The sequence below is a fragment of the Agrobacterium sp. LR_9 genome (assembly GCF_041954855.1).
GTDB classification, from domain to species: Bacteria; Pseudomonadota; Alphaproteobacteria; order Rhizobiales; family Rhizobiaceae; genus Agrobacterium; species Agrobacterium leguminum.
This window is the reverse complement of the sequence record NZ_JAVAYA010000030.1, coordinates 1-44455: the sequence shown is the minus strand read 5'-3', so window position 1 is coordinate 44455 and position 44455 is coordinate 1. Positions and strand designations below refer to the sequence as shown.

32 protein-coding genes and 7 pseudogenes are annotated in these 44455 nt (G+C 55.4%); 17 read left to right on the top strand and 22 right to left on the bottom strand.

Features of this window, described 5'->3' with window-relative positions:
- Window positions 1–331 precede the first annotated feature (331 nt).
- The 4 genes and pseudogenes from RAC79_RS23055 to RAC79_RS23040 all read right to left on the bottom strand — a co-directional run.
- Window positions 332–609, bottom strand: a pseudogene (locus tag RAC79_RS23055) (IS110 family transposase); the annotation flags it as partial.
- A gap of 101 nt (window positions 610–710) precedes the next feature.
- Window positions 711–1076, bottom strand: a complete 366-nt coding sequence (locus RAC79_RS23050; RefSeq protein WP_374997572.1) for a hypothetical protein — start codon at window positions 1074–1076, stop codon at window positions 711–713.
- A 146-nt stretch (window positions 1077–1222) separates the two neighbouring features.
- Window positions 1223–1504 (bottom strand): hypothetical protein, encoded by a 282-nt coding sequence (locus tag RAC79_RS23045; RefSeq protein WP_059759462.1) that lies wholly within the window; start codon window positions 1502–1504, stop codon window positions 1223–1225.
- Between the two features lie 148 nt (window positions 1505–1652).
- Window positions 1653–1994 carry a hypothetical protein gene (locus tag RAC79_RS23040; RefSeq protein ID WP_003519959.1) on the bottom strand — a complete coding sequence of 114 codons (342 nt, stop codon included), beginning with the start codon at window positions 1992–1994 and terminating at the stop codon, window positions 1653–1655.
- Between the two features lie 303 nt (window positions 1995–2297).
- Between RAC79_RS23040 and RAC79_RS23035 the strand changes: the two genes are divergently transcribed.
- A complete protein-coding gene (locus tag RAC79_RS23035; protein ID WP_059759459.1) occupies window positions 2298–2585 on the top strand; it encodes a hypothetical protein in 288 nt (95 codons plus the stop codon).
- Window positions 2586–3222: 637 nt separating this feature from the next.
- Here the strand turns inward: RAC79_RS23035 and RAC79_RS23030 are convergent.
- The 6 genes and pseudogenes from RAC79_RS23030 to RAC79_RS23005 all read right to left on the bottom strand — a co-directional run.
- Window positions 3223–3653 (bottom strand): annotated as a pseudogene (locus tag RAC79_RS23030) (oxidoreductase); the annotation flags it as partial.
- A gap of 127 nt (window positions 3654–3780) precedes the next feature.
- Window positions 3781–4056: a hypothetical protein gene (locus RAC79_RS23025; RefSeq protein WP_003519968.1), complete on the bottom strand. Its 276-nt coding sequence runs from the start codon at window positions 4054–4056 to the stop codon at window positions 3781–3783.
- 180 nt (window positions 4057–4236) lie between these two features.
- Window positions 4237–4464 (bottom strand): hypothetical protein, encoded by a 228-nt coding sequence (locus RAC79_RS23020; RefSeq protein ID WP_034499643.1) that lies wholly within the window; start codon window positions 4462–4464, stop codon window positions 4237–4239.
- A 128-nt stretch (window positions 4465–4592) separates the two neighbouring features.
- A complete protein-coding gene (locus tag RAC79_RS23015) occupies window positions 4593–4802 on the bottom strand; it encodes a cold-shock protein (RefSeq protein WP_003519970.1) in 210 nt (69 codons plus the stop codon).
- 293 nt (window positions 4803–5095) lie between these two features.
- Window positions 5096–5323 carry a hypothetical protein gene (locus RAC79_RS23010; protein WP_080821230.1) on the bottom strand — a complete coding sequence of 76 codons (228 nt, stop codon included), beginning with the start codon at window positions 5321–5323 and terminating at the stop codon, window positions 5096–5098.
- A gap of 613 nt (window positions 5324–5936) precedes the next feature.
- Window positions 5937–7043, bottom strand: a complete 1107-nt coding sequence (locus RAC79_RS23005) for a Fic family protein (protein WP_080821228.1) — start codon at window positions 7041–7043, stop codon at window positions 5937–5939.
- A 201-nt stretch (window positions 7044–7244) separates the two neighbouring features.
- Between RAC79_RS23005 and RAC79_RS23000 the strand changes: the two genes are divergently transcribed.
- On the top strand, window positions 7245–9608 hold the full coding sequence (locus RAC79_RS23000; RefSeq protein ID WP_137006080.1) for a hypothetical protein: 2364 nt from the start codon (window positions 7245–7247) through the stop codon (window positions 9606–9608).
- A gap of 245 nt (window positions 9609–9853) precedes the next feature.
- On the opposite strand, the gene RAC79_RS22995 is transcribed toward RAC79_RS23000, so the two are convergent.
- From RAC79_RS22995 to RAC79_RS22985, 3 genes are read right to left on the bottom strand one after another with little or no spacing between them, the layout of a single operon-like run.
- Complete coding sequence (locus tag RAC79_RS22995; protein WP_161987966.1) at window positions 9854–11659, bottom strand: ThiF family adenylyltransferase; 1806 nt, start codon at window positions 11657–11659, stop codon at window positions 9854–9856.
- A complete protein-coding gene (locus RAC79_RS22990; protein ID WP_137006078.1) occupies window positions 11652–13253 on the bottom strand; it encodes an adenylate/guanylate cyclase domain-containing protein in 1602 nt (533 codons plus the stop codon). The genes RAC79_RS22995 and RAC79_RS22990 overlap by 8 nt, the downstream gene beginning before the upstream one ends.
- Before the next feature lie 10 nt (window positions 13254–13263).
- Window positions 13264–14367: an adenylate/guanylate cyclase domain-containing protein gene (locus RAC79_RS22985; protein WP_137006077.1), complete on the bottom strand. Its 1104-nt coding sequence runs from the start codon at window positions 14365–14367 to the stop codon at window positions 13264–13266.
- A 159-nt stretch (window positions 14368–14526) separates the two neighbouring features.
- On the opposite strand from RAC79_RS22985, the gene RAC79_RS22980 reads away from it, so the two are divergent.
- Window positions 14527–17763, top strand: coding sequence for an ATP-binding protein (locus RAC79_RS22980; RefSeq protein ID WP_161987965.1), 3237 nt, complete (start codon window positions 14527–14529; stop codon window positions 17761–17763).
- A gap of 80 nt (window positions 17764–17843) precedes the next feature.
- On the top strand, window positions 17844–18434 hold the full coding sequence (locus RAC79_RS22975) for a hypothetical protein (RefSeq protein WP_142845874.1): 591 nt from the start codon (window positions 17844–17846) through the stop codon (window positions 18432–18434).
- Between the two features lie 113 nt (window positions 18435–18547).
- Here RAC79_RS22975 and RAC79_RS22970 read toward each other — a convergent pair whose 3' ends face one another.
- Complete coding sequence (locus RAC79_RS22970) at window positions 18548–19687, bottom strand: RHE_PE00001 family protein (protein WP_374997571.1); 1140 nt, start codon at window positions 19685–19687, stop codon at window positions 18548–18550.
- 192 nt (window positions 19688–19879) lie between these two features.
- On the opposite strand from RAC79_RS22970, the gene RAC79_RS22965 reads away from it, so the two are divergent.
- The 6 genes and pseudogenes from RAC79_RS22965 (at window position 19880) to RAC79_RS22940 (ending at window position 26349) form a co-directional block, all read left to right on the top strand.
- Window positions 19880–21025: a site-specific integrase gene (locus RAC79_RS22965; protein WP_374997570.1), complete on the top strand. Its 1146-nt coding sequence runs from the start codon at window positions 19880–19882 to the stop codon at window positions 21023–21025.
- A 113-nt stretch (window positions 21026–21138) separates the two neighbouring features.
- On the top strand, window positions 21139–21534 hold the full coding sequence (locus RAC79_RS22960) for an AAA family ATPase (RefSeq protein WP_374997569.1): 396 nt from the start codon (window positions 21139–21141) through the stop codon (window positions 21532–21534).
- 1277 nt (window positions 21535–22811) lie between these two features.
- Window positions 22812–23881: pseudogene (locus RAC79_RS22955) on the top strand (bifunctional transcriptional activator/DNA repair enzyme AdaA).
- Window positions 23878–24635: pseudogene (locus RAC79_RS22950) on the top strand (isocitrate lyase/phosphoenolpyruvate mutase family protein). The pseudogenes RAC79_RS22955 and RAC79_RS22950 overlap by 4 nt, the downstream one beginning before the upstream one ends.
- Before the next feature lie 1055 nt (window positions 24636–25690).
- On the top strand, window positions 25691–25939 hold the full coding sequence (locus RAC79_RS22945) for a type II toxin-antitoxin system VapB family antitoxin (RefSeq protein ID WP_374997568.1): 249 nt from the start codon (window positions 25691–25693) through the stop codon (window positions 25937–25939).
- Complete coding sequence (locus RAC79_RS22940; protein ID WP_374997567.1) at window positions 25936–26349, top strand: PIN domain-containing protein; 414 nt, start codon at window positions 25936–25938, stop codon at window positions 26347–26349. Before RAC79_RS22945 ends, RAC79_RS22940 begins: the two co-directional genes overlap by 4 nt.
- Before the next feature lie 15 nt (window positions 26350–26364).
- On the opposite strand, the pseudogene RAC79_RS22935 reads toward RAC79_RS22940, so the two are convergent.
- Window positions 26365–26537 (bottom strand): annotated as a pseudogene (locus RAC79_RS22935) (integrase); the annotation flags it as partial.
- Window positions 26538–26722: 185 nt separating this feature from the next.
- Between RAC79_RS22935 and RAC79_RS22930 the strand changes: the two are divergent.
- The 6 genes from RAC79_RS22930 to RAC79_RS22905 all read left to right on the top strand — a co-directional run bounded on the left by RAC79_RS22930 (window position 26723) and on the right by RAC79_RS22905 (window position 33889).
- The gene (locus RAC79_RS22930; protein ID WP_374997566.1) at window positions 26723–27355 is read left to right on the top strand and encodes a DNA cytosine methyltransferase; all 633 of its coding nucleotides are present in this window, start codon (window positions 26723–26725) and stop codon (window positions 27353–27355) included.
- Window positions 27356–27387: 32 nt separating this feature from the next.
- Complete coding sequence (locus RAC79_RS22925) at window positions 27388–27678, top strand: hypothetical protein (protein ID WP_374997565.1); 291 nt, start codon at window positions 27388–27390, stop codon at window positions 27676–27678.
- A 234-nt stretch (window positions 27679–27912) separates the two neighbouring features.
- Window positions 27913–29616: an AAA family ATPase gene (locus RAC79_RS22920; RefSeq protein ID WP_374997564.1), complete on the top strand. Its 1704-nt coding sequence runs from the start codon at window positions 27913–27915 to the stop codon at window positions 29614–29616.
- Between the two features lie 201 nt (window positions 29617–29817).
- Complete coding sequence (locus tag RAC79_RS22915) at window positions 29818–30849, top strand: IS110 family transposase (RefSeq protein ID WP_374997563.1); 1032 nt, start codon at window positions 29818–29820, stop codon at window positions 30847–30849.
- A gap of 851 nt (window positions 30850–31700) precedes the next feature.
- The gene (locus tag RAC79_RS22910) at window positions 31701–31898 is read left to right on the top strand and encodes a hypothetical protein (protein WP_041936667.1); all 198 of its coding nucleotides are present in this window, start codon (window positions 31701–31703) and stop codon (window positions 31896–31898) included.
- Window positions 31895–33889, top strand: coding sequence for a recombinase family protein (locus tag RAC79_RS22905; RefSeq protein WP_374997562.1), 1995 nt, complete (start codon window positions 31895–31897; stop codon window positions 33887–33889). The genes RAC79_RS22910 and RAC79_RS22905 overlap by 4 nt, the downstream gene beginning before the upstream one ends.
- Before the next feature lie 23 nt (window positions 33890–33912).
- On the opposite strand, the pseudogene RAC79_RS22900 reads toward RAC79_RS22905, so the two are convergent.
- A pseudogene (locus tag RAC79_RS22900) lies at window positions 33913–34931 on the bottom strand (IS3 family transposase); the annotation flags it as partial.
- Window positions 34932–35399: 468 nt separating this feature from the next.
- Between RAC79_RS22900 and RAC79_RS22895 the strand changes: the two are divergent.
- Complete coding sequence (locus RAC79_RS22895; RefSeq protein WP_374997561.1) at window positions 35400–35744, top strand: helix-turn-helix domain-containing protein; 345 nt, start codon at window positions 35400–35402, stop codon at window positions 35742–35744.
- A 472-nt stretch (window positions 35745–36216) separates the two neighbouring features.
- On the opposite strand, the gene repC is transcribed toward RAC79_RS22895, so the two are convergent.
- The 6 genes and pseudogenes from repC to RAC79_RS22865 all read right to left on the bottom strand — a co-directional run bounded on the left by repC (window position 36217) and on the right by RAC79_RS22865 (window position 44376).
- Entirely contained in the window at window positions 36217–37431 is a 1215-nt protein-coding gene (gene repC / locus RAC79_RS22890; protein WP_374997560.1) for a plasmid replication protein RepC, read from the bottom strand.
- A gap of 198 nt (window positions 37432–37629) precedes the next feature.
- Window positions 37630–38658, bottom strand: a complete 1029-nt coding sequence (gene repB / locus RAC79_RS22885) for a plasmid partitioning protein RepB (RefSeq protein ID WP_374997559.1) — start codon at window positions 38656–38658, stop codon at window positions 37630–37632.
- Window positions 38655–39878, bottom strand: a complete 1224-nt coding sequence (gene repA / locus RAC79_RS22880; RefSeq protein WP_374997558.1) for a plasmid partitioning protein RepA — start codon at window positions 39876–39878, stop codon at window positions 38655–38657. The genes repB and repA overlap by 4 nt, the downstream gene beginning before the upstream one ends.
- 362 nt (window positions 39879–40240) lie before the next feature.
- Window positions 40241–40900: pseudogene (locus RAC79_RS22875) on the bottom strand (BID domain-containing protein); the annotation flags it as partial.
- A 1385-nt stretch (window positions 40901–42285) separates the two neighbouring features.
- Entirely contained in the window at window positions 42286–42741 is a 456-nt protein-coding gene (locus RAC79_RS22870; RefSeq protein ID WP_112540347.1) for a Rid family hydrolase, read from the bottom strand.
- A gap of 261 nt (window positions 42742–43002) precedes the next feature.
- Window positions 43003–44376: an ISNCY family transposase gene (locus RAC79_RS22865; RefSeq protein ID WP_112540359.1), complete on the bottom strand. Its 1374-nt coding sequence runs from the start codon at window positions 44374–44376 to the stop codon at window positions 43003–43005.
- Window positions 44377–44455: the final 79 nt, after the last annotated feature.

Below are 44455 nucleotides of genomic sequence, written 5' to 3'. Positions count from 1 at the left end.
GTGAAGGCGTGTGCTCTTGAAGGGAGTCGAACCGCCGACCCCTGGGTTTTGTTGGCGGCATCTTGCCGATCCGGGCAACACTTACTTTCCGGAGTGGCCGGTCTGGGGCCGGGAGCGGACTGTCCGGTGGTGGACGCATTTATCGGATAGCTGTCGTTCAGTTACCAGACCTCCAAACAGACGTCTGATGCCGCTCGTTTGCGCATGCAGAGGGGCCGCCATTGTAACATGGCGGCCGTTTAGCCATGCTCAGAGGTTTTCCGTGTAGAAGGGATCAGTTTCGCCAACGCTCTTTCGACCGGCTCCGGTTTGTCATAGAGGTCATAGTGCGATCCACAGCATCGTTCTTCTCGCGCTTTACGAATGGACACACATACTGTGGTGTTGTCAGCCGTACTTCATGGCCGAGTTTCGTCAGTTCGCGTGACCAGTAATGAGCCATCCCGCAAGCCTCCATTACGACTATCGAAACGCCCTGCCCGGCTACAAACTAGGAAATGCTGCCGGGATAGCTTCCGCCGAAACTTGACCTCTTCGGAAAGCGAAGCTCCATGAATCTTGGAAAACGTTCTTCGCGAAATCGATCCCCCTCATAGTATTTGATGTCATGCCGCCGTCCTTTCACCCGTTGTGTTTAATCCGGCATCCTCTGACAAGAACGCGCGGGGTGGGTGGACCATCAACCACACCATCTATGCAACGGGACCACGTTAATGGAGGGTTGACGCCGGTCCAGGCGAGCCAAAAAGAACGTCGGCTATCTTGCGGAGATGCTTCCTATCACCACCAAAAGAGTAGCCTTCCGAGTTCACATCGATGAAAGATGCGAAAACGAACGGCGTCGCCATTGATTCCAGTAGCATGGCTAAGCGTAACATCATTTCTACGTCAACTTTGACGTCAATAATTGCCCCGTCGACATCGCCGGCTTCCAACAGGTTCAAGACTTGCTCGACAGAAGAAACAGGGCCTGCAACGGTGGCTCCGGCGGCAATAAGTTGCGCATGGCACGCCGCCGTCAACGACGGACGCCGCTCTACCACTATCAGCTTCTTGCCTCTGAAGGCGCGTAACACAGGAATATCCTTACTCGTTCTGCGCTCGCCCGTGCTACGCCAGAGATAGATTTCTGCTGGAGAAAACTAAGCAGCGCAAGTGGCGTTGTATTACCGCTTGCCCATAACTGACCAGCGCAATCGCCGGCCAACTTGTGAAACGTTGATCACTGGTCTGACTCACCGCATTGCGATTCGGTATCCTTTTGCAGCGCCACTTCTATTTCCTCCGCGGACACCTGCAAAAACTGGCGCTTCACTAATTGTGCGGAGATAGCAGGTATCTCAAGGTGTGTTGCGACGGGTTGATACGAAGGAAAACTGAGACCTTCAATGAGCTGTTCATCAACGACCAGACGATATGTTCCAGCTTCCAAAGGTACTACTAATCCATCCAATACGAACGGATTCGCGAAGGTGATTTCTTTGTATGTCGTTCTTTCTTTCATACCCTTAAACTCTTTCCTGACACGTCATTCACACCGCGCCGCAACGTTTATCCTTGACCGTCATCGCTCTCCACTAAGTGGATTTCGACCCCCTGAGAAGGATTAACAAAGAGATTGCCTATAGCGCGCCGGCTTCGCTCTTCCAGGGCTATTCATTAGCCCCAATTGATCGACCACTGGCCTTCCTGAAAAAGCTGAGGACGTATATCGTGTTGCGCGGGACACTTCTGATGGTCTCAAGGACAGGCCGTGATTGGTAGGATTGATTGAGTGAGTCCGCATTCCCAAGACGGCGTTTCAATTGTGCTGCGAGAGCATCGGCAGATGTTTCTCCCGCAAGAAACAGTCTCATTACAAGAAACGCGGCCGTGTTGAATTGTCGCTGGTCATTGCCCAGCAATGTGGCGTTATAGCCCGCACTCTTCAAAACTGACTGGATCATCTCCATCTCTTTGGGGGAGATGGCTGCAAAACTGGGGTGGGAAGACATAATGTCCTCCTCTCGTTGGGGCTAGGGTAACCGACCCTCAACCAGTAGTGCCCGTGACATCGCTACCGACGCCTTACAGTGCGCCTGAATAGCTTAAGACGCAAGCGAATACGGTTTTGGAAAGCTCCAGCGAAGTTCACCAGCCATTCGCTGGTCATTATTGAGCGGCGGCTGCGTTCTAGCACATTGGAATTCCCTTGCTAATGAACCTCAAAACGCGCAGGCTCGTTCCTTCGGTAGCTTTTTTAAAGGGCGTTACCGCTTCAAGGTGAAATCCCTTGGCCCCAACGAAAGGAGGACACGATGTCTTCCACACAAGAATACGGCCCGATTTCGTCTCACGATCTGAATATGTTGCTGTCCCTGTTGTCAGATGCCGGCTTTGAAATCGACACGCGCTCGGATGACGACCGGTCATTTAACAAGGCCACCCGCAAGATAATCGATCTTTTTCAGGATGGAATGACCGACCCTTCAAAACTCAAAGGAGAAATGCTGTTCCTGTTCGGGGTACAGAAACGGGAACGTGTGCCCTCCCGCAGACCACTCCCGAGGTATGCAATCCAAGGTCTTCCGGGGTTCGGCAGATAGCGGGGAAACACCTGTGCGCGCATATGTTCTTGGAAGCATGATGCTTTGGTCCGCTTTCTTTCTGATCTGGTATGTGTTGACACTTTATACCGCCAGCAAAGACCTTGAAGAAATACGATCCGGTCCGGCCGGAGGAGTAGTTATGTCTGAGTCCCGATGCGGTGTAGAACTGGCGACTCTTCTCGCGATGGGCGACAAGCTCTTGAAAGCCGGCGGACCAGAAGTGCCGGCGGATTTACGCGCACATATTGAATATTGCATCTCCTCTGATACAGCGAGTCGAGATAGGCTTAGGAAGACACAGCTCATAAGATTTTTCCCCGACGAAAGATAGCCTGCGGACTCCGCCCCTGATTTCATCAACCCCATCACAAAACTTGATGCTCTCTGTTTTCACTCTGTGCTATGGATCATGGGTGCGGACAGGTGTCCTTTGAGGCGACGGTGGCCAGAGATTTTTTGATATGGCGCGGCATCCGGCTACGCAGCCTTGGGAATTATCGGAGATTGATGATGATCGATATCGCAGGAGCCCCCCGAAGTAGGCCCCCTGATGGCTCACTGCCGGAAGTCCCGATGAAGCGGGATAATCGATATAACCCGCAGCGCCGCCGCCATACAGCGTGACCCGATCTCAGCCGGGGTCGCTTTGCAGTCGTTCGACGAGATTCGGATTGGCGACGAACGGGCGTCCGAAGGCGATCAGATCTGCCTTGCCATCGGCCAGATGTGGCGTTGCAAGGTCGAGGTCACAGCCATTATTGGCGATATATGTCCTGCTGAAGCGACGGCGAGCGATCCGTATTCGAAGGGTGCGACCTCGCGCGGGCGACCCGTCGCGCCTTCAACAACGTGAATGCAGGTGATGCCGAGAACATCAAGTCGATTGATGATATACTCGTATTGCGTCTGGGGACCGCTACAGGAAATACTATTTGTAGGCGAAACTGGCGAAATCCGGCACACCCGTGCGCTCGCCGCCGATTTCCTGCACCACCGTGGCCGTGACTTCGAGTATCAGACGCGCGCGGTTTTCCATCTTGCCGCCATAGCGTCCGTCCGGACATTAGGGCTGTGAGCCTCCCATATAGTTCCTGAAAGCAGACGCTCGCCAGCGACTTGCCGCGCGCAAAGCCGAACTTATCAACATGCTCATACGAAACAGCAGCGATGCGGCTCACGGCCCGATCTTCCACTAGATTCGATCATATGTGAACGATGTCAGCAGCGTGGTTACAAAGTTACTCGCATTATCCTTGACAAGCGCTTCCGTCCATTCATTCGTCCCGCGTAGCCGCAGGTCTGCATAAATGCTGTCGACGGCGGCCTCTTCGATCCGCTTGATGTTCGCCAGAAAGGCTTCCTCTCCGGCCGCATGATACATGTCTCGGATCACCATCCGCAGGATTTCCTGGATTGCGATCTGCCATGCAGTGTTGAGTGCCTGAAGTTCGCCGATACTGTCTGCCATAGGTATCCCTTTCGGTTGCGGAGTGCAACGGTTTGAAAGAAACTGCGGACAGAGCCTGATTGATGATCTCACGTGACCAAGCCATTTGCTATAACCGCCTTGCCTTGCGATTGGCGTACCGCCGATTGCGGGCGGCCTCGTCGTGTTTTATCCGTCCGCGCCCCACTCTTCCTGGGCAGATCAGACCGTCTTGGCCCGTCGTTTCGTGAGAAGAGAGGCTGTCGTCGCCTCACGGTCCTTCAATTCTTTCGCAAGTCGCGCTTCACGAAGCCGCCTCGTCTTTTCCTCGCGGGCCAGAACGAGGGAATCGAGTTCCTCGACGGCGCTGTTACGCGCGAAGAATTGCGATTGAGTATTGGCGAAGGCAATCTCCGCCTTCTGCCGGGATTTGCTGTGTGTCTGTGACATGGCTTTTCCAGATTGAACGCCGCCGTGGCAACAAAAAAAAGGTCAGGCAATCTGCCTGACCTTGCTGGTATCATGCTCTCGCCAGTGCCAGTACATCCGTGGTCAACGGAGAGCGGATACCGGGATGATTAAGCGGCCTGGAGGTTGCAAGCCGACATCTTGCCCGACTTGTTATCGCGCTCAAGGTCGTAGCCGATCTTCTGGCCTTCAATGAGTTCGCGCATTCCGGCGCGCTCGACGGCCGAGATATGCACGAACGCGTCGGTGCCGCCATTGTCAGGCTGGATGAAGCCAAAGCCCTTTGTGGAATTGAACCATTTAACTGTGCCAGTGGTCATGATGAACCCTTTCATAGCAATAAGAGGACCACAACGCCTGCGGCGCTGCAGATGCGATAGCGATTTTTGAGAGAAAAGGCTCGTTCAGGGCACGGTGCCAGACGCGCGATAACCAAAGCTAAGCAAGCAAATATCGACAATCAACATATAGGTCGCTCATATGCGATTGTCAACTTTTAGTTTTTTCTCACCAATATTCTCAGCATTTAGTTGTATTTTCCTAAGCCGTTTCACAGCCTCGACTGCGGAAACGGAGCTGGGAGCGTAACCAGACACGAGGTTCACCTATGGAATCACGGTCGTCCGAAAGCAGAAATGGACTCCGGTCCCGACGGAAAACCACCGTCTCGCTGGCGTATAACTCCGGACATGAACCGGAGCAACACAATGCGCGATTGACTTGAAAGCGCTCCTGACAGCGGTTTCATCCTCGCCGTTACATATCCGGCCTTATGAAGCATCTGGTTGAGAATTCGATTGCTGCCGGGATCGAAATCGACGACGTGGACGCTGGAAGACATGGTGTCCTCCTTTCAGATTGCGGGCGCGGCATTAAAGCCCCCGGCGGCAGCGCCCGGTGAAATTGCTGCCGAGGTCACGATGATGAGGCCCGCTCGTCTGTTTAGCAATCCTTCAATTAAGGTCATTTGGGGGCGGGATAGCTTCGAAGCCAACCCGCACAGATATTTGCCGTTCTGTAAAACCGTTAATATCAAAGAACGAGGGCTAATTTGACCCTCCATCGATACACGCGATGCTCACTCCTGAGGAGCGGCAGGAATGAAGGAGTGGCGATGTAAAGTGCACTGCCGCCCAAAGCTCGCTGGCTCGGTGGGATGCAGCTTTCCCGCCGCCGTCGTCCGAAACCTGCCAGTCAATTTCCCATCCCTTAACGATCGTTGAAGGCCTGATAAGCGAAAAGACTGCTTTAGGGAGCGTGTAATTGCTATGCTTACGTCCGGAATGAAGGGGCAAAGCAGCTTTATCCGTGGATAACGAACAACGACTGCTTCGAAGGCGCAATGCCGTCGTTGCGAATGAACCACAGTTAGCTCGAGCAAGATGCCTTGCGAGCGTCTTCGCCTTGAGCGGAATCGAACAGCCGTTCACCAAGTGCATTTGCCTAGCAGCAGTTTATTTCTGCAGTGACAGCGAGTACCGGGTATGCCGACGTTCACCCGTGCGCGTCAGTGCACCGATCTCCACGAGCTGCTGAAGGTCGCGTGTTGCTGTAGCGCGGGATGTGTCTGTGATCGAAATATAGTTTTCGGCACTGAGCCCTCCCTTGAAGCCTGCCGTGCCTTCCTTGAAGATGCGCGCGACTACCTTTTCCTGCCGCTCGTTCAACTGGCCACGAAAACGATCATAGAACTTTGCTTTTTGAATGAAGAAATCGATGCGCTCAAGCGTCGCCCGCTGAGCATCCAGGATCGTTTCCGAAAAGAAAATGATCCAGTCGGTGATATCAAGCGTGCGCTGGTGCCGCTCAAGCTCGGAGTAGTAGGCCTTCCGGCGCTTCTCGATTGTGAAGGCGAGTGAAATGAGACTTGGTTGCCCTATGTTTTGCGCCAAGGATTTCTCAGCGAGCGCGCGCCCAATTCGGCCGTTGCCATCCTCAAAGGGATGTATGCTTTCAAAGTAAAGATGGCCTACTGCGGCGCGCGTCAACGCTTGAAGCGACGTTTGGCCATCTGGCCCGGATTGATTGAACCATGCGATAAAGGTCTCCATCTCAGCGGCAACCCGGCGAGACGGGGGAGCCTCGAAGTGGATGGTGGGCTTGTCCAATCGACCCGACACGATCTGCATGGCGTCTTCATGCCTGCGGTAAGCACCAACTGTTTCAATATATAGGTTTCCCGCCATCAGCATTGAATGCCAGTGGAACAGTCCCTCATGACGCAGCGGCCCATGCCAGCTTCGATAGACATCCGCCATCATCTCGGCGATCCCCCGCTCTTGGGGGCGGATTTGTCTGTCATCAGTGTTTAGCCCGAACTGTCGACGGAGTGACGACTGGACACTCACGCGGTCCAGAAATTCCCCCTCAATCTCTGAGGTCTTGACCGCTTCGTCGCTCAGCAATTCAATGCGAAGTTGGTTGCTGTCGTCCTCGTTGAAATGTCGAACAGCACCGATAACCTCGCCGGCGGACTGCAGGAATTTCTGCTCCAACGTTACCAGGCTTGCGGTGTCGTATCTGAAGTTTGGCCAATCCGTGTTTTGCCAGTTCCATTTCATGAGTTATAGCACCCCTCTCTATAACTCATAATTATTGCCAGAAATGAGCTATTGCAAGCCCGTCTATCGCTCGGCACCACAATCTGCAGCGCTCCGTTCAAGAGGCAGCGATCGACAGCTAACCACTTGTCCTAAACATATTTTGTTAACGGGCGCCCCCTATTCCCGCTCGCCCTCGGCACTGGTGCCGAAAGAAACGGAATGAGCATGACTAAACACGACCTTTCATCACGACATTTTCAGCGAAAAATTTCAGAATTCTGCGAGCTTCGTATCGCTCCGATCGCATCCAGGCGGGTGTTGGAGAATATACGGCCTTATCTAGCCAGTTTGATCATCTACCGGAAATCCCCTCCGCTTCTGAATGGCCATATCGACTGGACGATGATCAGTCAGGCCTGTGGGATCGAAGCCGAGCTGACGGCAGAACTGAAAAAGCAGCTCCGGCCGGGCTTGGATGCAATCATCCGCTGGCTGGGCGCACCACCAGCGGCCGAGGAACGACGACCGCCAAAGCCGACAGTTACCTCGGGCAAAATGGCCCCCGCCAAGAAGGCAGCTCCCGCATCCTCGACCAGAAAGCCGCAATGCGCGGCGACCGACGGTGCCTTTACCCGGTCTGCGTCGTCACAGCGCGGGCCTGCACTAAAACCGATAAGCCCTTTCCCAGAAGCACTCTTTGAAGCGACAGAAGATCCGGCGAGCTTTCAGGAAGCATTGATATATCATATGCGTCGGTTCGGCGACACTTATTGGCAGCTCCACCGCGCCGTTGTTCATCTGGATGAGACATTCGATAACAAGACGCTGCTATCCTGGATGCAGGGGGAGCGCGTGCCCCGCTCCGTTGCCAGCTTTAATATCCTGCGCCGCATCGAGCGGCGCTATCGGTTGCAGGAAGGATATTTCAAGGACAAGCTACCGCACCAGGCGCGCTCGCTTTATGGTCATGATCTCGGCGATATCAGCCCGGCTGAGCGGCGCAGGATTTCAATGCATCTGCCAGATGACTTCAGTAGCCTGCCCTTTACCAAGCGCGAGGAGATTCTCGATTGGGTGCGCCGGGTGATCATTTCCGGATCGACAGAATATCGCCGATATCAGGCAGCGGCGAGCAAGCAACGTTATGCCATCCGCTTTCCTGGTGTCACTTATGGCGGAAGTTCCATATCACCCCGGTCCTTGGCACCCGCAGTCAGCACCTATCAGAATGCAGTGACAGAAAACGATGATCCGGATTTGCTGTCCGGGGTTATCGATGCGCCGCCAAGGCTTGCAATGGAAATGGCAGACCTTATCCGTTTCAAAACCTCGACCCTGACTGCCATTGGCTTTCAACGGAATGGAGTCTGGGGGGAGGAAACGGCCTCTCAGAAGATAGAACATCTCGGCTTGATGTTCGGCGCACTAGCTTCCTCACCGAATGGCGCAGTAAGAGGTTTCGGCGTACCGCTTAGCCAGTTGAGCTTTGGCCTTCTCGTCTTCCCCGGTGTTTGGGACTGGTATCTGCAGTGGCGGGAACAGCGGCGCGGTTTCTATACAAAATGGGAAGAAGACATGCTGATGGTCGCCCAGGCTCTTACTCGCGCGGACGTCGGCTGGATACGGCAGCACCCGGAGCTACTTCAGAACGTCAGGCCAATCGCGGGCTTGATTGAGGCCGAAGAAATCAACTTTGCGGCTCGCGACTGGCATGGCGCCTGTGACGCTTTTCACCGACATGCCGCCAATCGTTCCAAGGAAATTCAGCGTGTCATGCGCGTCCATCGCGATCCATTCGAGCCGATCATGTGCGTCCTTGAGGCAGAGAGTCCGTTGGCCGAATATCGTAAGATCACCGATGAGATTCTTGAACGCATGCCGGATGAGAACAGATATCCCCGGCCGGCGGCCGAAGCCGTCAGATCATTCCTGCTGCTTCGGCTTGGCCTGCACCTTGGGCTGCGGCAAAAGAACCTTCGCCAGTTACGCGTCTGCCCGCGCGGACATTATCCGACCTCAGAACGCCGACTTGAAGATATGAAGTGCGGAGAGTTGCGCTGGAGCGACCGCGATCATGGGTGGGAGGTCCTTATCCCATCGGTCGCGTTCAAAAACTCGGGCTCCTCCTTCTTCGGACAGAAGCCATTCCGGTTGATTTTGCCCGACCTTCTCGATCTCTACAAATACCTCGACGCGTATATCGACAGGCATCGTGGAGTTCTGCTCAGCGGTGCGAAAGATCCCCAAACGCTATTCGTCAAGACAGTGAAAACGACCAGCATTGATGCTGCTTACAATTCGACCACATTCTACGAGGCTTGGCGGACGGTCATCCAACGTTACGGCATCTATAATCCCTATACCGGCCGGGGTGCGATCAAGGGCCTCCTGCCGCATGGACCGCATAACCTGCGGGACATTCTTGCGACGCATATTCTGAAACAGACCGGATCCTACGAGCAGGCAAGCTATGCCATTCAAGATACGCCAGATGTCGTGCAGCAGCACTACGGTCGCTTCTTGCCGCAAGACAAGGCGGCCCTGGCTGCCAAAATCCTCAACCAAGTTTGGGAAGCTGCGTAAGATCGAATGAGATACTCGGCTCGTATAGTGATGACAGTCTCCGTCCGAGCCGACCTCTTCGTTTCGCTCTTGAGCGGATTCGAACGACCGGCCCATTAGTTGGTTTATCAAGCCACTGAAAATTTTGCTTTTGGTCTTCTAATTCACCCCGTTCCGAAGCTCGCGACACCAACGACATAAACCGGCGAAAGGGGTTGTAAAAAGCCCCCAGTTAAGCAGATTGGCGTCACGCTTGTTCTTTCAGCCTAAAGCCCTCCTCCTGAACAGCATGAACACGAGGGGAGCTGCCGGTCGAGAACCGTTTCCCCGCGAGGGTCACCCTTCATGAGGGCCAAAGCCTGTTCCGTCCAAACTCCACCAAATTCCTGTAGATGACGCTTTCGCGCCGCCCATATCCGATGAGAGGATTCCTTCTCACGACCAAGCAAGCAATCCAGTGCAAGTTCGCACACAAGACTGGTAACGTGATTGAGCTCGATCGGTCCGTAAGGAGCAAAATGCACACCACACGCTGGCTCTTCAAGCAGGCCGCCCTCCGTCCAGGTGACCATGTTGAAGTTTGAGCGACCAAGATTGTCGACAGTCGATGACAAACATGGTCCGTTTTCAAGGACCGCCAGCGCATGACCTGCACCCGCGAATGGCTCGGTCCATCCATAGACGACTGGAATTCGGCGACCGTGCGTGTTCTGCCATGCATTCAGCAATTTATCGGCATGCCCGCTGCCCGTCGTTGAGATGATTAGATCTGCTCCGCTGAACCAGTCTGGAGCTTCCGCAACGACTGACTCCGCAGTCCACTCATGACCCACGATGTTAAGGTGAGGGTATTCGGCGCTTGAACGAGCCGCGAATTCGCTGGCCTTATTGAGCCCAACGGACTGCCCACCGAGATGATGTCGGCCGACATTAGACCATTCCAGCGTGTCGCAATCTACCACATGCAACTTGCCTACCCCCGCACGCAGAAGAGATGCCGCCACAAAGCTCCCCACCGACCCGCAGCCAAACAGGACGACGGTCGAATTCAGCAAGCGACTGGCCCTTGGATCTCGGCCGCGGCCGTGAATCCATTCGGCCTCAGCTCTGATGACGCGGCTTCGGGATATGGTCTGCGAGCCAAAAACGCGATCCATCAGAATGTCTGTGGGCACTGCGCCGCTCCTGAAGCCGTCGGAAGGAAGCCGACCTCTGCCGCGGGAGGCCTCAGCGACAGGCATGTCAACGGTCGCCGCGACAAGTCCCGGCCCGCCTCGACCTGGCGCACCAATTACAATTGTCTTTGCTCGGTTTAAGTCTGACAAGGTCGAGCGTACAGCTCCGAGGCCGTCGCCCTGGGCACGGCGCGCAAGATTAACGATATGGCGCGCACGCTGCGGATAGTCGGCTGGGAGAGGCGCCGCCTCGAACCACAGCAATGCTGCTGGCAGTATGGCGTAGACCTTGGTCAACCCGGTATACTTCCGAAGCCAATCGCGAACATCCTCCTCGGTTTCAGCGAGTAGGGTGAAAGCCGGTCCATTCCAGGACCATATCTCCCGCGAGGGGCCCGCGGCGCGCAGAAGGCTGTAATGTCGACGTGGTCTGCAAAGATCGTATGCCCAGTACGTCAGGAACTCTTCCTGAAAATCGCGTTCAATGATTTCACCGCAAAGGAGCTCTTCAATGAGACGACAGGAGCGGGAAAGCAGGTTCTCTACGACAGCAGGGGGATCATCCTGGTCCAACTCAAAGCCGTTTCCAAGCAGACAAAGCACGCCATCATCCTCAACATGCGGCCACGTCAGCCGAGGAGGATGTTCTACCAGTGCTATGCGTGCTGATATGCTCGGGAACCAGCGTGTGATGAGAACATCAAGGTGTTTGATCCCGTCGGAGAACTTGAGGGACAATCGCCAGCCGCCTTCAAAGTTTCGCCCCACATAACGCAGGAGATCGCGCCTTTCGAGGCGCCGCCATTCTGTCCCTTCAACGGCGGAGAAACGTTGTTCCACTGCAGCCGCAACTGCCTCATCTATGTGGTCAAACACATCATCATTCAGCTCAAGCATGGCGAGTGCCACCGCTGCTGTGCACGGCATTTTCACTCGCGGCAGCACGGCTGATCCAGCCGCCCGACGTGGCGAGCGCCGGGGCGGCGAGAGGCGACGCCTTGCTGGCGTTCCCTGAATCGAGGGCGAGCGCCCGTGAATATGTAAGATCTTGCACGCGGCCGCTGTGCCCGAAGAGATCTCGGATGTCACGAGGCGCAACTGCAAGGGCTCGGTCGCCGAGCGCGCTCTCTCTACCGCCGCAGATAGACTGTAGGTCCTCGGAGTTGGAGACTGCCTTACTGGTCGCGCATCGAACCGAGAAATCACCTCGAATGCCCAGACGAGTTATCGGCGTTGGCCCCAACTCGACCCCGATCGCCAATCCAAGCTGCTGGATGCTGGGTAGCAATGTCTTGCAAAGATCGAAGCTCGATCGCATGGCAGCGGCACACATGACGGCGTTACGAACCGTCTCCCGCTCATCTATGTCGAAGGCTGTCCCGGTAGCCATGACGCCATGCAGGCAATCGCCAATGAAACGGACCTTCTTTCCGTCGAAATCCTTCTTCAACACAGCTGCGAGCTCGTGTCGGATGGCATGGAGATTCGAGACCATCTCAGCGATCTTTCCGCCGATCGTGCAGTCGTCAACATACTTCGTAAAGCCGTCTATATCGGCGAAAATCGAAACAAGCGGCATGTGAATGCTGTTGCTGGGCGACAAGAGAGAATAGTCGATCGTTCGCAGCGGAGGGGTATGGTGGTGAAACCTAAAATTCACGTCGCGAATTGCAGGTTCGACGCGCAGACGCACATCTGCTGACAAGGTGCGGATGCGAGCATCTGTCACTCCAGTTATGGCGCTTGGTAGCGCTGCTCTGCTACGTAAATTAAAGGAGCTACTCTTCTCCAACACCAATGAACCCGCCGGTATGTAGCCGAGGGTTGAACGAGCCTGGTCACTCAGATAGATGCCCTCCTCATCTCCATCGGCGAGCTTAGCCGCATAGTTCGCTGGACGACCCAAAAACAGCGGCTCAGGCTCATCGCCTCTGCCAGAATTGACGGCGATGGCTTTCCCGGTGTCTATCCCGATCCTGGTGCGTGTCTGAAACTCTCCGTTTGACACAGAACGACCCGTCTCCTCGACCATTCTGGCGAGGGCATTGGCGAATTCCAACGCGCGCTCAAGACGCAACCGTTCATTCGCCTTGCCGGGCGGCGTGGCTATGACCGCGTGAAGGCGCGGTCCGTGGAAATCCACGCGTTGCGCGCCGAATTCGCGGACGATCTGATCGCACGCGCTGTAGTGGATATGCAGGAACTGAAGCGCACGGCGATGGCGTGCTTCAGATTCCCGTCGAGTGTCCTGCAACACGGCGTGATAGTCGATCAGCTGCAGATAAACATGGACCCCGTCCACGACCACCGCCGTGCTCGGAGGGATATGGAGGAGGGGCGGTGGATTAGTTCGTCCACCGAGGCTAAAAGAAGCAACGGTCGCGACATCCACAACACGCTCTTCATACGTTTGAACATTAACGAGCTTGCTCGGCACAGTCTGCAGCGACTGACGAATCCTCTGCTCGGCCCGGGGTTGGCTCCAGCTCATTCAAATCTCCTCAGTCGATCGATGTGTAAGTGGTGAACTCGCGACCAGCCTTCGCAAGAAAGCGACGTGGTTCCGAATTCAGCCGCGCTAAAAGGTGCGTGTTCTGAACATGGGCGAACACCATCTCGCTGAGGCGAAGGGCCCCAAGTTGATTGTTTTCAGAATCTAGACGCGCCTGCTCGTATCTAGATGCCGAGTTGACAGTTTCGCCCATCAATGTGTACGCGATCCGGCCACTACCGCCGAAATCGCCAATGACTACCGGACCAAGGTGGAGACCTATCCTAATGTCCAGGGAAAGGCCTTCCTCGTTGATGATCGCCCGGATGCGGTCGATTGAGTTGAACGCCGCCAGAACCGCTTTGGGGACCCGATCGCGTATGCGAGCGTCGTCTGGAACACGCCAAAAAGCCATCAACCCGTCGCCCATGAACTTGTCGATCTCACCCCCAGCGCGAGTGATTTCCTCGACTTGGATATCCATGAATCGACGCATTTGGCGTGCAGCATCTTTCGGCGCCATCTCCTTCGCGAAGGAAGAAAACCCTGCAACGTCACTGAACCACAGCATCGCAGTGGTTTGATCCGGCACGATGTTCGCCAACTCGGAATCACCAAACGTAGCGTTGACGGCCATCAAGCCGTCATCACAGACGAAGCGACGCAGGACGTGGTCCAGCGAAACGTTGTCGGACAGAAGCCTCGTGCGCTGCTCTGTTGCTTCAATGACTTTTTCTGCCAGAACGGCCGCAACGGTTTCAAACCAGGCCGCGCTCTGTTCAGGAGTGAGTTCATCTAGGAATACTCGATCGATTTGCCAGACCCTGGCAACTCCGTCCGCACGCATCGAGGTAGTCCGCCTGGCCTCGTCTCGGCGGTGAAAGGCGATCTCCCCAACAAGATCCCCCTTGGTGCGCCGGACGATTTTACCCTCTGTGCCAATAACTATAGCCCCGTCGTCCACGATCCAAAAGCACTCTGCGGGCTCGCCTTCGCGGCAGAGATACTCATCATCTCGCAAACGCTTCAGGCGACGACAGACATTGCTCATCGGCTCCCGTAGGATCTCCGGGTTCCGCGCAAAGCGTTTCAAAAAGACATCAATCCCGTTCACGCATTTACCCCCTGAGTTGAACTTCAAGAAAACGCACGCTGACGTTCGTTGACGCTAGATCAAGCCCATGTCATTTTGCCAGCAGAATTGTTGCCAACAAATATGATGGCAACAAGCGAGTCGTTCAAGGGGTACCAACAATTTTGTTGGAAAGATTCAATGATTGAAAAAGAAGCCGCCAAACCATCCTCTCTGCCGTACAAATTCAACCCGAGCTTTTTGACCGATGGAGAGGTCATCGAGTCTTTTGTAGTTCGCAAAAAAGAGCTCGCGCGGATTCTGGGTCAGATTTCGGCGAACACGAACGCCCCGACAAACAAAAATGTCTTAGTCTCCGCACCACGGGGCGCCGGCAAGACAACCATAGTAAGGCGCGTGTTAGCCGAGTTGCGCTTGAACCACGAGTTTTCAGCTGATTGGTTTCCACTTATCCTCGGCGAGGAAAGCTACAACATTACCACCCCGGGCGAATTCTTTCTCGAATGCCTCTTCCATCTTCAGGATCAGCTTCAAGATGAACAATGGGTTCGCGCATTCGAACTTGCCGAGAAGCAACAGAGTGAAGCGGATCTCCTCAAGGTATCAGTGGGAGAGCTGCGGAGATTTTCTGAGCACACGGGCAAGAAGCTGCTTCTGATCGTTGAAAATCTACACATGATCCTCGGGGAGCAAATTGGGCCAGATGCAGCAACCCTGGAAGCAATCTTCAATGCCGAGCCGTCGCTGATGCTGCTGGGGACTTCCGTCAAGGATTGTGCTGACGATAGTCAGGATCCGGACGACACGAAGTGGCTTTATCAGCGTTTCGAAATCGTTTCGCTGCAACCGCTTGATCTCGCCGAGTGCACGGAGTTATGGGCCGCCCTCACAAACCAGGAAGTACGCTCGGAACGCATTAGGCCAATCCAAATCCTGACGGGAGGGAGCCCACGTCTGATGAGGATTATGGCGGAGTTCACAGTATCGCCTTCACTCCAAAACCTGATGGAAAATCTGAATCAGCTAATCGACCAAAACACCGAGTATTTTAAGAGCCAGCTCGATAATCTACCGCCAACAGAGCGGAAGGTATTCGCTGCGCTCCTTGACATCTGGGATCCCAGCACGGCGAAAGAAGTCGCTCAAAATGCCCGCGTGAATGTCAATATTGCATCCGCAATGCTCGGACGCCTCGCTGACCGAGGATCAGTCATCAAACTTCCGGGAAAAGGGCGGGCGGTCAGCTATCATGCAACTGAAAGACTCTTCAACATTTACTATCTTATGCGGCGACGGAGCCACCCCTCTAGCCGCGTCCGCGCTCTTGTCGCCTTCATGACGCAATACTACAAGAATGACGAGCTTGTTGACACTACAGCAAAGCTCGTTGCTGAAGCGTGTCTACTCCATCCGCATCGGCGACAGGAATATCATTCAGCGTTCAATGCCATCATTGCTCAGTCGAGTGGCGAAACCCGCCAAAAAATACTTTCTCAGACGCCAGCGGACTTCCTATCTCCACTTCAGGATGATGCCGAGTTCAGGTCCGCCCTCGCAGCAACTGAGAGGCAAATGGATTTCCAAAAGAGAACTGTTGCGAAGAAGGCGCCGAGAAAAAAAAGGCATTATGAGGCCCTGCTGTCGCAGGTTAAATCGGCGATCAATGATGACAAGCCAGACATTGCCGAATCTCTTCTTCGTGACGCTCTGGCAAACGATGCCACCAACGGCACATTGTGGCTGGAACTGGCTTTCCTGCTGAGCAAGGAGTCCGATCGACGGACAGACGCTGTTACAGCCGCCTCCAACGCCGTTGACTGCTTGCCGGCCTCCAGCACTGCTCATTCGATGTACGGGCTACTCTTGTATAGCGAGATAAGGGACGCAGAGAAGGCCGAACGCCACCTTAAGCAGGCGCTAGATCTCGATGCTGACAACGTAATTGCGTTAGCTACGCTGGGTGACATCCGATACCACAACGACGATCTGGACGAGGCGCTGATGCTCTATCGTAGAGCATGGGAAGTTGCGCCTGACATCGAAGAGTCGCTTGTGAAGCTGACGTCGGTGCTGGGTCCAGGCCTTGGGCGTGCTGAAGAAGCAGAGAAGCTGCTTCAGCAGGCGGTTGCAGAACATCCCGACTGGGACGATGCTAGGCAATTTCTGGCCCAATGTCTGCTGGTCCTTGGGAGAGCCGAAGAAGCCGAACAAACTCTTAGGTCGGCGGTGGAGTATGACCCAGCGTCGGTCGACGCTTGGTTCAACCTCGCGGCTATGCTCCATCGCACCCTGCGAAAGCATCGGGAAGCAGCAGAGGCGTTCGAGAAGCTATTAGGCCTCGAACCGAACGAGAGCTTTTATTGGCAGGCCTATGCAGAGACATTGTCGGCCGTGGACTCCGATTTTCGTCTTGCGCTGGAAGCGAGCGGCAAGTCCATCGAGCTCGACCCAGATTCAGTCGGAGGTTGGATTACGCGGGCTGAGATCCTGGCGAAGAACGAAGACTGGCTTGAAGCGGAAGATGCATACAAGAAGGCGATATCTCTTCCGAATGCTGGCTCGTATCCGTCTTATGAATATGCTCGCTTTTTGCAGCAGCGACCTGGCAGGCTGGACGATGCAGAAGCAGTTTTGCGAAAATCGCTGGCCTCAACCAACGATGCACCCTGCATGCTCCATAAGGAACTTGCAGCGCTTCTCATCCACCGTGGACAGGATGAAGAGGCAAGACCGTTCCTCAACGGCGCCGTAAATGCAAATGCCCGTTGCTATTGTAGCCTGACGCTGCATGGAGGGATCGCCACTCGAGCCTGCAACGCAGAGGAAGCCAAGGCATTCTTTTCCCGAGCACTCGATGTGAACCCAAAGGGCATCACCGCGATGACCAGTCTCGCGCAGATCGCGATCGAATTGGAGAACGATCCAATTGCCGCCGAGCATTGGGTCGAGAAGGCGGTAGAGACCAATCCTGCCGATGCTAGGGTCTTTCTCGCCCGAGCACTGGTGAAGCGTGCCCGAGGCGCGATCGTCGATAGCATAGAAGACCTGCGTCAAAGCCTGAACATCACCGCGGATTTCCCAGAAGCACAATTGGTTCTTTCGCTGATATTGGCGGAGCACGGCGACCCGGTCGAAGCAATGCCCTTCCTTAACGAGGCGATGGCAGCGCTTTCAAATCGTCGGGAACTCCTCCCGGGCGTCGTAGACACGACTATCGCTTTGGCGCGCCGGGGGAACGCGAAAGAAGCCCTCGCCTTAATTGAGGCATCACCAGCCAAAGAATTTCTGGAGCCGCTGAGTGTCGCACTTCAGATGTCTGAGGGAGACGCCCCGGTAAAGGCGAAGGAAGTCATGGAGGTTGCGCAGGATATCGTCGCCCGGATTTCAAACGTGGCGAACCCAAAAAGGATTGAGTAAACAGCCTTAATGGGCGGCGAACAGGACGGAACGACAAGTTTGCCCCGCGCTCATGTTGACATAAAGGATATGGAACGTTGATGGCTTACGAGTACTCGGCGCAAAGTCACGACTGGGACATGACTATGCTGGCAGCTACCCAGCTTATCAAAGCGGGCATAGCCGCAGATCAGCAAGAGCGAACCGGCAACATGTCCATGGGCTTTGCCTACTTTACCGGCGGAATGGTCCTGGCCTTTGCAGCAATCGAAAGCTTCTCAGCCTCCATTGCCTTCACTATGAAGGGTGATGCGAGGTTCGAAGCGTTCGACTTTGACAAATACCGGCACACGAAACGGTTCTGGGATAAAATGGACCTGCTCTGCCGTGCCGCAGGAATCGAAGTCGATAAATCGAAGGCCCTATTTCAGCGGATCGAGAAAATGCAGCATTGGCGCAATCTGGTCACACATGCTTCGCCTTATGAAATCGAGCCGACGATTATAACGGATACGACAGAGGCTACCCGAAAACTGCATAAAAAGTGGCGTCATAAAGACTACCTCAGCTTAGTCGACCTACAGCACGCCAAAATGTTTCATGAGACTGCTCTGGAGTTCATCAACTTAATGAAGGACTCTACTGGTCTCGATCCCAGGGCCATGGCTTCATACAAGAACCAGGGTGGTTAGGTCTTAAAGCGCGCAAATCCACGATCCCGGCTGCTACGCTCAAGTTGAACGCCATCGGCTCCTTTCCGCCGGTCGCGCGGGACGAGCTATGCCGTCTTTAAAGAGTGATCAGGCTACACAACTCCCCACGCCCGAAACCTCCCCCTCCCCGTCATCTCTCTGAGACCAAGTTCCAACACGATCCGCCGCGCCGCCTGCGGCGTCACCTCGAGCGTTTTCGCCACCATCCCGGCCGACACCAGCGGCTTTGCCATCACCAGCTCGACCAGCTCCGGCAATTTAGAGGAGGTCCGCCGCCCCTCGAGCTTTCGATCCATCATCGTTTTCGCCAGGGTCAGCCGGTCATGTTCTTTCACGCCGATCTCGGCGGCCGCCAGAAAACCGTTAGCAATCGCAAGCAGCCGGCTTTCCCGATCGCGATGCCGGCGGCGATCGACGGGAATGGTTTTCAAGCCGAGATTGATGGCGGCGAGGTGGGCGCCAGTGGTGATGCCGGCTTCCCGCAGGATCGACGCCGCCAGCAGCCGGCCGAGCCATGGTGCGTGCTGCAGGACGGCAAGCTCGTTCCAGGCATCAAGGGCGACAATCGCCTGCAGCATTGCCGGCAAGTTTTCGGTCTGGCGCAACACGCTGCGCCATTCGTCGAGCCGTGCGTCTTCGTCCCAGTCAAGATCATAGACGAGAGGGTCTCGTTCGCCGGCATCAGCCCGGCCAGGCCGTGTGGCACTCTGGATCGCCGCCTCTGATCGGGCCAATACCGCATCGATGGCGGCATAGTCGACGCCAGGAAGGTTTTCGATGTCGTCGACATCTTGCCCCTCCCCTTCCGGATCGTCCGCGACGGCGCGCCGGATGGCACCGACCGCCTGCACCTCTTCCGTGTCAGCCAACGTAATCTCTGCGGTTTTTCTGAGAGTGCGGACGCCGTCTGCCGACAGCGCCCAGCCGGGGAGCTGGCCGGCGATCCGCCGACGAGTGCGCAGCACGTCGCGGGCGATTGTCAGCTCATGGGTCGGGGTGCGGATGTCGCGAGTGGCGTCATGGAGGACGAGGTCTTCGAGATGGACAAGTTCGCCATCAATCCACAGCGAAGCGCAGGCATCGGTAAAATGCATGCGTTCGAGGAAGCCTTGGCCAACCGGCGAGCGGGCAATGCGCTCGTCGAGACGGGTGAGCGCGATGCCGGCGTCGAAAGCCGGCCGCATCAGGGTACTTATGCTGATTTTCCCGAGATCGTAAGCCATTGAAATCATGGTAAATGATTTGCTAAAGGAAATCTATCTCGGAGTTATTATTCCTCACTCCATATGATGCTCTAGGCCACGCCTAACCATCGATAAGTATCCCTTATCGATGGTAGTTGATTTCGCGGCGCAAATCACCGAAAATCGTAGCAAATCCCCGTCCTGACGGCCGCCAGAACCCGCATTCTTTTGGAGCGCCCCGTGCCAAAAACATCGCTGAGCGCCGTCGAGCGCCGCGCCGAAGAACTCGACACCATCGCATCGGTGTTGCCGCTCGAACGCCGCGACGAACTCGCCGAACTGTTGACCGATGAAGACGTCGAGACGCTGCGTCACCTCGTCAACCAGGGCATGGGCGACAATACGCTGCGCGCACTGACATCCGATCTCACTTATCTCGAGGCCTGGGGGCTGGCTTCGACCGGACAATCGCTACCATGGCCAGCACCTGAAGCCCTATTGCTCAAATTCGTCGCCCATCATCTGTGGGATCCGGAAAAGCGCGCAGGCGACCCCAACCACGGCATGCCCGCCGATGTTGACGAGAATCTCAGGCGCCAGGGTTTTCTGAAATCCATCGGCCCGCACGCGCCTGATACGGTGCGCCGCAGGCTGGCTAGTTGGTCGACACTCACCAAATGGCGCGGTCTTAATGGCGCTTTCGCCTCCCCTGCCCTCAAACAGGCGATCCGGTTGGCAGTTCGTGCTGTTCCCCGAAAGCGCCGTCGAAAAAGCGCAAAAGCGGTCACAGGGGACATCCTGCAAATGCTGCTAGCCACGTGCGCAAGTGACAGCCTGCGCGACGTTCGCGATCGGGCGATACTGATGGTCGCCTTTGCCTCGGGTGGTCGCCGACGCAGCGAGATTGCCTCACTGCGCGTCGAGCAACTGACTGTCGAGGCTCCGATCGAAGTGCCCGACAGCCGTCCCCTCCCCTCTCTCGCTATCCATCTCGGCCGGACGAAAACAACCACCGGCGAGCAAGATGAGATCGTCTACCTGACGGGCCAGCCGGTGGAGGCGCTTAATGCCTGGATGGCAGTCGCAGGCATTGAAAAAGGCAGCGTGTTTCGGGGGATTGGCAGGTGGAATACAGTTTCGAAGCGGGCGCTCGACCCGCAGTCGATCAATGCCATTCTCAAGCAGCGAGCCAAAATGGCAGGGTTGGAGCCAGGGGAGTTTTCGGCGCACGGATTGCGGTCAGGGTATCTGACGGAAGCCGCCAATCGCGGCATCCCCCTCCCCGAAGCAATGGAACAGTCGCGCCATCGATCGGTGCAGCAGGCTTCGAGCTATTATAACAATGCCACGCGGAGAAGCGGTCGGGCAACCAGACTCCTAACATAATTGATTTTCCTCCTTGCAATCACGGAACACAAATCCATGAACGCATGGCTGATTAAACGAAGAATTGAAGCCGAACTCCGACACATGGTCAACGAAAGCCCTGCGGGGCGCTGTTGGGATGTCGTCAGGTCAGTAAAACGACATCGGCAAGCAATATTGGCGAAAGCCGGCCCTCGACTTATCTCGATCTGGAGCCGGAGGCGGATCGGACCAAACTGGCGGAACCAGAACTCTATCTTGCAAGCCATTATATCAGGCTGGTCATCCGTGACGAAGTTCATCGTCTGCCAAACGCATTCCAAATTCTGCGGGGCTTGATCGATCTCAATCGCCCTGCCGGACGGCGCACTGGCGAGTTTCTGCTGCTTGGCTACGCTTCGATCGACCTCAAACAATCCGGGGAAGCATTAGCTTGCCGCATTGCCAATCTTGGAATCCAACCCGTCGACGGGGTAGAAGTGCCGGACCACACGCTCGACAGGCTTTGGTCACGTCGAGATTTACCGTGACCGGTGTTCTGCCCGCACGTTGCCTGCACTCGCCTGATCTGTGATTGTCGTTCCATGGGCGAGTGACAAGGAGTTTCTCCATGGAGACTACACCGGAGGTCTCACGACGCGGCGCGGGCGACGTGACGCTCATCGCCAATGGCCGGCCGAGGATCAGGACCCACTTGCGGGCGTGAAGACCTCCAACATCCTATTCGCAAGCGACGGAAACGGAAGAATTCAACAACACTGAAGCCCATTCTGCGGCCATCGCGCAGCTCGATCTTCTGGGTGGTGCTTTGACGCGCTTTACTAAATACGGGGATGCTTGTTGCCGATGCAACGAGCCCCGCCCCCTCTCCTCCTCCGCAAAAAGCGGCTTTGCTATATCGCCAGTTCCGACGCTTGCCTTGAAATTTAAATTAGCTCTGGTCTTGTCCGGGAATAGGTCCGAGTAGCAACGTTGAAAGCAACCATTCCTCCCCTGGCGGACCGTCCGCAACCTCCAGAGCCAGCACTCTAGTGTAAAGCGCAGTGCCGAAGTCCCGCGCGTTCACGAACCAGTTCAACCCGGATGGTGGAAACCTTGTCAGCTGACAAGGTTTACGGCGTTAGTCGTGTCCGTGGCGCACCGTCAGAGAACCGAGCGGCTGCGAATTTTTCGCATTTCCTCAGTAGAATGCGCTGCCCGCTGACAAGGTTTCGCAGTGGCAGTCTGCCCCAGGCTTGTCGAAGTACCATTTTTTCACGGACCAGTGCATCTCGGATCAGACGAAAACCTTGTCAGCTGACAAGGTTTTGGTGCCCGACCTAAGAGGATATAACCCGGACTATCCTAACGGAGTGCGTCCGGACCTACTTCAACAGGCCTGCCGTGAATGGGGTCGCTGGCGCGGTTTCCGAGATCCCACAGGCGTTGAGCAAAGAATCTAAGCAGTAGCGCCTCGGGCGCAGGCAGGGCAGGGAATGCCCGGTAATAGCGAGGGCGGTTGGTGTAATCGCTTTGATATCCAAAAGACCAGACCGGATCAGCGTGCAGATGGTCTGGAAGAGGGACTTGTGAGGTGGCGTCGCTGGTTCTCCAACAAGATGTTTGCCTTCACGGAAGAAGCGGCATTGGCCAATTGCAAAATAATGTTGGAGAAACTGCGTGGCAGGGTAGGGGACCTGTTGCGCAAACGGATTGAAGCTGCTGGAGCGGCGGAAGCGCGGAATTTGATCCGGTCAACGCGGAAAGATGAATAGACGCCCGAAAGCCGGCGGCGTGTTGTCTTTAGCAAGGCTACGAATTCCGCACGATAATTGATCTTCCGGACCCTGACAAACTCTACGCAGCTTTACCGGCCCGAAATGAACGTTTCAATGGTCAAGTCTTCGTGTGTGTCGCTTCAACCAGCGTTTTCGTCGTCTGACCTGCCCTGCGCGAAAACCTAAGCGCGAAAACTCCACGTTCTACCCCACGATCGGCGAATCCGTTGAGGTTGGATACCGCCCTTGCAAGCGTTGCCATCCTCTTCAGGCGGCTGCACTTACTGATCCGACGATTGCGGCCCTCCTGCATGCTCTCGACATGCGGCCTGACCTTCGTTGGTCTGAAAACCATGTGATCAAACTCGGTTATGACCCCTCAACCGTGCGGCGGAGCTTCAGACGTCAATTCGCAATGACGTTCCTTGAAATGGCGCGTCAACGACGGCTCCGCCAAGGATTCGAGACGCTGGCCGTTGACGGGAAAGTTGTTTCGGCTCAGCACGAGGCCAGCCTTAAATCTGCCAGCGCGTTTCGCTCCGCTTTCGCGCGTCTACTCGGCCAATCTCCATCGAAGTTGCAATCGGACAAGCTGCTATGGGCAAGATGGATACCGACGCCGCTCGGCCACATGATCGCCGTGAGTAGTCAAAGCCATCTTCGTCTTTTTAGAATTCGTGGATCGAAAAGGCCTGCCAGCAGAGCTCAAGAAGCTCCAGCAGGTGTCCAAAGAGGGTATCGGTGTCGGCAGCGTGCCCATCTCGGAGCAGGCCCCGGCAAAACTCACTGATTATTTTTCGGCGCGTTGCGACAGGTTTTCAACACCACTTGCGATGTCCGCCGGCCCCTTCACTCAACGCGTGTGGGACGTATTGCGCGAAATACCAGCTCTCGAACCCGAACCTATTCCGAAATTGCACGTCAGATCGGTCGCCCCACCGCAATTCGCGCGGTGGCACGTGCCAATGGTGCCAATCAAACAGCTCTCATAATTCCATGTCACAGGGTCATCGAAGCAGACGGACCTTTGACGGGATATAGCGGAGACCTCTGGCGCAAGCAGCGGCTGATCGAAATCGAGCGACAACAAAAAACAGTAAATAAGGAATACCCTGCATGACATCCCAGATCGAAAAAGCCCAGTATTTTCGAAGCTTACATAAACCGTCGAACCCGCTGTTTCTCTTTAGTGTCTGGGATGCCGGAAGTGCCCTTGCCGTGGCGCGCGCTGGTTCAAAAGCTGTTGCGACCGGCAGCTAGTCCGTTGCTGCCCAAGGTTACGCAGATGGCCACCAGCTTCCCTTAGAGGAGATGCTTGCAGTTGTCATGAGAATCGCAAAGTCGGTGAAGCTACCGGTCACCGTCGATTTTGAGGGTGGGTATGCTGCCGATCCTGAAATTGTCGGGAAGAACGTCCGAAGGTTACTAGAACTCGGCATTGTCGGCTTCAATTTTGAGGACCAGATCGTGGATGGCCCCGGCCTCTATGGTGTTGAGGATCAGGCCGCTCGGATACTCGCGGCTCGCCATTCAGCCGGTTCTACCGGCGTTCCAGCATTCATCAATGCCCGGACAGGCGTCTTCCTAAAAGCCGCTCAGGGAACCGCACACGCTGATTTAGTCGAGGAAGCGCTTGTCCGTGAGAAAGCATATGCAGCGGCCGGCGCTGACGGCTTTCTCGTTCCTGGATTGACAGATGAGGCGTTGATCCGCCGAGTCTGTGACGCGGCAACAATGCCTGTTAATGTGATGACAACTAGCAGCCAGGACGTCCATAGGTTAACCGAGTTGGGCGTGGCCCGCATCAGTTTAGACCGGCACCATATATCGCTCTCATCTCTGCCGTTGAAGAAGAAGCGAACGCTCTTCTGTAACTTGGAAGGTTGTTCCGGAAATTAGCTTATTCCCTTGGCCCTTTAGTGCTCAGCAGCCACTTCGTCCATCTGCACCTCATGGACCTGGTCGTCGGTGGAGAAGCGTGGCGTAGTCGATAAGGCGTTTTGGGCGAACTGATTGGCAGATGCCGCTTGCCATGATTTTCGCACGCGTTCTTCAGGTGTTTTGTAAAGAACGGAGGCGTGCGAATTTGTCAGTTGCAGGCGCGCTACATGATTCAAACGCAGCCTCACCAGAGGCGAGAAGCGACGCCAGATGGGCGGGAGACCAATTAGTTGCGCAGATGTAGACTGGTGACCGTGTGCGGCCGCAAAGGCTGGGATTAGGAGCGTAGCGGGGACGCAGATTTGCATCCCATCGGACTGCGCTGGAATTTGTTGAACGTGGCGATACCTTCGGCCAAGAAAGGCCGGTTCTACCTTCGCCCGCTACTGAGGTGCGGGAACCGCTTCAGGGAAGGACCAACTGCCGTCAAGAATTTCTGCCGCCGCCCACGAGCCTTACCGCGCAATTCCAACTAGCGGTGATCGGGATACAATTAGCGGTCTTGCCCGAGCAGTCGCCAAACTTCACGTGAACCGGTCCGTCACCCTCCTTATTGGCGGTCAGATTGTTTGGGGTATAGAGGTTGGTGTCGTTTTTCTCGACGTAGCCCACAGCATTGTAGACACTGATGATTTTCGCGCGCGATATTCGGTGCTTTGTGCAGATAAGCAATGCGCGAGAAATTGAACAGTTGCAAGCGTGTTTTATGACCTAAATGCAGGCCCGCGAGACTCGAAATTCGATGTCGGACGGCGGTCTGGTTAAAACCAGCGTGAAATGCCTTTTGGTGGCCGTTTACGGCGAAATTGCTTGGAGTATGGCGTTCGGGGGGAGGGTACGTGTTGGACTCCACGCGGGACGGCCGTGCATGATGGCCAAAAACACAGGCCGCCAAATCAGAAACACCGGATAGCCATCAAAATGGCAGATGCCATCTTGGTGGCTATGTCGTTCTAAGTTAAATTTGATCCAGAGGAAGGAGCACTTAATGGTAACCTCGCAACTATCTGTCCGCAGTTCCAAAGCGCGCGACCTTGCCCATAAGCTCGCCCGCCGAGAAAATCGCACGATTGCCGACATCGTCGAGCGCGCGCTCGAATCCTATGAGGCTCGAGAGGCGGGACGCGAACCCGCTGCGAACTTCTATAGCCGTCTTTCATCGCAGTCGGGTACGGATATCGATTTCGACAGTATCATCAATGAAAACAGACGCGCTCACAAAAGCGTAGAGCTTTGATTTTTCTGGACACGAATGTGATGTCTGAGACTTTCAAGAAAGCTCCCGATTCTGCGGTCATAGCATGGCTGGTTCGCCACGATGCCGAATTGGCATTGCCGACGGTTGCAGTTGCTGAGTTCGCTTTTGATATTCAAAAGATCAGGCCGGATCAGCGAGCAGATCGCTTGGAAGAGGGACTTGTGAGCTGGCGTCGCCGGTTCTCCGACAAGATGTTTGCCTTCACGGAAGAAGCAGCATTGGCCTATAGCGATATCATGGAAGACGCTGCGCGGCAGGGGAGGAGGATGTCGGCTCCGGACGGCATGATCGCGGCGATAGCGCGGATCAATGGTGGCCGGTTGGCGACCAGAAACCTCAAAGATTTCGAAACAACGGGACTCGAATTGATCTCGCCTTGGCAATTCTAACAGTGATATCGGATCCTACAACAATCGGGCCGCACGCCCGCTTCGCCTTGTCGCGTTGTTGTAGTAGCTGGACGCCTGTTGGACTGATCAATGGCGCGAATGTTCTATCGCCTCAGGCAGCGGAATGCCGCGATCGGCGGCCTCCGTCAATATCCTGACCGCAAACCGTACGCAGAAAACTCCCCGGGCCCCTGATTTTGAAGAAAAACAGGGGCTTCGGCAAAGCTTGGACACTCCGTCCTACCATGAGATCGTTAGCGTTTTTGGGAGAGTGTCCAAGGCATCTACGGTCTCTCTTCCAGCCTTCCTTTCTTGGCAGACACGAAAAATCAACGTCAGGTCATAAATTCGGGTGATGTAGGCTTAAAGTTGTATGTCGGTTAACTTTTTTCGGAATAATGTACAAATGCCCGTGGCGATGATTCGAAATAAAACTGGGTCTGGTATGGTTTGCAGCGATAGTATTGGTGGGGAGGTTGTTGACCTCTTTTGTGGTGTAGGCGCGCTGAGTCACGGGCTGAAGCGAGCGGGGCTCACTATCAAAGCCGGATACGACACGGACAGAAGGTGCCAGTTTGCATTTGAAACCAACAATGAAGCGAAGTTCCATGCGCGCGATGTCGCAAGACTAACTCCTGAGGAAATTCGAGCGCACTTTACCGGAAGCAGGCCATCGATTCTAGCGGGCTGTGCACCATGTCAACCCTTCTCAACGTATAAACAACGATACGACGAAGACCCTCGATGGGATTTGGTTCATTCGTTCGCCTCACTGGCGGCCGCGGTCAAATCTGACTTTGTCACTATGGAAAATGTCCCGGCGCTAGCAGAGGGTAAAAAGGAGTCAGATGGCAATCAGTCACTATACCGGGACGCCGTTCGTTACAAGCCTGCCCGCAATGCCGTCGGCCATACTGGTTTATTGAGCCAAGTCGCTAAAAACGACCTCAATACGACGCATGAGAACATGAAAGAGAGAATTAGAGCTTTGCTATCCAAGCCGTGATTTTCACGCGGTTTTTATCCAGGAGGCATGAATTGAAATTAACAAAATCACTCGTCAGACGTGGTGGGGCGACTGCAACGACATGGACCCGGGAGCGCGGCTCTACTGTGAAAGTTGTCCCGTTTTCTGAGGGCTATACTGACTATAAAAAGGGAATAATTATTACCACAAGTATCCCGTCGAAGGGCGGTGGGGTTACAGAGGTTGAGATTATTAGTTCTTCTGAAGTTTTCGGATCAATTGTGGAGGCGATGATGCGGGCAGATCAAAAAAGTACCACAGAAGCTTTTGCAAGGGCGGTGCTGACGGTGGCAAAGAACTAGCGCCATTGAGGCGCTGCGTTGTGAAGCGCAATGGACCCCGATGGAAAGCCTTAAGACAATCGCTCGGCACCTTTGGTAGCTTCGTGAATGGCTATGATCGCCGGACCTCCGAGCCAACCCTTGATCTTACCTCTCTTTCTAAATCGGAATGTTCGCCGCAATCGCAACGTGCCGGACCGCGATATGGCAAGAACAGTATTTGACAGTTGTTTAGCGACATGACCGAGAGAAACAATGAAAATAAAAAAAATTCAAATAAAGAACTTCAAAGCTGTCGCCGACGCGTCTATTGAACTTGCCGACTTCACCGCCATAGTCGGCGCCAACGGTTCTGGGAAAAGCTCCGTTCTTCAGGCGATGCATTGGGTATTTCAATCCAGCAGGAGCCAATCAGTTAGACCTGAGGGCACTCAAACGAAGGGGCGGACTCTCTCCCAGAGAGACGCAACGTATATGCCTTCTCAGAGCTATAGCCGTGCAGCGAACAGTTATGACTACGGCAATACCACTGGCACGCCTCAGCTTGATCTCTATGTCGAAGCTGAGTTGGACGACGGCAGCCCAGCAAATGCCCATCTTTGGCTGAAATCTGCGCGTAATGAGGGTGTGTTGGTTCATGTCCCCGCATCCAACCCGTTCACAACTGCGCTTCGCGATGGTCGGGAGTTCACGGCCTACATTCCGGGGCTTGCTGGCATCCCGTTAGCAGAAGAGAAAAGAAGTCCGGCCATTGTGCATCGGCTAGCGGCGGCCGGAGACGCTAACACGGTTCTCAGGAACATCTTACTGTTGTTAAAGGAAACCCAGGTCCAAGGTGTCAATGGTTTGAGACTGCTCGAACAATATCTGGGGCAGGTCATGGGAGGCGTTACACTCGACATTTGGTTTAATGAGCGACACGACTCTCAAATTGGTGCTCAATTCCAAGCAGGTAACATGTCAAGCTTCAAGCCTTTGGAGCTTGCGGGTATTGGGTTTCTACAGGTCACTCAAATCTTTGCATATCTTTTGTATTTTCAGCCGCGTTTGATTTTGATCGACGAGCCTGACGCCCATCTGCATCCTACTGCCCAGGAACGATTGGTTACAGTTTTGGTAGAGGCTGCAAGTTTTACTCAAACACAAGTGGTAGTAACGACGCATAGCCCCTCCGTGGTAAGAGCCCTTCCTGCTGATGCAAAAGTGATTTGGATGAAGGACGGCGAGCCGCAGCCAGACGGCGATACGGAGGGACGCCGTCTTATGGGCTGGGGACTGCTGGACCGACGCGCATTATTGATCACAGAGGATGAGGACGCAGGTATGCTGCGAACTATTTTGGCGCAATGGCCCCATCTTGACAGGCAAACCGCGATCTGGCCAGTCCGTGGTTCAAGTAAGGTACCGGAAGCAGAGGTTATAAACGATTTTATCAGCGCCTCAGCTGACAGCCTCAAAATCATAGTCCATAGAGACCGCGATTTTCTAATGCCGAATGAGATTGATGCGCTGAAAGCCCCGTATGAGACGCATGGCCTGGCATTTTGGTGCACTAAGTTTTCTGACGTCGAAGCCTATTGGGGAAATGAAGCTGTAATCGCAGACCACTTCGACATTACTATCCTTGAAGCTCAAGCCCTACTTACAGATGCCTGTGATTTGTGCCACAAAGAAGAGAAAGCGCAGAAAAAACGTCGTAAGAAGCGCAACGATATTGCCACCAAATTGAATAAGCAAGGCGATTTGCCGCAATATGCCGACGATGAAGTGCTAGCAGAGGCCACTATCCACGGTCCCCAGTATTCAATTTTAGGGAAAGACCTTAGAGATGCAATCCGTACGGCCGCAGAAGCCCGAGGCTACCAAAATCGAACTTCTTTCTCGCGGGTGATACCCTTTAATCAAAAAGGACAGATTGCGACCGATCTACGGGATTTACTTATGTCGATCATGCAATAAAGAATATTCGGGAGCTCTAAAGTTCCCCGTGTTCAGTTGCAATATGATCGTGCTCCGGTTCGGCTCTTTACCGATTATGCAGCCAAAACTGCTCCGCATTGCCCGAAGCAGTGAATAGATGGCGTGGTTGCCGCTCTACCCACCCGGCACGTTCTGTCAGAGGATGGTCGGGTTAAATTCAACGGGTGGAAGGATGGCAGCATGACATACGACACGATGATTGGGATCGATCTGGCGAAGAACGTTTTTCAGGTTCACGGAGCTTTGCTTTCCGGAGAGGTGACGTTCCGGCGGAAGCTATCCCGACAGCATTTTCGCAGATTTATGGCCGGGCAAGGCGCTTCGATCGTCGTGATGGAGGCGTGCGGGAGTGCTCATTACTGGTCACGCGAGATGACGAAACTCGGTCATGAAGTGCGGCTGATAGCGCCACAGTACGTTCGTCCGTTCGTGAAGCGTCAGAAGAACGATGCCGCTGATGCCGAAGCGATTGTCACAGCCGCACAGCGACCTGGGATGCGCTTCGTTACGCCGAAGCTCGAGGAGCAACAGGCACAGGCGCTTCTTTTTCGTGGGAGAGAACGACTTGTACGTCAGCGTACTGAGTTGGTAAACGCATTGCGATCAGCCCTCTACGAGTTCGGGCATCCAATTCCTCCGGGCATTGGGCAGCTTACGCGGATTGAGGCGATGGTTGAGGCTGAGAACAGCGATCTGCCAGAACTGGTTCGCGACGAATGCCGCGATCTTCTGCTGCAGATCGCCGAGAAGACGCAACGGATCGAGGTGAAGACAAAACAGATCGGCGCTCTGGCATCACTGACTGACACAGCACGCCGTTTGCAAACAATGCCAGGCATTGGACCAATGAGCGCGTTGGCTGTTGAAGCGTTTGCTCCACCCATGGAAAGCTTTCGGCGTGGGCGAGACTTCGCGGCTTGGTTAGGCCTGGTGCCACGGCAGCATTCGTCGGGAGGAAAGGAGCGGCTCGGACGAATATCAAAGGCCGGACAAGCCGATATACGCGGGCTTTTGATCATGGGAGCGATGTCGCGCTTGAACTGGCTCGGGCGGAGAACGATCCTGGAAAGGTCTTGGCTATCTGGAATGCTGGCCAGGAAACCGAGAATGCTTGTGGCTATCGCGCTCGCGAACAAAATGGCCAGAGCGATCTGGGCCATGCTGACAACAGGCAAGGATTATCAGAACCCGGCACAGACTGCTGCTGCGTGACAGAGGTGTGGCACAAGGTAGTTTAGAGCCGGTGACGGAGGTGTGAGAAAGTCGACGACCCATATGGGCAAAATGATCGAACAGATCTGGATCAGGAAAACCAGTTCGGGGCATAGAGCCAATCAGCTCGCTGAATAGATTTGGACCTGATCCGCTGATAACCATATCGGCCAGCGGCTTCTAAAGTGCCGCGTTTAAAGGCCTGACAGAAGACCGCACTCGATCACACCCAATGGTTCAGAAACTTCTTGCATTACGGGCGGCAACCACAGAAGCCCCGAGTTTCGTAGACACCCTCGGGTTAAATTTTCTGCTGCTGACCTTGCCCCCAAGTTTTATCCAGTTTTGAGTTCGCTCCAGCGCTTTTTGAAGTGCTCCCCGATTTTGGGCCAACGGGAGCTGGAATTTTCCGGGGTTATGGCTCATGTCGGCGGTGGTGCCGATGAGCCGCTCATGAGCGAAATCGGCACTTTGTTGCCGATCGCGCTGTGTGGCCGGAACTCATTATACAACACGACGACAGAACACCCACGGGACCGAGGTTCGCGAGCTTTTGTATCCGTGGCATCCCTGGTCCGGGCGGCTCGTTCACGTCCATGAGGCGCTATCCAAAGGGACGCATATTTTCCGCTGCAGTCTTTCTGGTGCTTCCTCTGATCGACTTCTTGAAGTCCCGTCTTGGATGTTCGACCGATCTGTGAGTGGAACCTGGCGCAGCCTGTCGGTTCCGCACGTCGATCTCGCAAGCCTGCATATTTTGGCAAGATTGTTGAAGGACGCTGATGCCTCATCGCAATCTTCGGTAATGGGCGCAGCATTGGTCTCTCACGAAACGAGTCGGAGAGATGTTCATGCCTCGCCAGCCCATGACATGCCAGTTCGATCTGTTCTCGGCCCCGCAGCGGGGGAAGACGGCAGGGACGCCGCAATGGCCGGAGTTGCCGGAGGAAACCCGCCAGGCACTGACGGTTCTCATCGTGCGACTGTTCGTCGATCATGCAAAGTGCGGACATGCCTCCCAACAGAAGGAGGCCGGTCATGATGCATGAGAAGATCGGGCCGCATCAGAGAGAGCAGCGCCCTCCAGTACGCCATGCGCGACCGGCTGGCAGCGCTTGGATGGTCACAAATAGACACGGTGGATGACGACCTTGGTCGCTCGGCCGCCGGCGGCGTGATCCGCGCTGGATTTGATCGGATGGTGGCGGAAGTCTGCCTTGGCAAGGTTGGCGCCGTGGCCGCGCGTGAGGTATCGCGCTTCGCCCGGAACAGCCGCGATTGGCAGCAACTCATCGAGATGTGCCGCGTTGTCGATACGGTCCTGGTCGACCAGGAAGCAGTTTATGCGCCCCGCCAGGGCAACGACCGCCTGCTCCTGGGTTTGAAGGGCAGCCTCAACGAGTATGAACTCGATCTCTTGCGTCAGCGTTCCCTTTCCGCCCGCTATGAGAAGGCTCGCCGCGGTGAACTCGTCGTCACTGTTCCGGCCGGCTTCGTAAAGGCCGGTGACAGGATCGAGAAGGATCCAGACCGACGCATCCAGGAAGCCATCGCACTCGTCTTCAACAAGGTCACCGAACTCGGGAGTGCCCGGCAGGCCTTGCTATGGTTCCTTGAGCAGGGGTTGGACCTGCCCGTCAGGTGCGCCAACGGTGACGTCATCTGGCGCAGGCCAAATTATGCCACCATCCACCGAATGATTGCGAACCCGATCTACGGCGGCGCTTATGCTTATGGCAAGAGTCGCTCCGTGCCCCGATACGATGGCCGATCTGGAATTCGTCACAAGGCGCGTGATGAATGGTTGGCGCTGATCCCGGATGCACATGAAGGTTACGTCAGTTGGGAACGGGCGGAGGAGATCCGCAAGATGTTGAGCGACAATGTGCCAGCCAGCCGCCACCACGGGGCGCCGAAGCACGGCGACGCTCTGCTTGCCGGCCTTTTCCGTTGCAAGAGGTGTGGTCGAAAGCTGACCGTCCGGTACACCGGAAACAAGCATAACATTCCGCGCTATTCCTGCTGGCGTGGTCTGCTCGATAATGGTGAGCCTCGCTGCATTGCTTTCGGCGGTCTGCGGGTCGATGATGCGATCGAAGAGGCACTGCTCGGCGTGGTGGAACCAGGAGCTATTGCCGCCGCCGTCGAGGCGGAACGTACTATGGCCAGCCAACGCGATCAGGTTCAGGATGCCTTTCTGCGTGACCTCGAGGCGGCGCGCTACGCCGCCGATAGGGCATTCCGGCAATATGACGCGGCCGATCCGGAGAACAGGCTGGTGACCTCGGAGCTCGAAGCACGCTGGAACAAGGCGCTCGCTCGCGTCGGCGAGATCGAAGCCAGGATTGCCAAACATCGGACAGTTACGCCACAGCCATTCCCCATGTCCGCCTCACAGGTAACTGACCTTGCGGGGAACCTTCGCACCGTCTGGACAGCCCCGACAACAGATACAAGGCTAAAGAAGCGCATCGTGCGCACGCTCATCAATGAAGTGGTCGCCGATCTCGATGATGGAGCCTCTGAGATCGTACTCGTCATTCATTGGGTTGGTGGCGTCCACACAGAACTGCGCCTGCCGAAGCGGCGCCGAGGACAAAGAAACGCGACGCCTGACGACATTGTCGACGCTGTGCGACAGCTCGTCCTTATTGCCAATGACGATGTGATTGCCGGTGTCCTCAATCGCAACGGACTGACGACCGGCAATGGCAATCGCTGGACACGGGAGCGGGTCACTGCGCTGAGGTCATATCGCAAGATTCCAGTCTTCCGCCCCCAGATCGACGGGGTCGAGCCGTGGCTTAATCTGGGCGGTGCGGCGAAGTTGCTCGGGATAACGCCAAAGACACTGCGTCTGGCGGCTGAGGCTGGCGAGATTGAGGGAACTCATCCGCTACCCGATGGCCCATGGATCTTCAGCCGTTCAAAACTCGCGACCTCACAAACACGTCAGATCCTCGATCGGGTCCGGCAGACCCCCCGACACCCCACAGGATCGCATCCAGATCAGGAAAGCTTATTCCCTTCAACAACATAGAAAGATGGGCGTTATGAAACAGGATTGTAGTCTCTACGCCAATCCTCCATCTTTGCCCGCGCGTCGTCAAGGCTCATGAACCAGTGAGCGTTCAGGCACTCGGCGCGGAACTTGCCATTAAAACTCTCGATGTAGCTGTTGTCGGTCGGTTTGCCTGGCCGCGAGAAGTCAAGCACGACACCTTTGTGATAGGCCCAGAGGTCAAGGTCTCGGGAGATGAATTCGCTGCCATTATCCACACGTATGGTCGCCGGATATCCGATCTGTCGGCAGACCCGCTCCAATGTCTGAACGACATCCTCGCCTTTGTAGCTAAAGCGAGCATCCACCACTGGCGAGAAGCGAGAGAAGGTATCAACAACCGTCAGAACCCTGATCTTGCGACCAGTGGCCAGTTGGTCATGAACGAAATCCATCGCCCAGACATGGTTGGAATGGCTAGGCTCCGTGCGGTCAGCCCGCAGCTTCGCCTTGACCCGGCGCTTGGGAACCTTGTTGCGGAGCTGGAGGTCCATCTCCTTGTAAAGACGATAGATTCGCTTCGGGTTCACAGACCAGCCTTTACGCTTGATAAGGATATGCACACGCCTGTAGCCGTAGCGTATCCGCGTCTGGCAGATGTCCTTGATCTTCAGCTTTAACTCGGCCTGCTCGCCACGCCTGGACTTGTAGACATAGAGCGACCGGTCGACTTTCAACACCGAGCATGCACGCCGGATCGAAACCTTCCAGTCCGCCTTGATCGTGTCGACAAGCTTGCGCTTGCGGGCAGGCCTCAAAGCTTTTTTGAAAGCACATCCTGCAGCATGGCCTTGTCCAGCGACAGGTCGGCAACAATCCGCTTCAGCTTGGCATTCTCCTCCTCAAGCTGTCGTAGCCGCTTCATCTCCGAGGGCATCAAGCCCGCGTATTTTTTGCGCCAATTGTAAAACGTCGCGTCCGAAATTCCCGCCTTGCGGCAGACCTCGCCGATGGGCGTTCCATCCTCTGCCTGCTTCAAAACAAACGCGATCTGCGCTTCCGAAAACTTCGAGGCCTTCATCGAATTCTCCTCTTCTTCCCACAAGGAATCATAAGTGGAAAATTCCAGTTCTAAATGGCCTAATTTATTGGGGGCACGTCAAAGACGCTGCACCTCGATGCTAACCTGATGGATATGATAGCAATGATTGAAATGCGTTGCGAAACTCGATCTGCGGTAATCTCGGTGAAAATTGTGCCTAGGTCGAATGGCACCTGACCCCTACCGCGCCTTTCCAGTGGAAGGACAGCGAGCAGAACAAGATCATGCAGGCGCTTGATGCTCTCGCGTTCAAGAACGGCCGCCCTGCGAAACAGAATTGTCGTGCCACGGGTCGGTCCGAGCATGACTGACGAGGACATCAAGAAGGAATGGGAGCTGGATTATCTCACCACCGACATCACGAGGACAGCTACGATACATAACCTTTGACGCCGCCGCTAAGGCGCTATCCCAATGGCAACCCTCCGGGCCGGAATTTCAAAATAAATGCAAGCTATTCAGGCGATATGCGAAGCACGGCCATCGCTGGAGGTGACAGATCGCGTTCTGGCTGTACTTGACGTCCTGGTAACTCTCTATCCAGCCGACGAGCTATCCGGTGAGCGCGGCCTGATCGCATTCCCGTCTAATACGCGGCTGTCGATCCGCGCCCGCGGCATGGCCGCCGCGACGGTACGACGGCACTTGGCAGTCCTCGTGGACGCCGGGATTGATGGTGGGGAAGGACAGCGTCATCGAGAAACGCTACGCGCGCCGTGGAAGGGAAGGGCAGGGGAGGTGGAGGAAGCCTTGGGCTTTTCGCTCGCCTTATTGCTGGCACGGTCGGCCTAGATCGAGGCTCGTGCCGCCCAGCGCCTAGAAAGCGAGAACAGCTACGGGTCACCAATCAGCGCCCGGCCGTTTGCCGACGTGACATTGCAAGGCTGAGTCGCCGCAGGCATCGGCGACGAGGGTCGGGGCTGGGAGCAGATTTCGGTGATGTCGAAACCAATGACGGCACGACATCCGAGCACGCCTTGTATCGACGAACTGACATTCATGGGTGTCCGCGATCGCCCCACCGTGGTTAGCATTGATGCATTCTAGTCCGCGACAGAACTTGGCACTATGTGCTGGTCCCTCAACGACGATCCTACGCGTCAATTGTCACCTACGATTCTGGCTCGGTACAGCCACCAGTGTCTCCTCGACCGAGGGTACTCGCACGGTAACCTGCGCTCCGCCTAGAATTCACGGTCCGTTTGACTTCAGCTTGCCTGGAGGAACAATTTTTGTTCCCACCCGCACTTATGTTGCCTCAACATTACCCAGTGGCTTTGACGTTGTGGCCCCCGGCACGCAGCAGAGCCATTAGGACCGGACCAAGTGAAAATTCGTCTCGCTTAGCTTTGCTTGTCAAATCTCTGAGATATCCGCCCGGTGAATTAATGTGACCACCGCGCTCCAAAATGCAGGCAATCGTCACCGCCGCGTTCTCTGGGCCCATTGCCTCGCAGGCTTCCTGATATGCAGACGGGCTGACCCCAAGCATGGACCTGACGACCACTGCGGCTGTCATGAGTTCACGCCAGTTCCGAATTTGACCATCGGGCCCATAGTTTGAAATTTCGGGGCAGGCCCGCAGCACAAGTCCGATTGAGAAAGCCTTGATCGGCACATGCTGGGGCTGCCTGTCCTCACTCGGCTTCGCTCCCTGCTCTTTTTCAGAGCGAGGTTCAAGTTCAGTAGGAGGGTTGGTATTTGAATTCTGTATGTGACGCTCAATTTGAGCACCATTGGCGTTCATTTTTGACGAAAAGTCTTCGGAATTCAGGAGTTTGACGACATCCTCACGTAGACGGCTCATCCTGAGACCTAGGTCCTTGAGTTCAGCCAAGGTGGGATTGCGCGGCGTTTCTCTCACGATCGCGATATAGCGCTCCTCTATTTCGTCCCAATCGCCTGCTGCCCCTTCTTCAACAGCTGCAGTGATCAGCTTGCGGATATCCCGCCGGCAGATCGTCAGATTTTCCTTTGCCTGTCTAAAGGCGATCCGATCGGCGGCAACCTGCTGGGCGAGGCACGCAAGCTCCTCAGCTCGCATAAGAAGCGGTGATATGTCGAATCCGTACGCATGCTCGATCGAGCCATCGTCGCCTTTTCTCGCGTAGCGTTTCCCGTTGGCGCTATCCTTGCGGATAATCAAGCCGGCATCAACGAGGGCCGCAAGATGCCGACGCAAGGTCGCGCCTGCAATGCCATGGGCACGAATTGACAGCTGAATGTTCGAGGGAAAGACGACGAGCTGCGCGTCTTGGCGCAGTTCGTTCTCCGGATAGAAGCTCAAAAGCGCATCGAGAACCGCGAGGCTGCGATCCTGCAGACCAAGCACCTCCCGAGCTTCAGATGCATCGCGAAAAACCTTCCACTTGTTTGCGGATTTACCTTCCTCGATCCTGCTCGTGGCAATTTGCCGCCTCACAAGCGCAAGGGTAACCTGTCGCCGCCCAAAGGGCGTCGTTACTTGTCCACCTTCCATGTCCTCGCCTCTCAAAAGGCAAAAGAACAACGCTCACCAAAACGGTGCCAAAGACTCTTGACTAGGTAACATGGAAATGCGATTCTCTAGTTCTCACACAACGAGAAGGGCTTCCATGACGGCAACGTTTCGGGGGCCTTTTTCTTTTGCGCGTTTTTCCTTCCTTAAAACCGTTCGAAGTCTGCTTTTCTGCTTCGTTTAAATCCTTGATCGCTCGCTGGCGAACCGCTTGGCGAGCGCGGGTAGCTCCGCTTCGATGAAACTTAGGAATTCCGCGCCGGCCGGAGAGTGCGCCAAAATGCGGATATCCTTGCTTGTGCGCAGGAGGCTGCCAAGCGTCTCGCCTGCGGCTCCTGTAATCACCTTGCCAGCCTTCTGAATTTGCGCTGCAGGTTTCAGGGCATTGAGTGCTGCCAGAAACTTCTGATCTGATCCCACACGCTTTTCCGACGCGGAGGACAGGGCCTTGCGCAGTTCTCCGTGGCGGTCAGGCTGTTCCGAGAATGCTTTTGCAAAATCCGCCCATCGCGGACGACCGACCTTCGCCGCCCGGCCGATTGCCTCGATGAGGTCGACGGGAACGGCGCGGTAAACCGCCCGCATTCGCGCTAGTTCCGGATCATCGATTGACAAAGCTGCCTTGATATCACGGGGCTTTACACCGGCATCGTCCATTCGCTGCGCAAACAGGGCGCGTTCAATCCATGTCAGATCCTGGCGATCGGCATTTTCAATACCCTGCGCAATGACGAGTTCGACGTCTGAAATCTCGACTTCGATTGCCTTGACCGGAATACCGAGATCCCTGGCTGCCTGTAGTCGGCGATGGCCGTAAATCACCTGATATCGCCCAGGGAAGGAAGGCGACTTGCGGACCTGGATCGGAACCTTCTGACCCTCTGACCGGATGGAATTCCTGAATGTCTCGAAGTCCGACGCGTCGTCGTCCGGGAGACGATCGGGAAAAGGAGACGGGTCGACCTTCGAGGGATCAAGTTCGCGGATTGCGCCGCCGCCCGCTTCAACGAGGGCTTTCAGACGATCCCGCTCCGATTTGATGTCGTCTATTGCCCTGTGGGCCGCACCTATTACGCCGGCGCCAACGCGCGCAGGTGCTGCCGGTTGCTGCGGGGCCGGAGGGGTATCAGTCGACAACCGGTTTTCAAGCTCCGCCGACAGAAGGCCAAAATTTGCGACGATGGATTTACGCGATGACTTATTTGTCATGTGCGTCCCCAGCTGGTGTTGATGAGTTTCACGATCGCTTCGTTGACGGCGTCAACTGCCTCACGAGCACGCTTGTGCGTATCGCGGCCGATCTGGCCCATTTCGAGCTCGTAGATTGAGCGCTTTGCAAGTCCCGCCGCCTCGACAGCCGTACTTTCGATCAGGGTCGGCAAAAGCACATCGGTTCCGAACAAATGACGCATCAAAGCCACCACCTGCGATTGCGGCGCGTCGTTTGGATCATGACGGGTCACGAGATAGCGAATAAAGTCTTGATCGAGCTGCGCTCCATTTTCATTCAGAACGCTGATCAGATCACCCATCATCAGCAAGAACTGGCTCATGGAGGCAACATCGAGCATGGCCGGGTGCACAGTGATGATCATGCTGGTCGCGGCGTAGATCGCGCTTAGCGTCAGGAACCCGAGAGATGGCGGAGTGTCGAGAATGACGACGTCGTAATCCTGGTCGACCTCGGCAAGGGCGAGCTTCAGACGCTCGAAGAAGATTGCTCCTGAACCGGATTTTTGCGCGAGAACCCTCGGTGTCTCATGTTCATATTCCATGACCTCGAGGTTGCCGGGTATCAGATCGATGCCCTCGAAATAGGTCTTTCGAATAATGTCGCGGATCGATCGGCGCTCGGTGTCGTCATAACGCAGCGCTGCATAGATGGTCTCATTTGCGCCGACGTCAAACTCCGGCTGCGCTCCGAAGAGAGCCGAAAGCGAGGCCTGCGGGTCGAGATCGAGGGCAAGGACACGATAACCCTGCAATGCCAGGTAATGAGCAAGATGCACGCAGGTCGTCGTCTTGGCACTGCCGCCCTTGAAGTTGGCGATCGCAACGACCTGCAGATGCTCGCCCTGACGACGGCGCGGCAAAAACCGCAGTGCCTCTGAAGGCTTCTGGCTTGCGAAGAAGTCACGCAACTCGTTAATCTGTGCAAGCGTATAGACCCGATGATTGTTTTCCAGGCGGCCAGGGATCGGGCCTCGCCCTTCACTAGACATGAGTTTGAGGGTGGAATCGGGTATGGAGGTGAGCTTGGAGACTTCATTGGTCAGGAAGGGCCGCAAACTTTTTTCCGACTTCGGCGGATACATGCGTGTGCGAAGTTCCTGCAATTGCTGCGACAGAAGGCTTGCATGGCGCGCGATCTTGCTGCCTGCATCTTCCTTCCGAATATTCGCTGTTTCTGCTCGTTCCGCTATCGCCATAATTTCCTCTTGGCGGGTCATTGCCGGTTTGCCGACCGTTGTCCGCTAAGGATACATCACGATTCTGCATTTACGTCCAGATCAACCAGGCGAAAAGATGCCTGATGAACCCGGAGAAAGCTGTAAAACCCGAATTTTTATAGTGTAACTTCTGACACTTACGCGAGAAAGACGAGCCCATGGACCTCGATCCACTTTGACTTTTCGTTCGTCGCATAGCGGGATCGCAGCTCCCCGATGTGCGGCTAGAGAGAATTGCAAAGATTCGAAGTCCGAATCGGCGCACCCGGGTGCTGCCTATCAGCACGGCAAAACCTTCACTCGTTCACGACAAACTACCATGGTGACAGCATGACTAAAGTTCACCATCTGGGAGACAGTCCTTGGGATTTAGTTTGTCGGAGGGTCTCCGTCTGCTTTACCGCGTTGGCGCTGCGCTCATGTGCGGCCAGTTGCTGGCCGGTGCGCATGAGGCTCCAAGCGGATTGAACATCGGCCTTTTGCCGTGGGTTCATGCCCGATGTGACGGTGCGGAGGTCTCGCCGCCCGCGTCTTTGGCTGCGAGGGGCAGGAAGGTTCGTTCGCCGAAACGTTCTTAGATCGCGCGCGTAAAGCCTTCCAGCGCTGCCTTGATCATCTTGTCGGCAAACGCGAACCCCAGCTCGGACGGAAGATCGTTTCGATCGATGGATTCCTGGACACGCGCGAAGACGCTTTTCGCAATGGGGCGATAGGGCAGGGATGTCTATCGATACCTGTCTGCACGTCGATAGCTCCTCTCCCAGCATGCGCGCCTCCAGCTTGCCGCGCTGGCGCAGATAGTCTGCCAGGCTGGCAGCGAGCGCGGGCGCATTGGCAATCGCACGCTCCCGGTCGCGCTTGTCGGCAGCCCTGGAGAGCATGCCGGTCTTTCCCTCGAGCGGGCCAAAACTCTCGGGCTTGTCAGCGATTGTCTGCAGCTTGGCGGCGGCACTCGCTTTATCCACCAGCATCTTGCCAACATCGACGGCTTTGAAGGCGGTTTCAGGGTTCGCCTAACCGGGCTGCGAGTTACTTGTTGTCAAGTTTTTTGATCTATGGCACCGCCGCCGCCGAACAAGCTGATTTGATAAGTGTTTTCGTATATTCACCAGAAGGCCGGTCGAAGATCGCGTTTGTCTCTCCCCCTCGACAATCTTTCCGCTTCTTATGAAGATGACGTAATCTGAAATGGCCTTGATGACGGACAGTATAAACTTTCAGCTATCAAATCACCGAGCGCTCAACGTGTCTCAGGTCAAAACTTGCCCGCGAGTTTTTGTGGAGCGCTCGCTTTGCACGATGTTCTGCAGAATCTTGATGACGTCTCGCAAACACTCTCCGCCATCTCATCGACTTCAGCGCGGCGATTCGCGCGCGTCGAGCTTCGGGCATGTAGCGCGATATATGGCCTATGCCCTTACATACAAATGTGGCGGCAAGGTTGAAATGTTCGCCAGCTTCAAAGCAGAAATGTCCGCATGTCACCACCCGCAACCGACCGGACCAGCTGGGCCGGGTTGCAAGGGGAGGGAAGGGGCGGGTGATGGAACATCCTATCGGCTTTAGCTTCCTCAGTCGCGATGACTCCTTTGCGCCAACAGCGGTCGTGAGGAGCTTGCAATCAGCGTCAACGAGCGGGAGACAAGCGGATCGGTGTCACCTTAAGCTTCGAAAGTTCGGTGCACGTGGCCCGAAGATCCTCGATGCTGAAAGAATGCCGTGTGCCGTCAGGAGCTTCACAAGCGATCACCGCGTTGCCCTCGGTCCATGGATCCGCGTGCATCGAATAGATGCAGTGCGCGAGAAGGTTTCGGACGCGAGCGACTTTTTCGACTGGTTCGAGTAGCTCATGGGCTCGCTCTGGATAAGTAGACTGAATGTGTGTCCGCCAGTGGGAAATCACAGGGCCCTTCAAGACCTGGTTTTGAAGTCCAGCTCGGTTCAGGTGTTCTCTAATGCTGTTTTCGAGGAAACACCAGCAAACCAGCACCTGTCCAATCTCGTACGTGAGATCCTTTAACGTAGGGTGGATGGCTTCTGATGTGCTCATGTTACCTTTCTAGCTGACATTCTGCCCCCCGAAAAGTCGTGGGAGAGAACCCACCCGGCTACATACAATGTCAAAGCTGATTAGAGATGCGACGCAGCTGGCCTGTTAGAAATGCGACACTGGCCCCGACAATCAGCCCCCGACCGGACCGGCTGGGCCGGGTTGCAAGGGTAGGGAGGGGGCGGGTAATGAAACTCCCTCTTCGGCTTTAGCTTCCTTCGATTGTCACCCCAGAGGGAGACAATCGAGGAAGTAACCACGCTGCCGTATAAGGCATAGACTTGCGCGATCTTTTTGACAAACCGTGCTTTTCTATCTGAGAACTCGCACCGCCATTTAACGGTCCACGACCGCTCTGAACGTGATCTCAACGAGCTGTTGGGGAAAGGCGAGGCGCGTCACACCAATGATGTTGCTAGCCAGCTGAGGGAGTTCGGAACCGTAGACTTTTTTCCGGATTTCAGAGGCGGGGCCGAAGGCTGCATCGACGTCCAGTACGTAAAGTGTCTCTTCAACCACGTCGTCGAAAGTTGCGCCGAATTGTTGAAGGAGGACGCGGGCGTTCTCATAAGTTTGGCGAATCTGAGCTTCCATGGTGTCGAACGAAACTGGCTTTCCAGTGGCATCGATTTCGGCAGGTGCGACCAAATTCCCTTGGCTATCGTGGCTCAGCTGACCGGAAACATAGATCGTATCCTTAACCTTGACCGCTTGTGCGTAGCCAAATGCTTTTTCCCAGGCAACGCCGTGGTTTGCAGATTCAACGCGTGGTGTGTTTGCTTTGTTCGTCATCGTTGGCTCCTTAGAGAAATGTTTAGAACCCGAAACTGAACGAGTTTGACTGTCTCGTAAATTGCAATAAATCTGACGAGTGTATTGCGTTTGACGCAATGAATGGAGCCTTCTTTGTTGACCACGCGACATGGTGGGCGATGCGCTATTCCTGCGGATTGCTCGTCCGGCCAGATATGACGGTCTCTCTACAACCTTGATTACGACGTCTTATGACAGCAATGGGCCAGCTGCAGTCGTCCGCTTTTGGCCGGAAGTGGATCATTCAGCCTCATCTATTTGAGCAAGAGCCTTTTGCCGTCTCGCAATGACGTCCGGATCATTCATGAAATCCGTGCGCGGACCGGGTTTGCGGCCTCTCGGCTTGTAGCCGATCTTCTCACTGTTGGTCTTTGGCGCAGGTGCGTGGTCTCGATCTTGCTGCTCCTTTATGTAGGCCAGCACTTCTCCGAGACGCTTGTTCTCGACCACAGCCGCATGGGTCACGCGCTGGTCCTTGTCGAAAATCTTGTAAGGCAACGAGTGACCTTTCCATCGAATATCCAGTCGTCCATCAGCGTATGCGTATGTCTCGACATACTTTCCAACTAGGCCGCGCGTGACGTTGTTCTCCTCAAGCATGATGCGTTTGCGCTCATAGGAGAATGAAAGCTGTGCGCCGACGTGTCTTTGCTCGCGTTTGCAAAGCATGTCATTCAGCCTGCTTGGCGCCAGATTGACAGGCCGATGGAGGTCGTCGGGGCGGGTAGGGGTCACCGCAAAGCGGTCATTGTATCGCTCGATGAAGGCTGGCAGAAACGCATTGCCGGTCTCCATGTCACTGATATTGGCAAGCCTCAATTCCTTGACCAGCCGATCCTGCAATGTCCGGTTCATGCGCTCGACGCGACCTTTGGCCTGGCTGGAATTGGCGCAAAGGATCTCAATGTGCAGCTCCGATAGCGCACGACCAAACTGCGTCATGCCTTGCCCGCCCTTGGCGTCTTTCCGGGCGACACGAAAAACGGAATGTTTGTCGGAGTAAAAGGCGATAGGTGCGCCATGCTCTTCAAGGTAAAGCGAAAGCGCCTCGAAATAGGTGAAAGCGCTCTCCGACCGAACAAACCGCAGCTGCATCAGCTTTCCGGTCGCATCGTCGACGAAGACCAATAGCGAGCAGGCGGGCCCACGATCCTCAAACCAACGATGCTCGGAGCCGTCTATCTGGACCAGTTCACCATAGGCCTCTCGTCGCAACCGCGGCTGATGAAACGTCCTCCGCTGCTTCCTCGAAAGCCATAGACCGGCATCCTGCATCCACTTGCGCAAGGTCTCGCGTGAAACCGTCACGCCGTGCTCTTCCTGGAGCTTCTCGGCCGCCAGCGTTGGCCCGAAATCAAGGTAGCGTTCTCGCACCAGCATCAAAACATAATCACGGACGCCGGTGGCTATTTTATTGTTTGACGGCCGACCGATCGCTTTATGCCTTATCGAGGCAGCGCCGGCAGCCTCAATACGACCAATCAATCTCTGAATATGCCGGACGCTGATTGCCAGTACATGCGCCGCTGCGACAATGGTCATGCGGCCTTCAACGACTTTCGACAAAACCTCGATCCGCTGCAAATCGCGCTCGCTCATGGTGATCAATCCCATCTGCATCTCCCAGACGTCAATCAGATCCGGGGAGTGTGACATTCCAACTTTGCAGAAACAGGACATTCTAACTTTGCGG

Coding starts and splice junctions, on each gene's coding strand:
- RAC79_RS23010 (WP_080821230.1), bottom strand. CDS start 5,323: ATGTCTTCCAGCGTCCACGTCGTCGATTTCGATCCCGGCAGCAATCGA.
- repC (WP_374997560.1), bottom strand. CDS start 37,431: ATGGAAGGTGGACAAGTAACGACGCCCTTTGGGCGGCGACAGGTTACC.
- RAC79_RS22870 (WP_112540347.1), bottom strand. CDS start 42,741: ATGACGAACAAAGCAAACACACCACGCGTTGAATCTGCAAACCACGGC.
- RAC79_RS23035 (WP_059759459.1), top strand. CDS start 2,298: ATGTCTTCCACACAAGAATACGGCCCGATTTCGTCTCACGATCTGAAT.
- RAC79_RS22930 (WP_374997566.1), top strand. CDS start 26,723: ATGTCGGTTAACTTTTTTCGGAATAATGTACAAATGCCCGTGGCGATG.
- RAC79_RS22970 (WP_374997571.1), bottom strand. CDS start 19,687: ATGATTTCAATGGCTTACGATCTCGGGAAAATCAGCATAAGTACCCTG.
- repB (WP_374997559.1), bottom strand. CDS start 38,658: ATGACAAATAAGTCATCGCGTAAATCCATCGTCGCAAATTTTGGCCTT.
- RAC79_RS22905 (WP_374997562.1), top strand. CDS start 31,895: ATGAGAAGATCGGGCCGCATCAGAGAGAGCAGCGCCCTCCAGTACGCC.
- RAC79_RS22975 (WP_142845874.1), top strand. CDS start 17,844: ATGGCTTACGAGTACTCGGCGCAAAGTCACGACTGGGACATGACTATG.
- RAC79_RS22980 (WP_161987965.1), top strand. CDS start 14,527: ATGATTGAAAAAGAAGCCGCCAAACCATCCTCTCTGCCGTACAAATTC.
- RAC79_RS23040 (WP_003519959.1), bottom strand. CDS start 1,994: ATGTCTTCCCACCCCAGTTTTGCAGCCATCTCCCCCAAAGAGATGGAG.
- RAC79_RS23020 (WP_034499643.1), bottom strand. CDS start 4,464: ATGTCACAGACACACAGCAAATCCCGGCAGAAGGCGGAGATTGCCTTC.
- RAC79_RS22945 (WP_374997568.1), top strand. CDS start 25,691: ATGGTAACCTCGCAACTATCTGTCCGCAGTTCCAAAGCGCGCGACCTT.
- RAC79_RS23045 (WP_059759462.1), bottom strand. CDS start 1,504: ATGAAAGAAAGAACGACATACAAAGAAATCACCTTCGCGAATCCGTTC.
- RAC79_RS23025 (WP_003519968.1), bottom strand. CDS start 4,056: ATGGCAGACAGTATCGGCGAACTTCAGGCACTCAACACTGCATGGCAG.
- RAC79_RS22990 (WP_137006078.1), bottom strand. CDS start 13,253: ATGAGCTGGAGCCAACCCCGGGCCGAGCAGAGGATTCGTCAGTCGCTG.
- RAC79_RS23000 (WP_137006080.1), top strand. CDS start 7,245: ATGAGCATGACTAAACACGACCTTTCATCACGACATTTTCAGCGAAAA.
- repA (WP_374997558.1), bottom strand. CDS start 39,878: ATGGCGATAGCGGAACGAGCAGAAACAGCGAATATTCGGAAGGAAGAT.
- RAC79_RS22915 (WP_374997563.1), top strand. CDS start 29,818: ATGACATACGACACGATGATTGGGATCGATCTGGCGAAGAACGTTTTT.
- RAC79_RS22910 (WP_041936667.1), top strand. CDS start 31,701: ATGCCTCGCCAGCCCATGACATGCCAGTTCGATCTGTTCTCGGCCCCG.
- RAC79_RS22920 (WP_374997564.1), top strand. CDS start 27,913: ATGAAAATAAAAAAAATTCAAATAAAGAACTTCAAAGCTGTCGCCGAC.
- RAC79_RS22895 (WP_374997561.1), top strand. CDS start 35,400: ATGCAAGCTATTCAGGCGATATGCGAAGCACGGCCATCGCTGGAGGTG.
- RAC79_RS23005 (WP_080821228.1), bottom strand. CDS start 7,043: ATGAAATGGAACTGGCAAAACACGGATTGGCCAAACTTCAGATACGAC.
- RAC79_RS23015 (WP_003519970.1), bottom strand. CDS start 4,802: ATGACCACTGGCACAGTTAAATGGTTCAATTCCACAAAGGGCTTTGGC.
- RAC79_RS22865 (WP_112540359.1), bottom strand. CDS start 44,376: ATGGGATTGATCACCATGAGCGAGCGCGATTTGCAGCGGATCGAGGTT.
- RAC79_RS22995 (WP_161987966.1), bottom strand. CDS start 11,659: ATGCTTGAGCTGAATGATGATGTGTTTGACCACATAGATGAGGCAGTT.